Annotated in this window: 42 protein-coding genes; 23 read left to right on the plus strand and 19 right to left on the minus strand. The window is 69.9% G+C overall.

Features of this window, described 5'->3' with window-relative positions; all coding sequences use genetic code 11:
* Positions 1–5: 5 nt before the first annotated feature.
* Complete coding sequence (locus tag CEK69_RS14290) at positions 6–626, minus strand: TlpA disulfide reductase family protein (protein WP_226975176.1); 621 nt, start codon at positions 624–626, stop codon at positions 6–8.
* A gap of 23 nt (positions 627–649) precedes the next feature.
* A complete protein-coding gene (locus CEK69_RS14295; RefSeq protein ID WP_043093046.1) occupies positions 650–1924 on the minus strand; it encodes a YihY family inner membrane protein in 1275 nt (424 codons plus the stop codon).
* Positions 1925–2000: 76 nt separating this feature from the next.
* On the opposite strand from CEK69_RS14295, the gene wrbA reads away from it, so the two are divergent.
* From wrbA to ybaK, 4 genes are all read left to right on the plus strand, one after another.
* Positions 2001–2597, plus strand: coding sequence for an NAD(P)H:quinone oxidoreductase (wrbA, locus tag CEK69_RS14300; protein ID WP_152246294.1), 597 nt, complete (start codon positions 2001–2003; stop codon positions 2595–2597).
* On the plus strand, positions 2594–2950 hold the full coding sequence (locus CEK69_RS14305) for a DUF2069 domain-containing protein (RefSeq protein WP_152246296.1): 357 nt from the start codon (positions 2594–2596) through the stop codon (positions 2948–2950). The genes wrbA and CEK69_RS14305 overlap by 4 nt, the downstream gene beginning before the upstream one ends.
* A 79-nt stretch (positions 2951–3029) precedes the next feature.
* Positions 3030–3515, plus strand: coding sequence for an asparaginase domain-containing protein (locus tag CEK69_RS14310; RefSeq protein WP_017909075.1), 486 nt, complete (start codon positions 3030–3032; stop codon positions 3513–3515).
* A 9-nt stretch (positions 3516–3524) separates the two neighbouring features.
* Positions 3525–3998, plus strand: a complete 474-nt coding sequence (gene ybaK / locus CEK69_RS14315; RefSeq protein ID WP_017909074.1) for a Cys-tRNA(Pro) deacylase — start codon at positions 3525–3527, stop codon at positions 3996–3998.
* A 6-nt stretch (positions 3999–4004) separates the two neighbouring features.
* Here ybaK and CEK69_RS14320 read toward each other — a convergent pair whose 3' ends face one another.
* From CEK69_RS14320 to sufT, 4 genes are all read right to left on the minus strand, one after another.
* Complete coding sequence (locus tag CEK69_RS14320; RefSeq protein ID WP_152246298.1) at positions 4005–5696, minus strand: S8 family peptidase; 1692 nt, start codon at positions 5694–5696, stop codon at positions 4005–4007.
* Between the two features lie 377 nt (positions 5697–6073).
* On the minus strand, positions 6074–7846 hold the full coding sequence (locus CEK69_RS14325) for a S8 family peptidase (protein ID WP_017909072.1): 1773 nt from the start codon (positions 7844–7846) through the stop codon (positions 6074–6076).
* A gap of 578 nt (positions 7847–8424) precedes the next feature.
* Positions 8425–9525, minus strand: a complete 1101-nt coding sequence (locus tag CEK69_RS14330) for a branched-chain amino acid aminotransferase (protein ID WP_152246300.1) — start codon at positions 9523–9525, stop codon at positions 8425–8427.
* A 109-nt stretch (positions 9526–9634) separates the two neighbouring features.
* Positions 9635–10186, minus strand: a complete 552-nt coding sequence (gene sufT / locus CEK69_RS14335; RefSeq protein ID WP_017909071.1) for a putative Fe-S cluster assembly protein SufT — start codon at positions 10184–10186, stop codon at positions 9635–9637.
* A 105-nt stretch (positions 10187–10291) separates the two neighbouring features.
* Between sufT and CEK69_RS14340 the strand changes: the two genes are divergently transcribed.
* On the plus strand, positions 10292–10711 hold the full coding sequence (locus tag CEK69_RS14340; protein WP_017916700.1) for a hypothetical protein: 420 nt from the start codon (positions 10292–10294) through the stop codon (positions 10709–10711).
* Between the two features lie 174 nt (positions 10712–10885).
* On the opposite strand, the gene CEK69_RS14345 is transcribed toward CEK69_RS14340, so the two are convergent.
* Positions 10886–12328, minus strand: coding sequence for an NAD(P)(+) transhydrogenase (Re/Si-specific) subunit beta (locus tag CEK69_RS14345; protein WP_152238582.1), 1443 nt, complete (start codon positions 12326–12328; stop codon positions 10886–10888).
* Between the two features lie 131 nt (positions 12329–12459).
* The gene (locus CEK69_RS14350) at positions 12460–12771 is read right to left on the minus strand and encodes an NAD(P) transhydrogenase subunit alpha (protein ID WP_010341238.1); all 312 of its coding nucleotides are present in this window, start codon (positions 12769–12771) and stop codon (positions 12460–12462) included.
* A 164-nt stretch (positions 12772–12935) separates the two neighbouring features.
* Between CEK69_RS14350 and CEK69_RS14355 the strand changes: the two genes are divergently transcribed.
* From CEK69_RS14355 to CEK69_RS14365, 3 genes are read left to right on the plus strand one after another with little or no spacing between them, the layout of a single operon-like run.
* Positions 12936–13511, plus strand: a complete 576-nt coding sequence (locus tag CEK69_RS14355; protein ID WP_017909518.1) for an RNA polymerase sigma factor — start codon at positions 12936–12938, stop codon at positions 13509–13511.
* A complete protein-coding gene (locus CEK69_RS14360) occupies positions 13508–13918 on the plus strand; it encodes a hypothetical protein (RefSeq protein ID WP_152246302.1) in 411 nt (136 codons plus the stop codon). Before CEK69_RS14355 ends, CEK69_RS14360 begins: the two co-directional genes overlap by 4 nt.
* A 5-nt stretch (positions 13919–13923) precedes the next feature.
* Positions 13924–14424: a DUF3106 domain-containing protein gene (locus CEK69_RS14365; protein WP_193313998.1), complete on the plus strand. Its 501-nt coding sequence runs from the start codon at positions 13924–13926 to the stop codon at positions 14422–14424.
* Positions 14425–14650: 226 nt separating this feature from the next.
* Here the strand turns inward: CEK69_RS14365 and CEK69_RS14370 are convergent, their stop codons facing one another.
* The 3 genes from CEK69_RS14370 to CEK69_RS14380 form a co-directional block, all read right to left on the minus strand.
* Positions 14651–15730, minus strand: a complete 1080-nt coding sequence (locus tag CEK69_RS14370; RefSeq protein WP_017908585.1) for an NAD(P) transhydrogenase subunit alpha — start codon at positions 15728–15730, stop codon at positions 14651–14653.
* Between the two features lie 225 nt (positions 15731–15955).
* Positions 15956–18271, minus strand: a complete 2316-nt coding sequence (locus tag CEK69_RS14375) for a DUF1631 domain-containing protein (RefSeq protein ID WP_152246306.1) — start codon at positions 18269–18271, stop codon at positions 15956–15958.
* A gap of 223 nt (positions 18272–18494) precedes the next feature.
* On the minus strand, positions 18495–20726 hold the full coding sequence (locus CEK69_RS14380; RefSeq protein ID WP_191091422.1) for a DUF1631 family protein: 2232 nt from the start codon (positions 20724–20726) through the stop codon (positions 18495–18497).
* Positions 20727–20881: 155 nt separating this feature from the next.
* Between CEK69_RS14380 and CEK69_RS14385 the strand changes: the two genes are divergently transcribed.
* The 4 genes from CEK69_RS14385 (at position 20882) to CEK69_RS14400 (ending at position 23956) form a co-directional block, all read left to right on the plus strand.
* Entirely contained in the window at positions 20882–21457 is a 576-nt protein-coding gene (locus CEK69_RS14385) for a nitroreductase (protein WP_152246308.1), read from the plus strand.
* The gene (locus CEK69_RS14390) at positions 21454–22377 is read left to right on the plus strand and encodes a 5'-3' exonuclease H3TH domain-containing protein (protein WP_152246310.1); all 924 of its coding nucleotides are present in this window, start codon (positions 21454–21456) and stop codon (positions 22375–22377) included. Before CEK69_RS14385 ends, CEK69_RS14390 begins: the two co-directional genes overlap by 4 nt.
* Before the next feature lie 237 nt (positions 22378–22614).
* Positions 22615–23166, plus strand: a complete 552-nt coding sequence (locus tag CEK69_RS14395) for an NUDIX hydrolase (protein ID WP_152246312.1) — start codon at positions 22615–22617, stop codon at positions 23164–23166.
* Positions 23159–23956 (plus strand): N-formylglutamate amidohydrolase, encoded by a 798-nt coding sequence (locus tag CEK69_RS14400; RefSeq protein WP_193313999.1) that lies wholly within the window; start codon positions 23159–23161, stop codon positions 23954–23956. Before CEK69_RS14395 ends, CEK69_RS14400 begins: the two co-directional genes overlap by 8 nt.
* A gap of 30 nt (positions 23957–23986) precedes the next feature.
* Here CEK69_RS14400 and CEK69_RS14405 read toward each other — a convergent pair whose 3' ends face one another.
* Positions 23987–24934 (minus strand): hypothetical protein, encoded by a 948-nt coding sequence (locus tag CEK69_RS14405; RefSeq protein ID WP_226975174.1) that lies wholly within the window; start codon positions 24932–24934, stop codon positions 23987–23989.
* 125 nt (positions 24935–25059) lie between these two features.
* Here CEK69_RS14405 and CEK69_RS14410 point away from each other — a divergent pair, with 125 nt between their 5' ends.
* On the plus strand, positions 25060–25950 hold the full coding sequence (locus CEK69_RS14410; RefSeq protein ID WP_152246314.1) for a transglutaminase family protein: 891 nt from the start codon (positions 25060–25062) through the stop codon (positions 25948–25950).
* A 73-nt stretch (positions 25951–26023) separates the two neighbouring features.
* Here the strand turns inward: CEK69_RS14410 and pip are convergent, their stop codons facing one another.
* The 5 genes from pip to prmC all read right to left on the minus strand — a co-directional run bounded on the left by pip (position 26024) and on the right by prmC (position 32320).
* Complete coding sequence (gene pip / locus CEK69_RS14415) at positions 26024–26965, minus strand: prolyl aminopeptidase (protein WP_152246316.1); 942 nt, start codon at positions 26963–26965, stop codon at positions 26024–26026.
* Positions 26966–27084: 119 nt separating this feature from the next.
* Positions 27085–29508 carry a hypothetical protein gene (locus CEK69_RS14420; protein WP_226975175.1) on the minus strand — a complete coding sequence of 808 codons (2424 nt, stop codon included), beginning with the start codon at positions 29506–29508 and terminating at the stop codon, positions 27085–27087.
* A complete protein-coding gene (locus tag CEK69_RS21075) occupies positions 29505–30350 on the minus strand; it encodes a hypothetical protein (RefSeq protein WP_193312711.1) in 846 nt (281 codons plus the stop codon). The genes CEK69_RS14420 and CEK69_RS21075 overlap by 4 nt, the downstream gene beginning before the upstream one ends.
* A 344-nt stretch (positions 30351–30694) precedes the next feature.
* Positions 30695–31429, minus strand: coding sequence for a hypothetical protein (locus CEK69_RS14430; protein WP_152246318.1), 735 nt, complete (start codon positions 31427–31429; stop codon positions 30695–30697).
* Positions 31430–31486: 57 nt separating this feature from the next.
* A complete protein-coding gene (gene prmC, locus CEK69_RS14435) occupies positions 31487–32320 on the minus strand; it encodes a peptide chain release factor N(5)-glutamine methyltransferase (RefSeq protein WP_152246320.1) in 834 nt (277 codons plus the stop codon).
* A 240-nt stretch (positions 32321–32560) separates the two neighbouring features.
* Here prmC and ahpC point away from each other — a divergent pair, with 240 nt between their 5' ends.
* From ahpC to CEK69_RS14470, 7 genes are all read left to right on the plus strand, one after another.
* Positions 32561–33127 (plus strand): alkyl hydroperoxide reductase subunit C, encoded by a 567-nt coding sequence (gene ahpC, locus CEK69_RS14440; RefSeq protein WP_010341941.1) that lies wholly within the window; start codon positions 32561–32563, stop codon positions 33125–33127.
* Positions 33128–33287: 160 nt separating this feature from the next.
* The gene (gene ahpF, locus CEK69_RS14445) at positions 33288–34880 is read left to right on the plus strand and encodes an alkyl hydroperoxide reductase subunit F (RefSeq protein ID WP_017909223.1); all 1593 of its coding nucleotides are present in this window, start codon (positions 33288–33290) and stop codon (positions 34878–34880) included.
* A gap of 151 nt (positions 34881–35031) precedes the next feature.
* Entirely contained in the window at positions 35032–35985 is a 954-nt protein-coding gene (locus CEK69_RS14450; RefSeq protein ID WP_017911310.1) for a LysR substrate-binding domain-containing protein, read from the plus strand.
* A gap of 110 nt (positions 35986–36095) precedes the next feature.
* Positions 36096–36527: a nucleoside diphosphate kinase regulator gene (gene rnk, locus CEK69_RS14455; RefSeq protein ID WP_017915104.1), complete on the plus strand. Its 432-nt coding sequence runs from the start codon at positions 36096–36098 to the stop codon at positions 36525–36527.
* A gap of 46 nt (positions 36528–36573) precedes the next feature.
* Positions 36574–37542: a transaldolase gene (tal, locus tag CEK69_RS14460; protein ID WP_152246322.1), complete on the plus strand. Its 969-nt coding sequence runs from the start codon at positions 36574–36576 to the stop codon at positions 37540–37542.
* A 281-nt stretch (positions 37543–37823) separates the two neighbouring features.
* Complete coding sequence (locus tag CEK69_RS14465; RefSeq protein ID WP_152246324.1) at positions 37824–38393, plus strand: type 1 glutamine amidotransferase family protein; 570 nt, start codon at positions 37824–37826, stop codon at positions 38391–38393.
* Between the two features lie 190 nt (positions 38394–38583).
* The gene (locus CEK69_RS14470; RefSeq protein WP_152246325.1) at positions 38584–39813 is read left to right on the plus strand and encodes a hypothetical protein; all 1230 of its coding nucleotides are present in this window, start codon (positions 38584–38586) and stop codon (positions 39811–39813) included.
* Positions 39814–39899: 86 nt separating this feature from the next.
* Here CEK69_RS14470 and msrA read toward each other — a convergent pair whose 3' ends face one another.
* A complete protein-coding gene (gene msrA / locus CEK69_RS14475; protein ID WP_152246327.1) occupies positions 39900–40550 on the minus strand; it encodes a peptide-methionine (S)-S-oxide reductase MsrA in 651 nt (216 codons plus the stop codon).
* 103 nt (positions 40551–40653) lie between these two features.
* Positions 40654–41175, minus strand: a complete 522-nt coding sequence (locus tag CEK69_RS14480; RefSeq protein ID WP_150410397.1) for an SgcJ/EcaC family oxidoreductase — start codon at positions 41173–41175, stop codon at positions 40654–40656.
* 127 nt (positions 41176–41302) lie between these two features.
* Here CEK69_RS14480 and CEK69_RS14485 point away from each other — a divergent pair, with 127 nt between their 5' ends.
* Genes CEK69_RS14485 through CEK69_RS14495 form a run of 3 tightly spaced genes read left to right on the plus strand, consistent with a single transcriptional unit; the run spans position 41303 to position 44381 of the window.
* The gene (locus CEK69_RS14485) at positions 41303–42004 is read left to right on the plus strand and encodes a helix-turn-helix transcriptional regulator (protein ID WP_152246329.1); all 702 of its coding nucleotides are present in this window, start codon (positions 41303–41305) and stop codon (positions 42002–42004) included.
* Complete coding sequence (locus CEK69_RS14490; protein WP_152246331.1) at positions 42001–43911, plus strand: ATP-binding protein; 1911 nt, start codon at positions 42001–42003, stop codon at positions 43909–43911. The genes CEK69_RS14485 and CEK69_RS14490 overlap by 4 nt, the downstream gene beginning before the upstream one ends.
* Positions 43908–44381, plus strand: coding sequence for a response regulator (locus CEK69_RS14495; protein WP_043093079.1), 474 nt, complete (start codon positions 43908–43910; stop codon positions 44379–44381). Before CEK69_RS14490 ends, CEK69_RS14495 begins: the two co-directional genes overlap by 4 nt.
* Positions 44382–44444: the final 63 nt, after the last annotated feature.

The following is a 44444-nucleotide window of genomic DNA, read 5'->3' on the forward strand; positions in this document are numbered from 1 at the left end:
CCCCCTCACCCCGCCGCCTTTCCCTTCCCCTTGCCCTGCCCGGGCGCCGGGCCACCGGCCGCGGCGATCGCGGTTTCGATGTCGTGGGCGGTGACCGGCCCCAGGAACTGCTTGGCGAGCTTGCCGTCGGGCGCGATCAGGTAGGTCATCGGCAGGCCGCGCGGGGTGGCGAAGTCGGCCGGCGGCGCATAGGTGTCGACGATGACGATAGGGTAGGCGACCGGGTGCTGCTTCAGGAACGCCTGCATCTCCGCCGGCTCGATGTCTTCGTAGGCCAGGCCCACCACCTCGATGTTGTCGCGCATCACGTGCAGCGCCGACAGCTCCGGCATCTCCTTCAGGCACGGCGCGCACCAGGTGGCCCAGAAATTCACCACCACCCACTGCCCGCGGTGCGCGGCCAGGTCGTACTCGCGGCCGTCCACCGCCTTCATCTTCAGGCTCGGCTCGGGGCGGGTCTCCTGCACCACGGACGGCCCGGACGCCGGCGCGGCGGGCGCCTCCGGCGCTGCCGGGGCGGGCGGCGCCTTGGGCGCGGTGGACGACGCGGTGGTCGCGGCGCCGTCGGCCGGCTTGGGCGTGGGCTGGCGGTCGCACCCGGCCAGCAGGGCGGCAGCGGCGAACAGCGGGAACAGCAGGCGCATGGCGGTCATGCAAGGTCTCCAATCTCGGTGTAGAGGTCGCCGACGCGACGCTTGAGCACGTCGCGCAACGGCAGGCGCAGTTCGTCCAGCGCGCGGCACGCCGCCTGGCCCAGGGCGTCGTCGCGGCACGGCAAATAGGTCTCGACGACAGGGATGCGCAGTTGGCAGTTCTCGTACAGCTCGGCCACCGGCACGTCGCTCAGGTCGCGGGCCAGCATCCAGTCGCCCTGCTCGGTACGACTGAGCAGGCGGATGCGCTCCAGTTCGCACAGCAGTTCCTGCACCAGCGAATCGGTCAGCATCGGCTCCAGCTCCAGGAGTTGGTCCTCCTGCAGTCCCCTGCCCTGCCTGCGCGCCTGCGCGAAGCGGCCGAGCAGGCGCAGCAGGCCGTAGATCTCGTAGCCGGCGGGCAGGCGCATCGAGGCCGGCTGGTAGCGGAAGGCGGCGATCGAAGAGGACACCGAGGCACCGAGCAGGATCGCGATCCAGCTCAGGTAGATCCACAGCAGGAAGATCGGCACGAACGCGACCGTGCCGTAGATGCGCTGGTACGACTGGAAGCTGCCCAGATACAGGCTCAGGCCCCACTTCACCAGCTCCAGCAGCAGCACCGCCAGCAGTGCACCCGGCACCGCATGGCGCAGCTTGACCGTGTGATGCGGCACCACCCGGTACACCAGGGTGATGCAGACGAATTCGATCAGCACCGGCGCCACGCTCAGCACCACCTGCGCCAGCAGCCGGCCCTCGCTGGTCTTGAACAGCGGCAGCGCGAAGAACCGCGCCGACACCGCCAGCGAGGCCGCGGCCAGCAGCGCGCCGAGGGTCAGCACGGTCCAGTACACCAGGAAGCGGGTCAGCTGCGGCCGCGCCGACACCACCCGCCAGATCTGGTTGAAGGTCTGCTCGACGCTGTTGAGGGTGATCAGCAGCGAGACCACCAGCGCGATCACACCGGCGGTGGTCAGTTGCCCGGCGCTGGCCGAGAACTGCCGCAGGTAGGACTCCACCGAACGCGCCGCGGCCGGCACGAAGTTGGAAAAGATGTAGTCGCTGAGCTGGTCGCTCCACTTGTCGAACACCGGGAACGCCGACAGCACCCCGAACACGACCACCGCCAGCGGCACCAGCGCGAAGATGGTGGTGTAGGCCAGCGAGGCCGCAGCCTGGAACAGGCGGTCGTCGAGGAAGCGCCGCCACAGGAAGCCGGCGAAGCTGCGCATGCGCGCGCGGTCGCGCAGGCGATCGGCCCAGAGATTGACGGTGTCCAGCGGCTGCATCGGGCAAGGGTACCCGATGCGCATGGACGCCGGCATCGTCGATACTGGCGGTCGTTCCGATCCACGAGAGGGCCGCATGGCCGAGATTCTGGTCCTGTACTACAGCCGTGGCGGCTCGGTGGCGCGCCTGGCGCGGCAGATCGCGCGCGGCGTCGGCGAGGTGCCGGGCATGACCGCGCGCCTGCGCACCGTGCCGCCGGTGGCGGCGGTCACCCAGACCAGCGCACCGCCGGTGCCCGACAGCGGCGCGCCGTACGTGGACGCCAGCGACCTGCGCGAGTGCGTGGGCCTGGCGCTGGGCAGCCCGACCCGCTTCGGCAACATGGCCGCGCCGGTCAAGCACTTCATCGACGGGCTCGGCGCCGACTGGGCCAGCGGCACGCTGGCCGGCAAGCCGGCGGCGGTGTTCACCTCGACCGCGTCGCTGCACGGCGGCCAGGAAGCCACCCTGCTGTCGATGCACCTGCCGCTGCTGCACCACGGCTGCCTGATCGTCGGCATTCCCTACACCGAACCGCTGCTCAGCAGCACCCGCAGCGGCGGCACGCCGTACGGCGCCAGCCACGTCGCCGGCGCCGACGACGATCCGCAACCCAGCGAGGAAGAAGCGCAGCTGGCGCGCGCGCTCGGCCGGCGCCTGGCCGACATCGCGCAGCGACTGGCGGCGCCATGAGCGGCGGGCGCCTGCGGGTGGCGCTGGGGGCGACGCTGCTGGCGTTGGCAACACTGTTCGCGACCTGGTTCCACGACGATCGCCACCGTCTCGCCGCCCTGCTGGTGTTCGCGCTGCCGCCGCTGTTGCTGGCCGTGGGCGTGCTGCGCGGCTCGGCAGTGGCACGATTCTGGAGCGGCGTCGGCGCGCTGCTGTGGTTCAGCCACGGGGTGATGACCGCCTGGAGCCACCCGCCACAGCGTGGCTACGGCTGGGCGGAACTGCTGCTGGCGCTGCTGGTGGTGGGCCTGTCCAGCGCGCCGGGCATCCGCGCACGCTTCGCCCGCCGCCGCAGCGCGGCCGGGCGCGACTGAGCGGCCGTACCGCCGCGCCCGGTATCATGGACGGCCTGCGCGGCCACGGCCGCGCCCCGACATGCTTCTAGGAACGGCAATGGAAGAACTCCTGATCGTCACCACCGGCGGCACGATCGACAAGATCTACTTCGACGACAAGTCCGACTACCAGATCGGCGACCCGCAGATCGGCCAGATCCTCAAGGAACTGGGCGTGACCTTCCGCTTCACGGTGATCCCGATCATCCGCAAGGATTCGCTGCACATCACCGACGAAGACCGCGAGCTGATCCGCGCCACCATCGCCGCGCAGTCGGCGCGGCATGTGCTGATCACCCACGGCACCGACTCGATGGTGCAGACCGGCAAGGTGCTGCAGGCGATCGAGGGCAAGACCATCGTGATGACCGGTGCGCTGAACCCGGCGCGCTTCCGCGGCTCCGACGCCGAGTTCAACATCGGCTGCGCGGTCGGCGCGGTGCAGTCGCTGCCGGCCGGCGTCTACATCGCCATGAACGGGCGCATCTGGGACCCGCAGAAGGTGCGCAAGAACGTGGCGGCGAACCGTTTCGAAGCGGCCTGAGCGGCGACGATGTCCAAGGCCACGCGCGCAACCAAGGCGCTGGATGCGGCCGGCGTCGTCTACCGGCTGCATCCCTACGACTACGAAGCCGAAGCCGGCGCCAAGGGCCTGCAGGCCGCACAGGCGCTGGGCCTGCCGCCGGAGCGGGTGCTGAAGAGTCTGATGGCCTGGGTCGACACGCGCGCGGTCTGCGTGGTGGTCCCGTCCGACCGCCGCGTGCAGTTGAAGAAACTGGCCGCCGCCGCGGGCGGCAAGGCGGCGCGGATGATGGAGGCCGCCGAGGCCGAGCGCCGCACCGGCTACAAGGTCGGCGGCATCAGTCCGCTGGGCCAGCAGCGGCCGGCGCCGGTGCTGATCGAGCAAACGGCACTGGGCGCAGGCAGCGTCTGGTTCAACGCCGGGCAGCGCGGCCTGCTGCTGGAAATGGAGGCCGCGCAGGTGCTCGACGCACTGCAGGCACGTGCCTGCGACCTGTGCGAGTGAGGCGCGTCAGTAACTCGCGGTCGCACTCACGCCCGCCACCGCGGTGACCGCCTTGATCCGCACGTAATAGAGCCCGGCCGGCAAGGTCAGCGTGCAGCGCTCGGTGGTACCGGCGGCGACCGACCGGCAACCGTATGCGGTATCGGTCGGCAGGGCGCCCGCGCGCAGGTACAGATCGGCATTGCCGCTGCCACCGCTCAGGGCCAGCGTCAGCGCCGACGTGCCGGCGGGCACGGTGATCTGGTAGTACAGCGACGTTCCCGCCTTGAGCGACAGATTTCCCATCGGCACGCCACGCACCAGCGTCTGCGCCTTCACTGTCGCCGCCACCGCCGCCCCCGCATTGACCAGCCCTGCACCGCAGCCGGCGGTGCACGCCACCGGCAGCGGGCTGGCGGTGGCCTTCAGCCGGGCCTCCAGTTCCGCCGGCGTCAGCGGATTCAGCGCTGCCGACAGCACCAGCGCGGCGACGCCGGCCACGTGCGGCGCCGCCATCGAGGTGCCGCTGTAGGACGCATACGCCGGCGCCCCCGGCCCCAGCGTGCCGGTATTGAGCGTGGACAGGATGCCCTGTCCGGGAGCGGCAATGTCCACGCCCGCCCCATAGTTGGAAAAACTGGCACGGGCGCCGGCGGAGGTGGTCGCGGCCACCGCGATCACGTTCGGACAGTTGGCGGGCACGCTGCCGGCGACATCGCTGTTGCTGTTGCCCGCAGCGACGACGACGCTGGTCCCGCGCGCAACCGCACTCGCGATCGCCCCTGCCATCGTCGGCGAACAGCTTCCGGCGGCACCCAGCGACAGGTTGATGACCTGCGCCGGCGTCGGGTTGGCGGGAACGCCAGCGATGGCGCCGCCGGACGCCCAGACAATGGCGTCGGCGACATCGGAGAGATAACCACCGCATTTACCCAGCACACGCACCGGCAGGAGCTTCGCGTTGAAGGCGACGCCGGCGACACCGGCGGCATTATTGGTGACCGCGGCGATGGTGCCGGCCACATGCGTGCCGTGCCAGCTCGAACTCGCCCCCGGGGTGCCGGCACCGCAGGTATTGGCGGGATAGCCATCGCCCGGATCGGCGGCGTCACGGTCGCGGCCGCCGCCATCGCCGGCCACCAGGGGATCGCTGATGAAGTCGTAGCCCGGCAACACGTTCGCCGCCAGATCCGGATGTGCGGTGATGCCGGTATCGAGCACTGCGACCACCACGCCCTTGCCCGTCGCCAGATCCCAGGCCGGGCGCACATTGATCGTCGCCGTCCCGGTTCCGAACGCCCATTGTTGGGACAGGCCAGGATCGTTCGGGACCAGCAGGGGGCGCAACAGCACATCGACCTCCACGCGCGCGACGGCCGGATCGGCGGCCAGGCGCCGCATCAGCGTCTCCGCCTCGACGCGATCCAGGCTGCGATCGGCGGCGATGACGTCGGCACCGGTCGCCAGGCGCCGCAACGATGCCAGGCCGAGGGCACGGCCGCGCCGGGCCGGCAACATGCGCGCGGCCTCCGCCAGCGGTGCCGCGCGCGAGGCCAGCGCAGGCGCGGCGCCATCGCGATAGGTGACGATGAAACGCTGTGGATTCGGCGTCGTCGCCAGCGCCTGCAATCCGATCTCGCCGGCAGCGGCGGTGCCGGCGGCTGCCAGCAGCAAAAGGCACGCGGCGCTGCGGCGCCGAAGCACGCTGTACTTGAACATGAGACTCCCCCCGGGCTGTACACGTGGCGCAGTCGGCCGTCCACCGCGCAGGTTCGAACGTGGCGGTGCAGGCCGCGGCCACCGCGTACGCGACAGCCGCAGAACGGTCCTGCACCGCGGATAGCGGCAAGGCGCGGATCGGGTAGAGGGCGCAAGCGGCGCAATGTGCAGATCTTTGATCGGCGACGAGCCCGGCTGTGGAATGCATCAAGACGACCGGGCCAGGGCGGCCGGACACGGACGCGGCACAAACAAAAAAGCCCCGCGCCGAAGCGCGGGGCGACCGAGAGTGGCGGCGGCGGCGTCCTGGCCGACCGCTGCGATCCGGCACCGGGAGGTGCGCGGCGGCCATGGCGCGGCCGCCGCGACGGAGTGCCTCAGTAGTCGGCCTTCAGGCTGACACCGGAGAACGTGCTGTACGCCTTCACCCGCACATAGTAGGTGCCGGCCTGCGGGGAGTTGAAGGTGCAGCTCTCGTTGTTGCCGTTCTTGTACGGACGGCAGTCGTAGGCCGAGTCGGTCGGCGCGCTGCCGAAGCGCACGTACAGGTCGGCATCGCCGCTGCCGCCGGAGGTGGTGACCACCAGGCTGCTGGCGCCGGACGGCACCTTGACCGTGTAGTTCAACGAGGAACCGCTGTTGGCGCTGAGGTTGGTGACCGCCACGCCGTCCTGCAGTTCGTTGCTGCTGCCGCCACCACCGCCACCACCGCTGCTGCCACCGTTCAACGCCGCGGTGACCGCCGCGTTGGCGTCGAGCAGGCCGGCGCCGCACCCCTGCGAGCAGGAGAAGCTGGCCGCGGTGTTCTTGATGGTGCTTTCCACCTGCGCCGGGGTCAGCGCGGTCGGCGCCACCGACTGCATCAGCGCGACCACGCCGGCCACGTGCGGGGTCGCCATCGAGGTGCCGTTGTACGAGGCGTAGCTCGGGTTGCCCGGGGTGGTGGTGCCGTCGTTGAGCGTGGACAGGATGTTCGAGCCCGGCGCGGAGATGTCGATGCCCGCGCCGTAGTTCGAGTAGCTGGCCTTGGCACGCGACGAGGTGGTCGCCGCCACCGCGATCACGTTGTTGCAGTTGGCCGGCACCGAGCTGGACACGTTGGTCGAGCTGTTGCCCGCCGCCACCACCACCGTGGTGCCGCGGCTGACCGCGCCGTTGATGGCGTTCTGGTAGGTGCTCGAGCAGGTGCCGCTGCCGCCCAGCGACATGTTGATGACTTCGGCCGGGTTCTGGTTGGTCGGCACGCCGCTGACGGTGCCGCCGGAGGCCCAGGTGATCGCATCGGCGATGTCGGAGGTGTAGCCGCCGCACTTGCCGAGCACGCGCACCGGCAGGATCTTGGCCTTGAACGCGGTGCCGGCCACGCCGGTGCCGTTGTTGGTGATCGCGGCGATGGTGCCGGCCACATGGGTGCCGTGCCAGCTGGAATTGGAGGCGGGCGAACCGGAGTAGCACTCGCCGGCAGCGGCCCAGTCGCCTTCGTCGGCCGGGTTGCTGTCGCGGCCGTTGCCGTCGCGCGCCGAATCCGCATCGCTGATGAAGTCGTAGCCCTGCAGGACGTTGGCGTTGAGGTCCGGGTGGCTGGTGATGCCGGTGTCGATCACCGCCACGACCACGCCGTCGCCGCTGGCCTTGTCCCAGGCCGAGCGCACGTTGATGCCGGCGTTGGTGGTGCCGAAGGCCCACTGGTCGCCCAGGCGCGGATCGTTCGGAGTCAGCGCGATGGTCATGCGCTGGTCGACCTCGACGTATTCGACGTTCGGGTCGGCGGCGATCTGCCGCATCAGCGTCTCGGCCTCGGCGCGGTCCAGCGGACGGCTGGCCTTGACCACTTCCGGACCCACCGCCAGGCGGCGCAGGCTGGTCAGGCCGAGCGCGCGGCCGTTCTTGGCCGGCAGCGCGGCGGCGGCCGACTGCAGCGTCGCGCGCAGCGCCGCCGAGGGCGCCGCAGCGGCGGCGGACGCGCTGGAGATGCTGACCGGCGCGGCATCGCGGGTCTTGACGATGAAGCGCTGCACGGTCGGCTCGGAAGACAGGCCGGAGAGGTTCACGTCACCGGCGAAGGCTGGGGTGGCCAACAGCAGGGAGGTGAGAGCGGACGCGCCCAGCACGACCAGCCACGGACGCTGGCGCGACCCACGATGCGACATTTCGGACATTCGGACTTCCTTTCGGTTGAGTAGCCGCCTGATGGCGGTGTTCCGCGCCGCACCGGTCCGGTCGAAACCTGAACCTGGCGTGCGTTGCGAGCCCGGTCGGATGGCGTGTTGCCGACCATTCATCGACGCTAGCTCAGTACAAGCGCGTATGGAGCAGGGTGTGACGGAAATCCGTTGTACAAAACGAAGAAATGCAATGAACTTCGATGTCATAAAGAGAACTGCACCTCATTTTTGCTGCGGTGCAGCATGGAAAGACGCCAGACTCGGCAAATCAGGGGCAGATTTTTGGCTCCCGCGCGACACACGGGACAAGAAAAGGAGACAGTGGATACAGACGACAGAGGTCGCCTGCATGGCAGCGCCATACATCGGGACGGACACGGAATGTCCGGGGAGCGGACTCCCGGGAAGGCGCGATGCGGAGGCGGGGCGGCGACACATCGCACGCCCCGGCGCACCAGCGCGGACGTCGCCGGCGATGGTCGACGCTGTCGGACCGTGCGCCAAGTGGCATGAGGTCCATTCGCCAGGGCAGCCAACGGCCGCCCCAGCGTTGGGCGCTCGGCTCAGCCCAGCCGCACCAGCCAGCCGTGGCGGTCGGCCACGCGGCCGTACTGGATGTCGGTGAGTTCCTGGCGCAGCGACAGCGTCACCGGGCCGGCGGGCGCGGTCAGGTCGCCGACCGCGAAGTCCTTGCCCTTGAGCTGGCCGATCGGGGTCACCACCGCGGCGGTGCCGCAGGCGAACACCTCGGCGATCTCGCCCGAGGCCACGCCGTCGCGCCACTCGTCGATGCTCACCTGCCGCTCCACCACCTGCATGCCGCGGTCGCGGGCCAGTTGCAGGATGCTGTCGCGGGTGATGCCTTCCAGGATGCTGCCCGACAGCGCCGGGGTGACCAGGCTGCCGTCGCCCATCACCAGGAACACGTTCATGCCGCCCAGTTCCTCGATGTACTTGCCCTCGACCGGATCGAGGAACAGCACCTGCGAGCAGCCCTGCGCCTGCGCCTGCTGCTGCGGCAGCAGCGAGGCGGCGTAGTTGCCGCCGCACTTGGCCGCGCCGGTGCCGCCCTTGGCGGCGCGCGCGTAGTCGGTGGACAGCCAGATCGCCACCGGCGCCACGCCCTTGGCGAAATAGGCGCCGGCCGGGCTGGCGATGACGTAGTAGCCGGCCTTCTGCGCGGCGCGCACGCCCAGGAACGCCTCGTTGGCGATCATGAACGGACGGAAATACAGGCTGGTCTCCGGCGCCGACGGCACCCACGCCGCATCCACCGCGATCAGCTGCCGCAGCGATTCCACGAACAGCTCCACCGGCAGCTCCGGCAGCGCCAGGCGCTGCGCCGAGCGCTGCAGGCGCTTGCCGTTGGCCTCCGGGCGGAAGGTCCAGATCGAGCCGTCGGCATGGCGGTAGGCCTTGATGCCTTCGAAGATCTCCTGGCCGTAGTGCAGCACCGAGGCGGCCGGATCCAGCGCCAGCGGGCCGTAGGCGCGCACTTCGGCGTCGTGCCAGCCCTGCTCGCGGCTCCATTCGATGGCGACCATGTGGTCGGTGAAATAGTTGCCGAAGCCCGGCGCGGCGAGGATCTGCGCGCGCGCCTCGGCGCTGCGCGCGGCGGTGGACGGGGTCAGGCGGAACTGCGTGGACGGCTCGGTAGCGGACACCGGGAATTCCTGTGGTAGTCGAGGGATGGCCAGGGCCGCAGCGTCGTGGCGACGGCAGCGGCGGCGCCCGATCGGGCTCCGTCGCGACGCGCGAAGCGTCGCGCGCGGGTCAGAGCATGCCAGTTTCCAGGCGCGCGGCCTCGGACATCATATGCCGGCCCCACGGCGGATCGAACACCAGCTCGACGTCGGCCTCGGCGATGGTCGGGATCATTTCCAGCTTGCTGCGCACGTCGTCGACCAGGATCTCGCCCATGCCGCAGCCGGGCGCGGTCAGCGTCATCTTGACCTCGACGGTGCGCTGGCCATCCTCGCGCGCATGCATGGTCACGTCGTAGATCAGCCCCAGATCGACGATGTTGAACGGGATCTCGGGGTCGAAGCAGGTGCGCAACTGCTGCCAGATCAGGGCTTCGACCTGCTCGTCGCCGGCATCCTCGGGCAGTTCCAGCCCCGGCGGCGGCTCCTTGCCGATGGCGTCGCCGTCCTTGCCGGCGATGCGGAACAGATTGCCCTCCACGAACACCGTGTAGCTGCCGCCCAGGGCCTGGGTGATATAGCCGTAGCTGCCGGCGGGCAGGGTCACCGCGTCGCCCTGCGGCACCATCACCGCGGCGCAATCGCGTTCGAATTGGACAGGTTCGCTGCTGCGTGAGTACATGGGGGCGATATGGGGCCAGGCCCCGCCGGTGCAAGTCGTGCAGTTTATCCGAGTGCGCGGGGCGCGCGCCGGAAGTATCCTGTACGCCTTCTCCGGGAACATCGAATGCCGCCTTCCTCCACGCCGGCCAGGCCCTCGCACTGGCTGTGGCCCCTGCTGCTCGCCATGGGCTGTTTCACCGCGCTGATCGCATGGTTGCTGGTGGCGCTGTCGCTGGGTCGCCAGGCCGGCTGGATGGCCGTGGTGGTGGCGCTGGAGATCGCCTGGATGCTGCGTTTGGGCAACCTGCCGCGCGGCCCGCTGCGCATCGCCGTGGCGATGAGCGCCACGGTGCTGGTGATCGTCGCCGCCAACTGGGGCATCGCCGCCGCGCAGATGGGCGCGGGGCTGGGCCTGAACGTCTGGGATTCGTCGCTGAAGATGGGCGCCCACTACGCCTGGACCCTGACCGTGCTGGCCAACAGCCCGGGCGACCTGCTGTGGCTGGGCATCGGCGTGGCCACGGCGTATTTCAGCGCGCGCTGAGCACGGCCGGAGCGCGGCGGACGCCGCTGGGTGGCGATGATGGTTGCGGCCTGATCACCCCCCGATCATCCGCCTTGGCCATGAGGCCCATCGTTTTTGTAGGCGCGGCCGAAGCCGCTCCTGCGCCCCGCGCTCGCTACGTCACCCCTGCCCCGCCACTCCGCCCGCAACGGCTCAATGCCCGCCGCCATCCAGCGCCTTCAGTTCGCTGACCAGGGCGCCGGCCGCCTCGGCGCCGTCGCCGTACAGCATGCGGGTGTTGTCGGCATAGAACAGCGCGTTCTCGATGCCGGCAAAGCCGGTGCCCTTGCCGCGCTTGATGACGATGACGTTCCTGGAATTGACCACGTCCAGGATCGGCATGCCGTAGATCGGGCTGGCCGGGTCGGTCTTGGCCACCGGATTGACCACGTCGTTGGCGCCGATCACCAGCGACACGTCGGTGCTGGCGAACTCGGGGTTGATGTCGTCCATGTCGGCGATCAGGTCGTAGGGCACGCCGGCCTCGGCCAGCAGCACGTTCATGTGCCCGGGCATGCGCCCGGCCACCGGGTGGATCGCGAACTTGACCTTGACCCCGCGCTCGATCAGCCGCTGCGCCAGTTCCCAGATCTTGTGCTGTGCCTGCGCCACCGCCATGCCGTAGCCCGGCACGATCACCACGCGCTCGGCGTAGGCCATCATCGCCGCCACGTCGCCGGCCTCGATCGGCTTCTGGCTGCCGGCGATCGCCTGCGCCTGGCCGCCGCCGCCGAAGTTGGAGAACAGCACGCCGCGGATCGGCCGGTTCATCGCCTTGGCCATCAGCCGGGTCAGCAGGATGCCGGCCGCGCCGACCATCATGCCGGCGATGATCAGCGCCTCGTTGCCGAGCACGTAGCCCTCGAAGGCCACCGCCAGGCCGGTGAAGGCGTTGTACAGCGAGATCACCACCGGCATGTCGGCGCCGCCGATCGGCAGCGTCATCAGCACGCCCAGGGCCAGCGCCAGCACGAAGAACAGCACGATCGCCAGCGGACTCAGGCTGATCGCGGCCCAGGCGCCCACGCCCAGCATCGCCACGCACACCAGCAGATTGAACACCTGCTGCGCGGGGAAGGTGACGCGCTTGTCCAGGCGCCCGTCGAGCTTGGCCCAGGCGATGATCGAGCCGGACAGCGACACCGCGCCGATCGCCGAGCCGATCACCGCCAGCGCCAGCGTGGTCGCATCCGGCTGGCGCGCGGCCAGCGCGGCGATCGCGGCCTCGCTCCAGTGCGTGGTATCGCGGCGCATCAGGAACGAGAAGCGCAGCAGCTCCACCGCACCGATCGCCGCCGCCGAGCCGCCGCCCATGCCGTTGTACAGCGCGACCATCTGCGGCATGTCGGTGATCGCCACCTTCTTGGCGGAGATCCACGCCGCGGCGGTGCCGAGCACGATCGCCAGCACGATCAGCGGCAGGTTGTGCAGACCCGGCAGCAGGAAGGTGGCGGCAGTCGCCAGCAGCATGCCGAAACCGGCCCAGCGGATGCCGCTGCGCGCGGTCCTGGGCGAGGCCATGCGCTGCAGGCCGAGCAGGAACAGGGTGGCGGCGACCAGATAGCTGCTCTTGATCAGGATCGGCAACAGTTCCATCAGCACGCGTGCTCCGAAAAAGGACATCTGCCCGAGTGGCAGAAAGTACGAGAGGACGCCCGGCGCGAGGCCGAGCGGTGCCAGCAGGACGGCCACGGCCAACGCCGCGGCGGTGCGCCGATGCCGCGCATTCAATCCTTCGCCTTGGTCTTGGCCGCATCCGGCTTGCTGGACTTGAACATGTCCAGCATGCGCTCGGTCACCACATAGCCGCCGGCGGCATTGCCGGCGCCGAGCAGCACCGCGACGAAGCCGATGGCTTTCTCCAGGGTGGTGTCGGCATGCCCCAGCACCACCATCGCGCCGATCAGGACGATGCCGTGGATGAAGTTGGAACCGGACATCAGCGGGGTGTGCAGGATCACCGGCACCCGCGAGATGATCACATGCCCGGCGATGGCCGCCAGCATGAAGATGTACAAGGCCACGAACCCGTCGCTCATCGCACCATTCTCCCGGGCGCCGCGCCCGTCCGCCGCATCATAACCGCGTGCTGAACCGCTGTGCGATGCCGGCGTGCGGTTGCGCGAAGGCCGCCAGGCCGGGCCGGTCAACCACGCCCGCCACCGCGCGTTAACCACGGCATCCCCCTGCCGGAAGCTAAGCTGTGCTGGTGAGCACGCCCGCCCTCGCACCGCCTTCGACCGATGCCGACACCGAACAGCGCCCGCTGCCGGCGTCGCTGGACGCGTTCCTGGCCGAGATCGGGCCGCGCGCGTTCCGCTTCGCCGAAGCCGGACTGCGCCAGCGCGAGGACGCGCTGGACGCGGTGCAGGACGCGATGATCAAGCTGCTGGCCTACCGCGAGCGCCCGGCGCAGGAATGGACGCCGCTGTTCTGGAGCATCCTGCGCCGGCGCATCATCGACCTGCAGCGCCGCCGCACCTTCCGCCTGCGCTTCTGGGCGCCGACCAGCGAGCGTGACGCGGACAGCCCGCCGGACTGGGCCGACGACGGCCCCAATCCGTCCGAGCAGCACGAGCGTCGGCAGACCCATGCGCGGCTGGTGACGGCGCTGCGCGCCTTGCCGGCCCGGCAGCGCGAGGCTTTCACCCTGCGCGTACTGGAAGAGCTGGACGTGGCCACCACCGCACGCGCGATGGGCTGCTCGGAAGGCTCGGTAAAGACCCATCTGTCGCGCGCCCGCGAGGCGCTGCAGAAACATCTGGAGGACGTCCGATGACATCCGATCCCACCCGCCCGGCGGATTTCGACACGCAGATGCGCGCCGTCCACCAGGCCGGCTTGCAGGCCCTGCCCGCGCCGACCCTGGCGCGGCTGCGCGCCGCACGCCAGCAGGCCAGCCGTGCGCACGCGGCGCCAAGCCGGCGCTGGGGCTGGCTGCTGGCGGCGGTCCCGGCGCTGCTCGGCGCGGCCCTGGGCGTGCATCTGCTGCTGCGCCCCGCACCGTCGATGCCGACCACCACCACCGCCAGCGTCGCCACCGCCACTGCCACGACCGTGGCCGCGACCGCCTCGGTGCGCGCCGGCGCGGCCGCCGACAGCGACCAGGCCGCGACCGCGATGCTCGACGAAAATCCCGACCTGTACCTGTGGCTGGGCTCCGATACCTCGCTGGCAATGGAATGAACCCGATGACTCGCCTGATCCGTCTCTCCCTGGCGCTGACGCTGCTGGCCGGCACTGCCGTCCCGGCGGCCTTCGCCGCCCCGCCCCCGCCCGGGCCGCCGCCACCGCCGAGCGCGGCCGACCGCGACGACGACTCCGGCCCGCCGCTGCCCGACTGGGAACACCTGAGCCCACAGCAGCGCCAGCTGCTGATCGCGCCCCTGCGGCAGCGCTGGAACGATGCCCCGCAGCAACGCCGACGCATGTTCGAGCACGCGCAGCGCTGGCAGTCGATGACCCCCGAGCAACGCGACCGCGCACGCAAGGGCGCCCGCCGCTACGAGGACATGACCCCGCAGCAGCGCGAGGAGGCGCGGGTGCTGTTCGAGCGCATGCGCACGCTGCCGCCGGACCAGCGCAAGGCGCTGCGCGACCGCTGGGAAGCGATGACGCCGGCACAACGCGCCGCCTGGATCCGCGCCAATGCCGGCCCGGACAACCTGCCGCCGCCGGATGCTGCCAGGTAGGCGAAACGCGGCGCCGGTTCAAGCCCGATGCGCATGGCGCGCGCGCCCTCGCCTCGTCGTGTGCGGCGCATGGAGTCCAGCGCCGCAGAAATCGCCTCGCAGGAGCGGCTTCAGCCCCCACGGCGTTCCCGGTGAACCCGGTCGCGGCTGAAGCCGTTCTTGCACGGGCTCACCTTGCCCGCAGATCAGCGCCGCCCGAACCGGCGCCCAAGCATCGCGGCCGCACTCACGCCGTCCAGCGCGTCTTCGCCAGCAATTCGTCGTTCCAGTCGTAGGCGATCGCGCCGTCCTTCAGGAACAGGGCAACGAAGTTGTAGACGTTGCGCGCGTACATCTCGCTCGCATGCACCGCGCCCATGCTGGCCAGATCCAACGGCCCGGCAATGGTCACGCCGGCGTGTTCGATGGTCTCGCCCGGCCGGGTCAGTTCGCAGTTGCCGCCGGTCTCGGCGGCCAGATCCACCACCACGCTGCCGGGCTTCATGCCGGCGACCATCGCCGCGCTGAGGATCTTTGGTGCCGGCCGTCCCGGCACCGCGGCGGTGCACACCACCACGTCGATGCCCTTCAGGTGCTCGGCCAGGCGACGCTGCTGCTCCGCGCGCTCGTCGTCGGTGAGTTGCCGCGCGTAGCCGCCCTCGCCGGCGGCGCTGACCCCGAGATCGAGAAACTTGCCGCCCAGCGATTCGATCTGCTCGCGTGTTTCCGGGCGCACGTCGAAGCCCTCCACCTGCGCACCCAGGCGCTTGGCGGTGGCGATGGCCTGCAGGCCGGCCACGCCGGCGCCGACGATCAGCACCTTGGACGGGCGGATGGTGCCGGCCGCGGTGGTCAGCATCGGGAAGAAACGCGGCGCCAGCTGCGCGGCGATCAGGGTCGCCTTGTAGCCGGCCATGCCGGCCTGCGAGCTGAGCACGTCCATCGCCTGCGCGCGGGTGGTGCGCGGCAGCCGTTCCAGCGGAAAGGCGACCAGTTGCCGCGCCTGCAGCGCCGCCGCGCGCGCCGGATCGGCCTGCGGCTGCAGGATGCCGACCACGCCGGCGCCCTCCTTGAGCTGCTGCAGCGCCACCGCCGGCAGCGGCTGCACGCACAGCACCAGATCCGCCTGCGCCGGGCTGTCGGGATCGGCCAGGCTGGCGCCGGCGGCCAGGTAGGCCGCATCGACGAAGCCGGCCGACACGCCGGCCTGCGGCTCGACCCGCACCTGCGCGCCCAGGGCGACCAGTTTCTTGACCGTCTCCGGCGTCGCCGCCACGCGGCGTTCGCCCTGCGCCGATTCCTTCACCACCAGCACCTGCACTGCCATGCGATTCCCCGTGCCTTGCCTGTCGTCCGCGCCGATCCTACAGCGTCCGCACGCCAGGTGGAGGCGTCGCGCACGCCAAGTGGACATCGGCGACCGGGCGCGTTGGCGCCCCCGACCCGAGGGCGCCCGCCGCACGCCGCCTCGGCGAAGGCGTGTACGTACAGCCGAGCAGCACGCGACCCGTGCAACGCCACGGCGGCGATCGCCCGCGCCGCCGTGGTGCTCTCAGTGCAAGGTCGCGCTATGCGGATCGAGACGGTCGATGACGCCCTGCATGGCGCTGTCGAAGGCGCCGTCGTCGACGTGCGCGCGCAGCCGGCCCAGCCGCACCATCACCGCCAGTTCTTCCGGCGAGGCCACGCAGAAGCGCACGCCGCGCCGGTTCACGAACAGCAGGCGCGACGAGATCGGGCTCACCCACGACAGCTTGCCGGCCTGCATCTTGCCGTCGCGGTCGACGAAATCCAGCCAGGTGCCGATCTGCATCGTGCGGAAGCGGTCGGCATCGGCGTTGTCGAAATCGTCCATGGTCTGCGGCGGCGCCACATCCACCGGTTGCGCCTCCTGCACCGGCGGCTGCGGCAGCGCCACCTGCGGCAGCTCCGGCAGCGGCCGCTCCAGTTCCGGGCGCAGCTCGGCCACCGCCTGCAGCGTGTCGTGCAGCGCGTCGATCGCGGCCGTGGCCGCCTCGGCATGCAGGCCGACGCTGGCGAAGACCCGCTGCAGCGCGCCCTGCCAGGCCTGCAGCCAGGGCTTGCCGACGATGTGCCGTTGCGCCTCGGCGGCTTCCTCGAGCAGGCCGTCGGCCAGCGCCAGCGCATCGCGCACGCCGGGGCCGCCCTCGCCTTCGCGCAGCATCGCCATGGTCAGGTGGTGCTGCCACGGCTGCCGCAGGAAATCCTGCAGCGCCTGCGGCAACGGCCGGCCCTGCAGGCGCACCTGCAGTTCGGCCTCGGCGCGCTGCCGCGCCAGTTCCAGCTTCTCCTGGCCGCGCTGGGTCTCGGCGGCGCGGCGCTCGGCGATCTCGATGCGGCGGCGGTGCTGCACCAGGAAATCGCGGAATTCCTCTTCCAGGGTCAGGAAGATCGCCAGGTTCTCGTTGAACTCGGCCACCAGCCGGTCGATGATCTCCTCGACCTTGCCCATCAGCACGCGCTCGGCCTGGCTCTCGCCGGTGTTGCCCTCGCAGGCCTCGGCCAGCGAATTGAGCAGGCGTCGCGCCGGATGGGTCTTCTGCACGAACATGCGCCGGTCCAGCAATGCGACCTTGACGAACGGCACCACCAGCCGGCCGATCAGTTCGCGCGAGCGGCCCTCCAGGTCGCGCTCGTCGAGCATCACGTCGAACAGCATGCCGACCAGGTCGATCGCGTCCTCGTCGACCGGATCCAGCCGCGCATGCGCCGGGTCCACGCCGAACTGGGTGGCGTTGGACAGCACCTCGCTCTTGAGCCGCTGCGCCAGCGATTCGCTGTCGTCGCCGATCGCGGCGCGCAGCGTCGCGCTGGGCGTGGCCTGCAGCAGCGACAGCACCGACATCATCTCGCGCTGGCTCAGCGGGCGTTGCTGGCCGACTGCCGCGGTCGCCGCGGAGGTGGCGCTCTCGCGCGCGTTGCGGGTCTGCTGCAGCAGTTCGTGCAGCGCCTCCAGCAACACGCCCTGGCTACCGCCGGGTAGGCGCGCCTCGGGGTCTTCGTAGCGCTCGCCGGCCTGCAGGCTGCCGCGGCGCTCGGCCCAGCGGTTGACGAAGCGGTTGGCCCAGGCCGGCGCGTAGTGCTCTTCGTCCTCGCCCAGCTCGGCACCGACGCCATCCCCGGCAGCGCCTGCCTCGCGCGGCGGGCGCTGCTCCGGCGGCGGTGCGCGCCGCGGCGGCGGCGGCGGTCGCGGCCGCGAGATCTCCGGCATGATCCCGGCCTGGGCGAGGCTGTCGTCCAGGTCCTGGTAGAGCTTGCCGACCCCGGCGGTGAAGTCGCGTTCGCACAGCTTGATCAGCACCAGCCGCACTTCCGGGGCCAGGTCGCTGGTGGAGAACGCGGCATGCACGGCCACGCCGATGTGTTCGGGGCCGATCGGATTGGTGTCCGCATCCAGCTCCAGGCCGCCGGCGATCCAGCCCAGGCGCCGGTCGATGCGGGTCAGCACCGGCTTCCATTCGCGCAGCAGCACGCTGGCGAGGTTGCGTACCGCCAGCCGCGATTCCAGCTCGTGTTCGGAGATCAGGCTCAGGCCCTGCCCATAGCCGGCCAGGGCGACTTCGGCCGAGAGCGGCGCGCCGGCCTCCAGCGCTTCCCAGGCGGTATGCAACTGGGCGCGGAAGCGCGCGGCGATCTCGTCGCGACGACGGCGCAGTTCGCGCATGCCGTCGAGGAACAGCAACTGCGACGCGCCGGCACTCTCGGCGCGATCGAACAGCACGTCGTCGAAATGCGCCAGCGCCGCGGCGAAGGCCTGGCCCAGCACTGGCAGCATGCCCTCGCGCGCCTGCGTCAACAGGCGCGGGTCACGCGCCGGGTGTGCGTGCGGGCTGGGGCTGAAACTCATGCGCGACGGCTCCGCGCCATGGACGGCGCCAGATAGAAGGAAGGTGGAAGACGATCGGACGCGGCCCCTGTTTCCGCTCCTGCATGGTAGGCAAGGTGTCTGAACAGCGACCGTGATGCGCTGCGCATTTCTGGCTCCAGAACGTGACCTCGTGCAGGATCGTAGGCATGGAAGGCGTCACTAGGGCGGCAATGCGGCATGAATACGGCACGCCCGTCGAGGATCAGGCCGCCACCGCCACCCGTTCCAGGCGGTCGACCACGCCCTGCATGGCGCTGTAGAAGGCATCGTCGTCGCGATGCAGGCGCAGCCGGTCCAGCCGCGCCATCACTGCCAGCGCCTCGGCCGAGGCGACGCACAGCCGCCCGCCGCGGCGGTTGACGAACAGCAGGCGCGCCGAGATCGGGCTCACCCAGGTCAGCTTGCCGGGCTGCACGCGGCCTTCGCGGTCGACGAAGTCCAGCCAGGTCCCCAGCGGCAGGGTACGGAAGTAATCGGCGGTGATGTGGTCGAAATCGGTGGCCTGGACCGGTTCCGGCAGTGCCGGCACGGTCTCGGCGGCGGGCGGCTCGGGCACGTCCACGCCCGTCGCCGGCAGCGCGGCCTGCAGCGGCCGCGCGTGCGCCAGGTCGTCCAGCGCCGTGTGCAGGGCCTGCCAGGCGGCTTCGGCCGCCGCGGCGTCCAGGCCGACGCTGGTCCACAGCCGGGTCAGCTCGGCATGTTGCGGCTGCAGCCAGCCTTCTACCGGCACCGCACCGTTCCGGGCCTGGCGGCACTGCGCCAGCACCGCATCGCCCAGCGCCAGCGCCGCGGCGAGCGCGCTGCCCTGACCGTCGTCGCGCAAGGCCGACTGCTGCACGTACTGGCACCAGGACTGGCGCAGGAAGGCCTCGATGGGCAGCGGCACGGTCAGGTCGTCGCCGGCCTGTTGCAGCAGATCGTGCAGGGCCTGCGCGGCGCGCTGCCGGGCGACCTCGCGGCGCTCCTCCGCCCGTTGCAGTTCGGCCGCGCGCCGCTCGGCGATCTCCACCCGGCGCCGGTACTGCTCGTAGGCGCTGCCGAACTCGGCCTCCAGCGCCAGGAACACCGCCAGGTGCTCGTCGAAATCGCGCACCACCCGCTCCACCGCCGCCTGCGCCTGCGCCAGCAGCGCCTGCTCCGGGCCGGTGCTGCCGGCATTGCCGTCACAGGCGTCGGCGAGCAGGTTGAGCAGGCGCCGCGCCGGATGCCCGTCGCGCACGAACAGGCGCCCGTCGATCAGGGCCACCTTGGCCATCGGCACCAGCATCTGCCCCAGCAGCTCGCGCTGCGCGGGTTGCAGCACGCATTCCTCCAGCATCACATCGAACAGCAGGCCGACCAGATCGAGGGTGTCGGCATCGGCCGGATCCAGGCAGGTGCTGGCCGGGTCCAGGCCGAGCGAGGCGCCGATACCGGCGATCTGCCGGCGCAGGCCCAGCGCCAGCGGGCCGCCGTGTTCGCAGACCGCGGCGAATCCGGCCAACGGCATGGTCTGCAGCAACGACAGCACCGACAGCAGCTCGCGCGGCGACAGGCAGCGCCGGCCGTCGCCCGGGCCCGCGTCCGGCTGCGCCTCGTGCAGCAGCGCGCGCAGCGCCGGCGGCAGCACCTCCTGCTCGTTGCGCGCGTGCGCGTCCAGGGCGCGCGCGGCGCGGCGCTGCGCCGCCGACAGCGGCGCGGCGGTGTCCCAGTTCTCGAAGAAGCGGCTGATCCAGTCCGGCGCCGCCTCGTCCTCGCTCGCGCCCAGGCGCGGGATGGCGCGGCGGCGCGGGCGCCCGCTCGGCAGCGCACGGGCGCGCGCGACCTCGTTCAGGCGCTGCTCCAGTTGCGCATACAGTTCGCCGACGCGCTCCTGCAGTTCCTGCTCGCAGATCTTGACGATCGCCAGTTGCACCTGCGGCGCCAGCACCAGCCCGTGCAGCGCCGCGTACACCGCCGCGCCCACGTGCTCTGGGCCGAACGGGTTGTTGTCGGCATCGATGCGCTGGCCGCCGGCGATGAAGCCGAGGAACCGGTTCAGCCGCATCAGCTCCGGCCGCCAGCGGTGCTGGATCGCCCCGGCCAGGTTGCGCACCGCCAGGCGCACGTCCAGTTCCTGTTCCGAAACCAGGCTGAGGTCGCCGCGCTCGCGCGCCAGACTGCGCTCCACCGACAGCGGACGGCCGGCTTCCAGCGCCTGCCAGGCCTGGGCCAGGTGCGCGCGGAAGCGCGCGGCGATCGGCTCGCGCTGCTGGCGCAGCAGCTGGATCGCCTCGAAATAATCGTTCTGGGTCGGCCCGGCGCGCTCGGCCATGCGGAACAGCGCTTCGGCCAGCACATCCAGCACCTCGCCGAAAGCGCCGGCGAGCGGAACCGACACCACATCCCGGACCTGATCGAGCAGATCCGCGTTGCGGCTGGGCGACAACTCTTCAGCGTATTCAGCAAGGGTCATGGCAGTGTGATACGCAGGCAGCAGTGAGACCGACGTCAATTCGGAAGCTAGCGGCAGATCAGCAACTCAACGCGATTGTCCGTGTAACTGCGGCATCCGCTGCCGCCTACGAGCGCCCGACTATAATTCCGCGCCCGCCCCACGGAATCGAGACTATGCGCACAATTCATTCGCTGCAAGCGCTGGATGCGCGCCGTTCAGTGCCATCCAAGCAGCTGGGCGAGCCGGGACCGGACGCGGAGACGCTGCTGGCGATGCTGCGGTCGGCGGTGCGTGTCCCCGATCACGGAAAGCTGGTGCCGTTCCGCTTCCTGCGCATCGCCGGCCCGGCGCGTCAGGCGTTGGGCGACATCCTCGCCGCGCGCACCCTGCAGCGTGATCCCGGCGCGGCGCCGGCAGTGGTGGAGAAGGATCGCGAACGCTTCGCGCATGCGCCGGTGGTGATCGCGGTCATCGCCTGCCTGCAGCGCGGACACAAGGTGCCGGAGATCGAACAGTGGATGACCGCCGGCTCGGTGTGCTTCGCGCTGCTGCAGGCCGCGCAGGCCTACGGCTTCGGTGCGCAATGGCTGACCGGCTGGATGGCGTATGACGAAACGGTGACCGCGCGACTGGGCCTGGCCGAGCACGAGCATGTCGCCGGCTTCATCCACATCGGCACCGCCCGCCTCGACGTGCCGGAGCGCGAGCGGCCGGACCCACGCGCGCTGCTCAGCGACTGGACGCCGTGAACGCAGGCCTGCCCCTGTCGCGGCCGCTGTACCTGGTCGACGCCAGCCTTTACGTGTTTCGCGCCTGGCATTCGATTCCCGACGAGTTCCAGGACGCGCAGGGCTGGCCGACCAATGCGGTGCACGGCTTCGCCCGCTTCCTGCTCGACCTGCTCGAGCGCGAGCGCCCGCAGCACATCGTGATCGCCTTCGACGAAGCGCTGGACAGCTGTTTCCGGCATCGTCTGTACACCGCCTACAAGGCCAATCGCGCGCCGGCGCCGGACGCGCTGCGCCGCCAGTTCGCGCATTGCAAGGCGCTATGCGCGGCCCTGGGCCTGGGCGTGCTGGCGCACCACGACTACGAGGCCGACGACCTGATCGGCAGCGCCCTGCACCGTGCGCGCGGCGATGGCTTCCACGGCGTGATCGTGTCCGCCGACAAGGATCTGTCGCAGCTGCTGCTGGAGTTCGACGAACAATGGGACTACGGCCGCGGCCAGCGCTGGGGCGCGGCCGGGGTCAAGGCGCGCCACGGCGTGCATGCGCACCAGATTGCCGACTATCTGGCGCTGACCGGCGATGCGATCGACAACATCCCCGGCGTCACCGGCATCGGCGCCAAGTCGGCGGCGATCCTGCTGGCGCATTTCGGCGACCTGGACACGCTGCTGGCGCGGGTCGACGAAGTGGCGTTCCTGCGCCTGCGCGGCGCCGCGCAGATGGCCGTACGCCTGCGCGAGCAGCGCGAGCACGCGCTGCTGTGGCGGCAGCTGACCACCATCGCCCTGGACGCGCCGCTGCACACGGCCACCGTGAATTTCGCCCGCGGCGCGGCCGATGCCGACATGCTGCACGGTCTGTGCGAGGCGCTGCGCTTCGGGCCGCTGACCCGACGCCGCCTGCTGCAGGCGGCCGGCCTGGAGTTTGTGGCCGGCTGAAGTGCAGGCCTTCGCCACGGGCAGGCGATGCCGCTGCCCGAAGCAGGCACGCCCTCGCACGCGCTGTGCCGGTTGCACTGTGGGGTCGCTGGCGCCGAGCGACTCGCGCGGCGCCAGCGACACCGGGCACGATCTGGCGCGCATCAAAAACACAACGCACGTTCTACACTGCACCGCATCGCCGGACCGCGCCGTGCGCGACCGCGCCCTCTTCCTCCGCCATCTTGCGAGCTGCCCATGCCCCGCCACGATTCCCCGCCCCGCGTCGTCTACGAAGGCAAGTACCAGCGCATGGTCGTGCGCGGCACCTGGGAGTATTCCGAGCGCGTGCATGCTGGCGGCCTGGCCGCGATCATCGTGGCGGTCACGCCGGACGACGAGGTACTGTTCGTCGAACAGTTCCGCGTGCCGCTGCAGGCGCGCACCATCGAGATGCCGGCCGGCCTGGTCGGCGACATCGATGCCGGCGAATCGATCGAGGTGTCGGCGGTGCGCGAACTGGAAGAGGAAACCGGCTGGACCGCCGAGCACGCCGAGGTGCTGCTGATCGGCCCGACCTCGGCCGGCGCCAGCAACGAGAAGATCGCCTTCGTGCGCGCCACCGGCCTGCGCAAGGTCGGCAACGGCGGCGGCGATGCCAGCGAGGACATCACCGTGCATTCGGTGCCGCGCACGCGTGCCGCCGCGTGGCTGGTGCAGAAGATGGGCGAAGGCTACGCACTGGATGCGAAGCTGTGGGCGGGGCTGTGGATGATCGAACACGAACTCGACGGCACGCCGCGTGGCTGAGGGTCTCAGCCACGCATTGCCGCCGCTGCTGGGCGTGGACGACCCGGCGGTGTTCAGCATCCACCGACCACACGGTACATCGCCGTTCGTGCTGCTGGCGGATCACGCGGGACAGGCAGTGCCGCGCGCGTTGCACGGCCTCGGCCTGGCGCAGTCGGAACTGGATCGGCACATCGGCTGGGACATCGGGATCGCCGGCACCACCCGCGCGCTGTCCGCGCTGCTCGACGCCTGGGCGATCGAACAGACCTACTCGCGCCTGCTGATCGACTGCAACCGCCCGCTCGCCTCGCCGACACTGATCCCGTCCGTCAGCGACCGCACCGTGGTGCCGGGCAACGCCGCACTCACGGCGGCGCAGCGGCAGCAGCGCATCGACGCCGTGCATGCGCCCTACCACGCGCGCATCGCCGCCGAACTGGACGCACGCCGCGCCGCCGCGCGCCCCACCGTGCTGGTGATGATGCACAGCTTCACCCCGGTGATGGACGGCGCGCCGCGGCCCTGGCATGCCGGCGTGCTCTACCACCGCGACACCCGCTTCGCCCACGCGCTGCTGCAGGCGCTGCGCGAGGAAGACGACCTGCTGGTCGGCGACAACGCGCCGTATGCGGTCAGCGACAGCAGCGACTACGCGGTGCCCGTGCACGGCGAAGGCCGCGGCCTGCCGCATGTGGAACTGGAGATCCGCCAGGACCTGATCGCCGATGCCGCCGGCCAGCAGGCCTGGGCGCAGCGGCTGGCGCGGATCTTCACCAGGCTGCAGCCGCAGTTGCTGGCGCTGCGCTGAGTAACGCCGACGCCCTTCCCGCACCACGCCTCATGCCAGCGTCGGCACTGGCATCCACGGAAACGCCTTGTAGCCCTGCACCTGCAGCGGAACGCCGAGTGCGGCGAAATCGGCCGCGATCGCCGCGGCACGAAGACCATCCAATGCCTCGCCCACGGTCAGCGACCCGGCGCGACAGGCGGCCAACGCCTGGCCAATCGGCCAGTCCAGCAGGTGCGCGACCTGCTGCGCTATCGGCTTGACGCATTCGGGCGGACAGCGCGCAAGCACCAGATCGAACGAGGCAAAGACGCCTGCACCGACGCCAACCGCGCGCGCCGCCTCCCAAGCGTCCTCGTCCGCCTCGCCGAGCGCCTCGTCCACACCCTCGACCTGCAGGAACGCGTCGTACTCCGCGTAGTAGGCCAACGCCTGCGCGTAGTCGTATAACGTCGACAGCGGGCGTTGCCGCTTCTGCACGTCGAGCACGTCGGCGAACGTCGCCGGTTCCAGGTAGGGCGCCAAGCCCAGCGCGCGCGCCGCCGCGGGCGGTGTGTCATCGTCGCCGAATGCAGTGGCTTCGTCGGGCGGCAACCAGAAGCGCGCCTGCAGCGGATCCTCGCCGGTGGCATGCACCCAGCCGAACGCCTCGCGCACGTGGCCGTCGTCGTTGCAGGCGGCAAAGGCATCCAGCGTCTCACGCAAGGTCAATAGCGGAATCATACGTCGTCGGGCAGGCAGCGCGCGGCAGCGCAGTCTACGGCAGGTATGCGGACGCTGAAGGAGAATGAAGCCTGCGAGACCGGAGCGAGACGTCGCTGGACATCGCCTGGCGTGTCGATCCGCGATCCCGTTCGACGACGACCGCTCGCCCGCACCCAAGCAGTCCGCGACCGGCAGCGCCGCCGCGATGCGCCCCCAGTGCAGCGGTACGCGGCTGGCGCAGCGGCGCCCGCGATCCGCAACGCCCGGTTGCCCCTGCGGCCGTTCGGCATGCACTGGCCACGACGCCGCTCAGCATGCTGAAGCGGCTGCCGCCTGCCTTCACACTAAGCTGAGTGTCTCCTGCGCACGCTCGGGCTGGACCGGTCCGTACCGGAAACCCGCCCCGCATCGGACACCACATGCTCATCCGCCTCGGTTACGAGATCCGCTACCGGTTCGCGCAGGCGACGCCGATGCTGGCGATGCTGGACATCCACGACAGCCGCCGCGACGACATCGTTGCCGCCACCGCCTTGCACAGCGTGCCGGCGCTGCCGTTGCACCGTTATCGCGATGGCTTCGGCAACCGCTGCACGCGCCTGCAGGCGCCCGCCGGAACGCTGACCCTGCGTGCCGATGCGGTGGTGCGCGACAGCGGACTGCCGGACCAGTACCGCTACGACGCCGCGCAGACCCCAGTGGAGCAGTTGCCCGACGCCACCTTGGTGTATCTGCTCGGCAGCCGCTACTGCGAGACCGACCTGCTCAGTGGCATGGCCTGGGAGCTGTTCGGCGGCACGCCGCCCGGCTGGGCACGGGTACAGGCGATCTGCGACTACGTGCATACGCGCATCGCCTTCGGCTATGCCCATGCCTGCGCCACCAAGAGCGCCGCACAGGCGCTGCAGGAAGGGCGCGGCGTGTGCCGCGACTTCGCGCATGCAGCGATCGCGCTGTGCCGCTGCATGAACATCCCGGCGCGCTACTGCACCGGCTATCTGGGCGACATCGGCGTCCCAGCCTCGGACGCACCGATGGATTTTTCCGGCTGGTTCGAAGCCTTCCTCGACGGGCGCTGGTACACCTTCGATGCACGCCACAACGTGCCGCGCATCGGCCGGGTGCTGATCGCGCGCGGCCGCGACGCCGCCGACGTGGCGATCAGCACCACCTTCGGCGACAACGTGCTCGAATCGTTCGTGGTGTGGACCGACGAGACCAAGCAGGCACAGCTCGACACGCGCCCCTTCGCAGCGGCCGGTGCCATCACCGCCGCCGGATGCGAACCCGGCAACGCGCTGGCCTGCTGAATCATTGCAGTGGACGGTGCCGCCATGCGCAGCACCGCCCTTCCGTGAACGCGCTATGCAGCCGCGCGCGGACTCAGGCGAAGCCGTCGGTGGCGCGCACCAACGCGTCGACGTTCTCGGGCTCGAACGCGGAATGGCCGGAGGCCGGGGTGATCTGCAGCGTCGCCTTCGGCCAGGCCTTGGCCAGGTCCCAGGCGTTGGCCAGCGGGCAGACCACGTCGTAGCGGCCGTGCACGATCACCCCCGGGATGTCGGCGATGCGGTGCGCGTCGCGCAGCAACTGGTCCTCGACCTCGAAGAAGCCGCCGTTGACGAAGTAGTGGTTCTCGATGCGGGCGAAGGCCAGCGCGAAGTGCGGGTCCTCGTGGCTGTCGACGAAATCGGCATCCACGTGCAGGAAGCTGGTCGCGCCTTCCCACACGCTCCAGGCCTTGGCCGCGGCCAGGCGGGTGGCCTCGTCGTCGCTGGTCAGGCGCCGGTGGAAGGCCGAGATCAGGTCCGCGCGTTCCACCGGCGGGATCGCCGCGATGTAGTGCTCCCAGGCATCGGGGAACAGGCGGCTGGCGCCTTCCTGGTAGAACCACTCCAGTTCCCAGCGACGCAGCATGAAGATGCCGCGCAGCACCAGTTCGGTGACGCGCTCCGGATGGCTCTGCGCGTAGGCCAGCGCCAGGGTCGAGCCCCAGCTGCCGCCGAACACCTGCCAGCGGTCGATGCCCAGGTGCGTGCGCAGCCGCTCGATATCGGCGACCAGGTCCCAGGTGGTGTTGTCGACGAGGTCGGCATGCGGCGTGGAGCGGCCGGAGCCGCGCTGGTCGAACAGCACGATGCGGTACTTGGCCGGATCGTGGAAGCGGCGCATCTTGGCGTTGCAGCCGCCGCCGGGACCGCCATGCAGCAGCACCACCGGCTTGCCGTACGGATTGCCGCACTGTTCGTAGGACAGGGTATGCCGTGCGTCCACCGGCAACATGCCGCTGTCGAACGGCTCGATCTCGGGATACAGCGTGCGCATGGCGACTCCTGCAGGAAAACCGCGATTCTACCCATGCGCGCCACTTGAGCGGCGCTGACCAGCAACGGCCGGCCGCGAACAGACCTGGCGCGGCGCCGATCGGCCAACCGGGGTCGGGATCAACCGATCGCCGGCGCGCCTCTGCCGCCAGGGGCGTCCTGCACCCGCTGCTGCGCTTCCATGGCCAGGTGCTGCGCGCGCTGCTGGTTGAACGCCTGCGCCTGCTGCACCGTCTCGTGCATCGGTGCAGCGGCCTGCGCCACGTCCGTGGCGGCGCGGAAGCCCGGCGTGGTGCCGGACACCCACAGCGTGTCGCCGGCCATCTGCACCCGGTCGATCTTGTCGGCGCCGGCGATGCCGGCCCGCTTGGCACCGAGCATCGCCTGCGCGACATGCGCATCGTCGATACGCGTCGGTACGTCCCTGCGGATGCGCGCGAACATGGTCTGATCGGACGCAGGCAGCGCGCCCAGGTTCTGCGCACGATCGGCCGCGTGTCCGGCCGGCGGCGCCGAGTGGGCTCCGGAAGCCGGCGTCGTCGCGGCAGGCGCCTGCGGATGCGGCTGCGCGGGTGCGTGGGCCGGAGCGCTGCGCTGGAACCACTGCCCGGGATGGGTCAGCGTGTCGTAGGCCTGGCCAGCCGCGTGCTTGGCCGCGTCGATGCCCTGCGCGGCGGTCTGCCTTGCGCTCTGGTACGCCTGCGTGCCTACCCGCGCGGCGCTGTCGGCCGCTTGCGAGACCGCCTTCCTGGACGCGTCGTAGGCCTGGGTGGCAGCACGCTCGACACGCTCGGCGCCATCGGCAACCGCATGTTTGGTCGCGTCGTAGGTCTGCGTGGCCGCACGCTCGACGCGCTCCGCCCCGTTGGCGACCGCGTGCTTCGTGGCAACGTAGGTCTGCGTGGCAGCGCGCCCAACTTGCTCCGCGCCCTCGGCCACCGCGTGTTTGGTCGCGTCGTAGGTCTGCGTGGCGGCGCGCTCGACACGCTCCACACCGTTGGCGACCGTGTGTTTGGCCGCATCGTAGGCCTGGGTGGCCGCGCGCCCCACCTGCTGCACGCCGTCGGTCACCACGTGCTTGGTTGCGTCGTAGGTTTGCGTCACCGCGCGTTCGGTCCGATCGATCCCATCGGAGATCGCCTGCTTGCCGAGCTGATATGTCTGCGTGGCGGTTTGCGCCGCGACCCGCGCGCCATCGTAGGCATCGACGATGTGATTGGCGACGTTGGCCACGCCCGCCTGGAAGCGAGGATCATGGATCCGCTCCACCACGGCGTCGGCAGCCGCATGCGCGCCTCGCTCCACGGCGCCTTTGGCCGATTCCAGCCCGCCGCCCACCCACCGCGCCGCCGCATCCGCACCTTGACCGTGCAGACGGGCGGCTTCGCCCACCACATGTCCAGCCAGCGGCGCAACCGGGATGAAGGGCGCGGTAAGGCGCCCGCCCTCCCGCGCCACGATCGCGATACGTTCGTCAAGCGCTTGCACGTAGCGACCGCCGGCGCGCACGGCATCGGCACCGTGTTGCAGGCCGTCGGCAACCCCGCGCACGGGCGCGCCACGCGCGATGGTGTCGCGAATGGCGGGATCGGCGTTGAGCACGAGGTACTCGTTGAGTTGCCGCCGCAGATTCGGCGACAGTTGGCCCTGCCCGTCGTTCCCGCGCATCTGCCGCAGCGACTCGGACAGTTCGGCGCGTGCGAAGGACACATCGCTGCCGAAGCGGTCGATGGCGTCCTTGTTCGCCGCGTAGCGCTGCGTCGCTTCCTGGAAGCGCTGGGGTTGCAGGATATTGTCCGGACTGTCGCTGCTGAAGTGCTGCTGGCCGCCATGGTCGCTCAGCCGCATCGCGATCAGCGCGTTTGGCGGCGCCGACCCGGGCGGCGCATCCAGGTAGCGGCCGGCCCGCAGGCTCTGGATGTCCTCTTCGCTGGCCAGCGACACCACCTTGCCGACATGCGGACTGGCCGCGCTCACCACGTCGCCGGCCATGCGGTAGTTGGTGAGCTGGAAGCCCGGCTGCGGCGGGCCATCGATCATGTCCGCCGCGCCGAAGCCGTTGTAGGTGGCGCCGCGCAGGCCATATTTGGCGGCCTGGAGTTCCGCCAATGCGCCGCCCAGGGAGTGGCCGGCAGCGAATATCTGGGTTTTCGGGATGCCCTGCGCAGCCGCTTTGGCGATCATCTGCGCTGTAAACGCGTCGGCCGCAGACCTCTGCGCGTTGACGGTATCTCGCACCATCTTTGCATCGACGGCGATGTCCTGCAGCGTCGTCAGCGCGTGGTCCGCTTTTTCCGAAACACTCTTACCTGAAAATAGACCAGGATCAGTACCTCGGTACGCGACAATAACATTGTGAGGCGACGCAACGCTTTGATACGCAGTTGCGTGAAAGCCGGTAGCCGGATCACTGGCATAGCCAAATATCTTATAACCCTGGCCATCTAGAGAAACATATCTATTGTTATCGCCCACATCACGCTGTGATCGGTTGGCATACGAGTCATTACTTGCATCAGCTAACGCTTGATCAATGACTTTCATGACTTGACTTCCTTAACAGTGATCGTCACTGGGAAATAAGCATCAGGGTCTTTAAGAACCTCGGGATCGTCAGACTGGAACTCTAGCGCACCATAGGGAACCAAAGCAGGATCCCCATAAGAACTATTCTTGAAATAGCTTTTCCCACCACCCTCGCGCAAGATTTTTTCCAACAACCCTCCCCAACCGAATTTCACACCCTTGCCAATCGCGCTAACACCCACACTTGTCACATCCCAGTGGCAAACCCCGAGATTGAAATAATCTTCATCCAGCAGGGCATCGCGATAAAAATATCCCTTCCATGTGTGGTCATCCACCTGGACCATAGGAATATCGAGCCCGGTGTTAGGCACATGCTGCTCGCCAAGAACTGGCATCATCGGCACACAATTCTTATTGATGACGTCATATCCAATGTAAGCACCCTTGAAAGAATCCCACGGTCCCGGCGCATTTGACGTGGCGATGACCTCGTAGCGCTTGACCGGATGCGGATTCAGATGCCCGGTCGCACCGTCGTTGCCAACATCGATACCTTTCGAACAACCGGCGGCGGTCGCGGCCAGGGGCATAATGGCGGCAGCGGCCAGGTGGTGCAGTTTCATCGTATCGTCCTCGGGGGGATAGGCCGCAGGCAGCGCGGCAGTGGGGTCTGGTGGCAATGGCAGTCTCGGCTTGCGCCAGGGCGCAATCGGCACCCCGCCACGCGGCAGCGCGCCGAGCCTGGCGTAGACGTCCGCATTGATGCTGCCCATGTCGCGCAGGAGTTGCGCATCGCGCATCGTGCGGGCGCGTGGACGATAGGGATTGTCGCTGTACGTGCTCTTTTCGTCGCTCATCGCGCCACCTCTCCTTTATCAAGACTCCAAGTTGCGACTGCGATCTTACTCGCTGGAAACCATGTCGCCACTGCCCATCGCGCAAAGGGTACAAGTGAGATCCTGACCCACATCCATGGCCCGGATTTTCCTGATGAACCGCCATCGGTCTCTGATACCGGCATGCGGCAGCGCCAGGTATTGGTTACATAACCGACTGGAAGCCTGTAGCTGAGCCACTGGAAAAGCCGAGAACCCAGTAGCGCCTCTCACCTGAATGCACCTGCTTCTTGCAGCGATATCGCTTCGAGGACGATTCACATACGCGTCGTTGGCCGCATCGGCAACCGCTTGATCAATCCCCTTCACGACTGGGCCTCCCTGACAGCGAGGGTGACAGAGAAATACGCGTCCGGATGCTGTAGCACTTCAGGATCAGCGGGATCGAAATCCTGAGCCCCGTAAGGGACCAGGGACTTATCCCCATACGCGACCTTCTTGAAATACCTGGTCCCTCCACCTTCGCGCAGAATCTTCTCCATAGAGCCGCTCCGCGCAAACCTTAGGCCCTGAGCAATCGCACTGGCGCTCACGCTCGTGACGTCCCAATGGCACACCCCAAGCTTGAAGTAATCCTCATCCTGCAGCGCATCACGGTAGAAATACCCCTTCCACGTATGGTCGTCTACGCGGGTCATCGGAACGTCGAGTCCGGTATTGGGGACTTGCTGTTGACCAATGAAGGGGATCATCGGAACGCACTTCTTATTGACGACGTCGTATCCGATGTAGGCGCCCTCGAATGCATCCCACGGCCCCGGCGCATGGGACGTGGCGATGACCTCGTCGCGTTTGACCGGGTGCGGATTCAGATGCCCGGTTGCGCCATCGTTGCCGACGTCGATGCCGTTGGAGCAGCCCACGCCAGCCACGAGGATGGCAGCGACAGCGAGTGCGCGCAGGATTCTGAGACGGGGCCTGCGACGAGCGGTCACGCCGGCAGGGATCCACGCACCCTCGGCATGCCGCGCACCCGTCTGTGCCACGGCGGGCGTGGGCGGTACGCGCATCGCATTCGAAAGGCGACTGAGGGTGAACATTGCGGGTCATCCATGTCCGGCATCGTTACCCACGCACCATACCCCGGCGCCGGCGGGTCAGGCCAGCGGCTGGCGCCCCAGCGTGACCCGATCGCGCGCTTCCAGGTCCTGATACGTCGCCACCTCCGCGAAGCCGGCCACCTCCAGCAGCGCGCGCACCGCCGCGCCCTGGTCCCAGCCGTGTTCCAGCAGCAGCCAGCCACCGGGCAGCAGATGCGCCGGCGCATCGGCGACGATCCGGCGCAGGTCGTCCAGCCCATCGGGGCCGGACGCCAGCGCGCTGGCCGGTTCGTAGCGCAGGTCGTCCTGCTGCAGGTGCGGATCGCCGGCGGCGATGTACGGCGGGTTGCTGGCGATCAGATCGAAGCGCTGGCCGGCCAGCGGCGCCAGCCACGGCCCATGCGCGAAGGCGACGTTACCCAGGCCGTGCGCCTGCGCATTGGCCTGCGCTATCGCCAGGGCGGCCGCACTGAGGTCGGTGGCCAGCACCTGCGCCCGGGGCCGCTCGCTGGCCAAGGCCAGGGCGATCGCGCCGCTGCCGGTGCCGAGGTCGGCGACCCGGCGGCCCGGTGCCAGGTCCAGCCGTTCCAGCGCCAGTTCCACCAGCCGCTCGGTGTCCGCACGCGGGATCAGCGTGGCCGGCCCGACCGCCAGGTCCAGGGTCCAGAAGCCGCGCCGGCCGGTCAGGTAGGCCACCGGCTCGCCCTGTGCACGCCGCGCCAGCAACGCCTGGAACCCATCCGCCACCTCGTCCGCCAATGGATCGCGGGCGTGCGCGAACAGCCACGCGCGGTCGCGTTGCAGGGCGTGCAGCAGCAGGGCTTCGGCATCGCCGCGCTCGACCCGGGTGCAGGCCGCGCGCAGCAGGGATTCGGGGGTGGGCGCATTCATCGCTGTCACGATGACGCAGCGAGCGCGGAAAAGCCAACGTGGTAGAACGGACCGCCGCCCATGCGCCCTGGGCGGCTGACGCGCTGTTCGCGCGGCAGTGCAGCAAAGAGCCAGGCTTGGGAATCGATAGAGGAAACCTATCTATTCAATTCCATCAATCGATTTGAGGGATCTATCGGCGCCCCCTATCATGAGCCTCGTTCCATCCCCCGACCCCTATTGCAACCACGAGGAAACTCCATGTCGTCTTTGATCAACACCCAGGTCCAGCCGTTCAAGGCCAACGCCTACCGCAATGGCGAATTCATCGAAGTCACCGACGCGGACCTGAAGGGCAAGTGGTCGGTGCTGATCTTCATGCCGGCTGCCTTCACCTTCAACTGCCCGACCGAAGTGGAAGACGCCGCCGAGCATTACGCCGAGTTCCAGAAGATCGGCGCCGAGGTCTACATCGTCACCACCGACACCCATTTCTCGCACAAGGTGTGGCACGAGACCTCCCCGGCGGTGGGCAAGGCCCAGTTCCCGCTGGTCGGCGACCCGACCCACCAGCTGACCCGCGCCTTCGGCGTGCACATCGAGGAAGAAGGCCTGGCCCTGCGCGGCACCTTCGTGATCAACCCGGAAGGCGTGATCAAGACCCTCGAGATCCACGACAACGCGATCGCCCGCGACGTCACCGAGACTCTGCGCAAGCTCAAGGCCGCGCAGTTCGTCGCCTCGCACCCGGGCGAGGTTTGCCCGGCCAAGTGGAAGGAAGGCGAGAAGACCCTGAAGCCGTCGCTGGACCTGGTCGGCAAGATCTAAGCCGCCCTCGCTCCCATCTCCGCCTCGCGGCGGGGGTGGGGGTGAACCGCAGCCGGCATCGTCCGCCGGCGCCGGCTGCGGTTCATCCCTCCTCCCATTCGCGGCGTGCTGCTCCGGCAGCGTGCCTCCCCCTCGCTTTGCCCAACGTCAGGAGTCCGCCATGTTGGATGCCGATCTGAAAACCCAGTTGAAGGCCTACCTGGAGCGGGTCGTCCGGCCCATCCACATCACCGCGTCGGTGGACGATGGCGCCAAGTCGCGCGAGATGCTCGACCTGCTCGAGGACCTGGTGCTGCTGTCGGACAAGATCACGTTGGACGTGCACCGCGACAGCGGCGAGCGCGCGCCCTCGTTCGCGCTGAACAGCCCCGGCCACGACATCCACCTGCGCTTCGCCGGCCTGCCGATGGGCCACGAGTTCACCTCGCTGGTGCTGGCGCTGCTGCAGGTCGGCGGGCATCCGTCCAAGGCCACCGCCGAGCTGATCGAGCAGGTGCGCAACCTGCCCGGCGAGTACCGCTTCGAAACCTATTTCTCGCTGTCCTGCCAGAACTGCCCGGACGTGGTGCAGGCGCTGAACCTGGCCGCGGTGCTGAACCCGAACATCCAGCACGTGGCGATCGACGGCGCGCTGTTCCAGGACGAGGTCGAGGCGCGTCAGATCATGTCGGTGCCCACCGTGTACCTCAACGGCGAAGTCTTCGACCAGGGCCGCATGACCCTGGAGCAGATCGTGGCCAAGCTCGACACCGGCGCGGCCAAGCGCGATGCGGCGGCGATCGCGGCCAAGGCGCCGTTCGACGTGCTGGTGGTCGGCGGCGGCCCGGCCGGCGCGGCGGCGGCGATCTACGCCGCACGCAAGGGCATCCGCACCGGGGTGGCGGCCGAGCGCTTCGGCGGCCAGGTACTGGACACCATGGCGATCGAGAACTTCATCTCCGTGCAGGAGACCGAAGGCCCGAAGATGGCCGCGGCGCTGGAGCAGCACGTGCGCCAGTACGACGTGGACATCATGAATCTGCAGCGCGCCGAACAGCTGGTGCCGGCCGGCGCCGACGGCCTGGTCGAGGTCAAGCTGGCCAACGGCGCGTCGCTGAAGAGCCGCACGGTGATCCTGTCCACCGGCGCGCGCTGGCGGCAGATGAACGTGCCCGGCGAAGACCAGTACCGCAACAAGGGCGTGGCCTACTGCCCGCACTGCGACGGCCCGCTGTTCAAGGGCAAGCGCGTGGCGGTGATCGGTGGCGGCAACTCCGGCGTGGAAGCGGCGATCGACCTGGCCGGCATCGTCAGCCACGTCACCCTGGTCGAGTTCGACAGCAAGCTGCGCGCCGACGAAGTCCTGCAACGCAAGCTGCGCAGCCTGGGCAACGTCGACATCCTGGTCAACGCGCAGAGCACCGAAGTGCTCGGCGACGGCCAGAAGGTCACCGGCCTGGTCTACAAGGACCGCGTCGGCGGCGATGTGCATCGCGTGGCGCTGGAAGGCATCTTCGTGCAGATCGGGCTGCTGCCGAACACCGAATGGCTGCAGGGCACGGTGGCGCTGTCGCCGCGTGGCGAGATCGTGGTCGACGACCGCGGCCAGACTTCCCTGCCGGGCGTGTTCGCCGCCGGCGATGCGACCACGGTGCCGTACAAGCAGATCATCATCGCCATGGGCGAAGGTTCCAAGGCGGCGCTGAGCGCGTTCGACCACCTGATCCGGCACAGCGCACCGGTCGCCAGCGGCAGCGTGGCCGAAGCGGCCTGATCCGCATCCGTCCCGCGCCGCTTCGCCGGCGCGGGACCAGGGTGTGCGGTCTCCACCGCGCGCGCCCATCTGTCTCGTCGCCAAGTGCGCCACACGCTCTATGCTGTGACCCTGCGTCACCTCCCGCCGCTGCGTTCCGAGGAACCCGCTGATGAACCTGCGTGATCTGAAATACCTGGTGGCGCTGGCCGATCACAAGCATTTCGGGCGCGCCGCCGCGGCCTGCTTCGTCAGCCAGCCGACGCTGTCCACGCAGATCAAGAAGCTCGAGGACGAACTGGGCGTGCCGCTGGTCGAGCGCGCCCCGCGCAAGGTCATGCTGACCCCGGCCGGGCGCGAGGCCGCCAGCCGCGCGCGCGGCATCGTCGCCGAGATCGAGCAGATGAAGGAGGCGGCGCGGCGCAGCCAGGATCCGGAAGCCGGCACCGTGCGCCTGGGCATTTTCCCGACGCTCGGCCCGTACCTGCTGCCGCATGTGATCCCGCGCATCCGCGCGCGCTTCCCGCAGCTGGAACTGCTGCTGATCGAAGAGAAGAGCGACGTGCTGCTGACCCGCCTGCGCGAGGGCCGGCTGGACGCGGCGCTGCTGGCGCTGCCGTTGCACGACGAGCAATTGCATGCCGAATTCCTGTTCGAGGAACCGTTCGTGCTGGCGGTGCCCGAGCAGCATCCGCTGGCGCGGCGGCCGACCCCGCTGACCATGGACGAACTGCACGCGCAACGCCTGCTGCTGCTCGAGGACGGGCACTGCCTGCGCGACCAGGCGCTGGACGTGTGCCACCTGTCCGGCGCGCTGGAGAAAGCCGAGTTCCAGGCCACCAGCCTGGAGACGCTGCGGCAGATGGTCGCCGCCAACGTCGGCGTGACCCTGCTGCCGCTGCTGGCGGTGCAGCCGCCGGTGGCCAATCCGCCGAACCTGCGCCTGCTCCCGTTCGCGCCCGACGGCGGGCCGAGCCGACGCATCGCCATGCTGTGGCGGCGCAGTTCGGCGATGGGCGCGTTCCTGCAGCAACTGGCGCACCTGTTCGGTGCGCTGCCCGAGGAGTTGTTCACGCTGCCGGCGCAGGCGTCGCTGCCGGACCAGGCGCCGCGCCAGGTGGCCTGAACAGGCCGACCGGCCGAGGCGTCGCATCGGCGCCGGCTTGCTTGCACAATGGGAACGGGGGCGGCGCGGTGCCGCCTCCGTTCGTTGTGCCATCCAACCGGAGCCTGTCCATGACCTCGCAACACCACAGCGGCCTGCCGCCCTCGTTGATCGTCTCCAGCCGCGACCTCGCGCGCCTGGAAGCCCTGCTCGACTCCCCTGCCTTGCACCAGCACCCGGCCGCGCAAGCGCTGGGCGCAGAACTCGACCGCGCCACCGTGATGGCGCCCGACCAGATTCCCCCCGGCATCGTCACCATGCATTCCCGCGTGGAGTGCGAAGACGAACTGCACGGCGAACGCCATCAGCTGACCCTGGTCTATCCGCACGAGGCCGATGCCGCGCATGCGCGCATCTCGGTGCTGGCCCCGGTCGGCAGCGCCCTGCTCGGCCTGGCCGTGGGCCAGTCGATCGACTGGCAGGCGCCCGGCGGACGCCCGCTGCGCCTGCGCGTGACCGCGGTGCAGCGCGCCGACGACGACAATGCGCGCGCAGCGCGTTAACGTGCGCGGCCCTATCCTTGTCCCCACTCGTTCCCGAGAGATACCGATGACCTCTTCCGCCCCCTCCAAACTCGCCCAGTTGCGCGAGTTGTCCGTGGTCGTGGCCGATACCGGCGACTATGACGCGATCAAGCGGCTCAAGCCGGTGGACTGCACCACCAACCCGACCCTGGTGAAGAAGGCGCTGGACCTGCCGGTCTATGCCGACCTGATCGACGAGGCGCTGGCCTGGGCGCGCGGCCAGGACGGCGACCACGCCGCTCTGGTCGACGAGATCGCCGACCGCCTGACCATCGGCGTCGGCGCCAAGCTCAGCGCGCTGGTGCCCGGCCGCGTGTCCACCGAGGTGGACGCCGACCTGGCCCACGACACCGCCGCCACCATCGCCAAGGCGCACAAGTTCATCGCCATGTACGCCGAGCGCGGCATCCCCAAGGACCGCATCCTGATCAAGGTCGCCGCGACCTGGGAAGGCATCGAGGCGGCGCGGCAGCTGCAGCAGGACGGCATCGACTGCAACCTGACCCTGATCTTCAACCGCACCCAGGCCCTGGCCTGCGCCGAGGCCGGCGTGTTCCTGATCTCGCCGTTCGTCGGCCGCATCCTCGACTGGTACGTGGCCAAGGGCCAGACCCCGGCGACCATCGACGAGGACCCGGGCGTGCAGTTCGTGCGCGGCGTGTACGACGAGTTCAAGCGCCGCGGTTCGCAGACCGTGGTCATGGGCGCCTCGTTCCGTTCCACCGCGCAGATCGAGGCGCTGGCCGGCTGCGACCGCCTGACCATCTCGCCGGACCTGCTGGAGAAGCTCGACGCCGACCACGGCCCGCTGCCGCGCAAGCTCTCGCCCGGCCAGGCCGACGACGCCAAGATCGAGCCGATCGACGCCAAGCGCTTCGCCGCCGACCTGGCCGCCGACCCGATGGCCACCGAAAAGCTGACCGGCGGCATCGACACCTTCGCCAAGGACCTGCAGACCCTGCGCGACACGATCCGGAAGAAGCTGATCGGCTGAGTGTTGCCTGCACCCCAAGCGCGGTGATGCTGCGCTTGGGGTGCCGGGAATGGGGAAACGGGAATGGGGAATTGGCCAAGCGGGTGCGCCTCTCGCCGCCGTTTTCCCGCCCGATCAGATGTCGTCGCTACAGGCGCTTGCGCTGCGCGATGCGCACCAACCACGAACGCCAAAACAGGCGCAGCCACAACGCGTATCACCCATGGCGCTTTCGACGCCGCGTTGGCGCGGCCGCAACTTTTCCCAGGCTATGCTGCGCGCCCGAGTGCAGAGGCAAGGCAATGGCGACGATCGCAGTGGTGATGGTGGACGGCGTGGCGGACTGGGAGATCGGCACCATCCTGCCGGCGGCGCGGGCCTGGTTCAGCGACACGATCCAGATCGCCAGCATCGACGGCAAGCCCATCACCTCGATCGGCGGACTCGAGCTGCATCCCACCCATGCGCTGTCGGACCTGGCGCCGCTGGACGCCGACCTGTGGCTGCTGCCCGGCAGCGACCGCTGGCAGGCCGGCGAGATTCCCGGGCTGAGCGCGTTGCTGCAGCAGCGACTGGAGGTCGGCCGCGGCGTCGCGGCGATCTGCGGCGCGACCCTGGCGCTGGCCTACGCCGGCCTGCTCGATAGCCGTCCGCATACCAGCAACTCCGAAGCCTTCCTGCGCGAGCACGCCGGTGTCTATGCCGGTAACGCGCATTACCAGGAACGCCGGGTGGTCAGCGCCGGCGGCCTGATCACCGCACCGGGCACCAGCCCGGTCAGCTTCGCCGAGGCATGCCTGCGCCTGCTGCACCCCGAACGCGAGGAGCAGATCGCGCAGATGCGGCAGATGTTCGCGGCCGAGTTCGTCTAGCGCGACCAGTGCCACCTGTCATGCAGACGGCGGCGGCACGCCATGACTACACTTGTCGCCACACCCTGCAACCCACCATCGGCGGCAGCCCGCGGCGTCGCGGTCGATCCGCGGCGGGCGTGACGTAACGGCGGTCACGCACGCCAGCGCGCCGGCAGGGTGCTTCCACGGCCTGGACAGGAGAGAGTGCATGCGCGGATGGATGGTGCGTTGGTTGTTTTCGCTGGCGCTGGCCGCCGCCAGTGCCACCGGCATGGCCGCCACGCCGGCACCGACCCGGGTCGCGATCCTGGGCGTGGAGCACGCGGCGCAACTGGTCTCCGAACGCGACCAGCCGGGCGTGCTCGCGGCGTTCCTGGAACAACTCGCGCCGGACGCTATCTGTATCGAACGACCACCGGAGCAGGCGGCGCGCGGCGACTACTACGAATACACCTACGAGGTGCAGGGCGTGATCCTGCCGTACGCTGCGACGCATCCCGTCGCCCTCTGTCCGATCGACTGGATGCCGCCGGTGGAGGACGCCAGACTGGGCTTCGGCATGGATCTGGACACGCCGTTGGAACTGCGCCGCGAGCAGGGGTTCCAGGGCTTCCTGTCGTTCCCCGACAAGGCCGCATTGCAGCGCGATTTCTTCGCGGCGGATGTGGCCGAGAACGTGGCCGCGGTGCGGAAGTGGGCGCAAACCCCGGCGCCGCGCGCCGACCAGGACCTGCCGCGACGCCTGTACCTGTACCGCACCTTCCTGCAGGCCCAGCGCATCCGCGCCGCGGCACTGGCGCACCCGGGCAAGACCGTGCTGGTCGTGGTGGGCTATTTCCACAAACCGGACCTGGAGGCGATCCTCGCGCACGACCCGGCGATCGCGCTGGTGCAGCCGTCGACGCTGGGGCGCCCCACTGCGGACGCGGTCGCGCGCGCCACCACCGCGACGCAGCGCGCCGCGATCCTCGCCTTCAACCTGCTCGGCACCCAGGCCGAGACCGGCAACGTCGATTGGGCGTGGATGGGCCGCGTCCTGGATGCCTACGCCGCCGACGCACCTGCCGCCGAAACGGCGCTGTTGCAGACCCGCCTGGCCCTGCTGAGCGGCCGCATCGCACCGGCCGAAGCGCGGCGGCGCTACGCACGGCTCGTCGAGGACACGCCGGTCGAACTGGCGTTCGGCTGGACCGGCGTGCAGGACCGCACCCGCGTGGATTCGTTCTTCGATCCCTTCGGCAACCTGACGGTGCGCCAGCGCGCGACGCTGGAACTGGCGCGGACCGACTACGCGCTCGGCCGCAGCCGCGACGGCGATGCGGCGATCGCACGGCTCAAGGCCGAGCTGTCGCCACGCAAGGCGCTGCAACTGTCCGGCTATGCGGCGCGGCTGCGGTCCGCCGCCGCGAGCACGCGCGATCCGCGTGCCGCGGAGTAACGGGCTCGCGGCGAGACGTCACCCACGGTCGCCGTGACCCTCGATGGCGACAGCATCCTGCGCACACCACGCGCAGATGCGCTGGCTCAGGCCTCCAGCCCGATCGGACAACTCACCCCGGTGCCGCCCAGGCCGCAGTAGCCGCCCGGGTTCTTGGCCAGATACTGCTGATGCTCGTCCTCGGCGTAGTAGAACGGCGGCGCCGGGAAGCGGATCTCGGTGGTGATGGGGCCGTAGCCGGCGGCGTCCAGGCGCTGCTGGTAGGCGTCGCGGCTGGCCAGCGCGGCCTCGTACTGCGCCTGGGTGGTGCAGTAGATCGCCGAGCGGTACTGGGTGCCGGTGTCGTTGCCCTGACGCATGCCCTGGGTCGGGTCGTGGCTTTCCCAGAAGGTCTGCAGCAACTGCTCGAAGCGCACGGCCTGCGGGTCGAACGCCACCAGCACCGCCTCGGTGTGGCCGGTCTGACCGGAGCACACTTCGCGATAGGTGGCATTGGGCGTCTCGCCGCCGGCATAGCCGACCGCCGTGCTGAACACGCCGGGCAGCGACCAGAACTTGCGTTCGGCGCCCCAGAAGCAGCCCAGGCCGAACTGCACCTGCTCCAGGCCGGCGAAGGCATCGCGCAAGGGGTGGCCATTGACGAAGTGACGGTTGTGCAGCGGCAGCGGCTGCGCGCGTCCCGGCAGGCTCTCGCCCGGGCGCGGCAGGCGCTGCTTGAAGGCACCGATTCCCAACATGGCATGGACTCCTGGCAGCGACGGCGATGTCGTGTGGATGGCGCTGCCGGAGTCCGCTTTCAAGTGCGCCCGACCACCGCGGCGGCGGTGACAGGCGCGACGTTCACTTCGCTGCGGCGCTGGCCGTGGCGGCGGCGACCGGTTCCGGCATCGCCGAGCTGTGGTGGTTGATGATCAGCCAGCGCCCGTCGCGCTTTTCGTAGACGAAGGTGTAGCGCGCCTGCACCTGGCGGGTGCTGCCGTCGGGATTGTTCAGGGTGAAGGTGTAGACGCCGGCGTCGACCGCGCTGTCGTCGTCGAGCAGCCGCACCTGACGGTAGTTGATGGCGCCGCGCGGCTTGGCGGCGAGGAAGTGGCTGAAGTAGTCCTCGATCTCGGCGCGGCTGGCGCGGACCTGGTTGGACACCGTGGGCAGCAGCACGCCGTCGCGGGCGTACAGGTCGGCCACGCGCTGCGGATTGCCGGTGGCCAGCGCCGCGTTCCAGCGGTCGAACAGGCCGGCGATCTCGCGTTCGGCGCTGCTGGCCGGTGTCGCCGGCTGGCCGTCGTAGTGCATCGCCGGCACGGCCAGCGCGGTGGAGGTGGTGGTCAGGCCCAGTGCCAGGGCGAACAGGATGCGACGCATGGGAAGTCTCCGTGTGCTGAGGGGATGCCGTCTCGGGGCGAAGCGAGTATCGGCAGCGGCGGCTTGCGCAACATCCGCCGGGCGGCATATCCTCGAATATGCCGTTCGGCATATCGGAGACGCGCCCGTGCCCCCTCCCTCCAATGCAGGCCAGTGGCGTGAGGCACTGCGCCGCGACGCCGCCGACGCCGCGCGCTGGCAAGCCGTGGCCGCCGCCGCGGCGGCGCTGCGCGAGGCCGGCGATGCCGCGCAGGCCGCTGCGCACGCACTCGTGCCAGCCAGTGCCCTGGTGGCGGCCCCGCACGCCGCGGTGCTGGCGGTACGCGGCGCCCACTGTCTGGTGCTGGCCAGCCAGGGCGATGCGTTGCCGCCGGGCGCCAGCGTCGCCGTCGAGGCGCCAGCGCATGCGTGGCGCCTGCGCGGCAATCCCGCCAACGAGGCCGGCGAACTGTGCCTGCCGATCGCCGCGCTGGGCGTGCCGCTGGGCATGCTGTGCCTGGGCTGGGACGCCCGCACCGTCCCGGCGCCGGAAGACGTGCAGGCCCTGTCCGCGATCGCCGCGCTGCTGGCACCGCTGGCGGCCGAACCGCCGCGTGCGCCGCGGCGACGCAAACCGGCGCATGCCGACCGCCTGGCCGTGCTCAGCGCGCGCGAGCGGCAGGTGCTGGCGCTGCTCTCGCGCGGCCTCACCAATGCCGCGCTCGGCGCCGAACTCGGCATCAGCGCCGGCACCGCCAAGGTCCACGTCGAGCGCATCCTGCACAAGCTGCAGGTGGCCGACCGCACCCAGGCCGCGGTGGTCGCGGTGCAGGCGGGGGTGGCGCTGTGAGGGCGCTGGCGCGGCGCTGGAACGACTGGCCGCTGACCCGCAAGAGCCTGGCGCTGGTGGCGTTGCCGCTGTTGCTGCTGGTGGCGGCGCTGGTGGCGATCTACAGCGTGGAGCGGCAGAACATCGCCGCCGAGAACGACGTGCGCCGCACCCTGCAGTTGCTCAGCGACCTGCATGAAGCGCATGCGCTGCTGGCAGAGACCGCCGCCGGCGTGCGCGGCTACCGGCTGGTGCGCCAGGACGCGTTCCTGACCCCGTACCGCGACGCCGAGCCACGGCTGAAGACCGTGGTGCAGCGCCTGTCGCAGCGCATCACCGATCCACTGCAGGCGCAACGCTTCGCCCGCATCCAGCCGCTGTTCGAGGAGAAGATGCAGGGCTGGCGACGGCTGCTGGCGCCGGACCTGAGCCGCGAGGAAGAGATCCGCCAACTGCGCGAGGGCAAGGTCACCCTCGACATCCTGCGTGCGGAACTGCGCGAGCTGCGCAACTACGAGACCGCGCAGTTGCAGGTGCGCACCGCCAAGGCGCAGGCGCTGCGCCAGCGCAATCTGCTGATCACCCTGTGCGCGGCGATGCTGGGCGGACTCGGTGCGGTGCTCGCGGTGGCCTGGTTCGCCTCGTCGCTGTCGCGACGCCTGCGCCAGCTCTCGGCCAATGCCGACCGCCTCGGCGACGGCCGGCCGCTGGCGCCACAGCCACCGGCCGGCGACGAACTGGGCCAGGTCGCGCAACGCCTGCAGCAGGCCAGCACCCTGCTCGCCGCGCGCGCCGAGGAAGCGCAGTCGGCGCGCCGCGAGGCCGAGAGCGCCAACCGCGCCAAGACCGAATTCCTCTCGCGCAGCAGCCACGAACTGCGCACCCCGCTCAACGCCATCCTCGGCTATGCGCAGGTGCTGGAGATGGACCTGCCGGGCGCGGCGCAGCGCGACCACCTGCAGCACATCCTCGGCGCCGGCCGACACCTGCTGGGACTGATCACCGAACTGCTGGACATCGCCCGCATCGAGGCCGATCAGCTCGACCTGAGCCCGCGCCCGGTGCCGGTGCATGCCGCACTGGAAGAGGCGATGGGCCTGGTCGCGCCGGAAGCGCAGGCGCGCGGCATCGTGCTGCGGCCACCGCAGCTGCCGCCGGAGTGGACCGTGCGCGCTGACCCGCAGCGGCTGCGCCAGGTGCTGATCAACCTGCTGTCCAACGCGATCAAGTTCAACCGCCCGGGCGGCGCGGTGTGGGTGAGCGCCGTGCCCGAAGGCCAGTCCCTGGCGCTGGCCGTGCACGACCAGGGTCACGGCCTGACGCCGGCGCAGGTGGAACGATTGTTCACGCCGTTCGAGCGGCTCGGCGCCGAGCGCTCGGCGATCGAGGGCACCGGCCTGGGTCTGGCGCTGAGCAAGCGCCTGACCGAGGCGATGGGCGGGCGCATCGCCGTGGACAGCGGCGCGGACGGATCGCGCTTCACCATCGCGCTGCCGCTGGACCGCCCACAGGCAGCGGCACTGCCTGACCCCGCCGTGATGGCGACGACGGCGAGCGGGATCCAGCGCCAGTTGCTGAGCGTGGAGGACAACCCGTCCAACCAGGCGCTGATCCGCACCCTGGTCGAGCGCCGCCCGCACTGGCGCCTGCACGAGGCCGCCAGCCTGGCGCAGGCGCACGCGCATCTGCAGCAGGCCACGCCCGACCTGATCCTGCTCGACCTGCACCTGAGCGACGGCAACGGCGAGGACCTGCTGCAGGCGCTGCGCGCGCAGCCGCACACCGCAGCGATCCCGGTGGTGGTGATCAGCGCCGATGCCACCGCGACCACGCTGGCGCGCGTGCAGGGCGAGCCGGTGCGTGCCTACCTGACCAAGCCGCTGGACGTGGCCGACTTCTTCTCCGTTCTGGACCGACACCTCGCATGACCCGCAACGATGTCCTCGCCACGCGCATCCTGATCGTCGACGACGAACCGGCCAACGTCCGCCTGTTGGAGGAACTGCTGCAGCGCGAAGGCTTCCGCCAGGTGGTGGCGACCACCGACCCGCAGCGGGTGCTGGGCCTGGTCGCGGCGTTCGCGCCGGACCTGATCCTGCTCGACCTGATGATGCCGGAGCTGGACGGCTACGCGATCCTGGAACAGCTGGCGCGCCTGGCCGGCCCGTCCACCTTCCTGCCGGTGATCGTGCTCACCGCCGACCCCAGCCGCAGCGCCCGCCACCGCGCCCTCGGCCTGGGCGCCAAGGATTTCCTGACCAAGCCGCTGGACACCTTCGAAGTCGCCCTGCGCGTCTGGAACGTGGCCGAGACCGTGGTGCTGTTCAAACGCCTGCGCGCGCTGGCCGTGGCGGATGCCGCGCCGCCGGGATGGCTGACGGCCGGGATTGGGGATTAGGGATTGGGGATTCGCAACGGCAGCCCCCCGCTTTTGCCAATCCCCAATCCCGACTCCCCAATC

It is taken from the genome of Xanthomonas sp. LMG 12462, assembly GCF_009192885.1.
Taxonomy (GTDB): domain Bacteria; phylum Pseudomonadota; class Gammaproteobacteria; order Xanthomonadales; family Xanthomonadaceae; genus Xanthomonas_A; species Xanthomonas_A sontii.

What these genes read in the sequence shown, in the direction of transcription:
- msrA (WP_152246327.1), bottom strand. Translation starts at nt 40,550, where the DNA reads ATGTTGGGAATCGGTGCCTTCAAGCAGCGCCTGCCGCGCCCGGGCGAG.
- CEK69_RS14345 (WP_152238582.1), bottom strand. Translation starts at nt 12,328, where the DNA reads ATGGAACTGTTGCCGATCCTGATCAAGAGCAGCTATCTGGTCGCCGCC.
- CEK69_RS14305 (WP_152246296.1), top strand. Translation starts at nt 2,594, where the DNA reads ATGAGCGGCGGGCGCCTGCGGGTGGCGCTGGGGGCGACGCTGCTGGCG.
- CEK69_RS14310 (WP_017909075.1), top strand. Translation starts at nt 3,030, where the DNA reads ATGGAAGAACTCCTGATCGTCACCACCGGCGGCACGATCGACAAGATC.
- CEK69_RS14465 (WP_152246324.1), top strand. Translation starts at nt 37,824, where the DNA reads ATGGCGACGATCGCAGTGGTGATGGTGGACGGCGTGGCGGACTGGGAG.
- CEK69_RS14430 (WP_152246318.1), bottom strand. Translation starts at nt 31,429, where the DNA reads ATGTTCACCCTCAGTCGCCTTTCGAATGCGATGCGCGTACCGCCCACG.
- prmC (WP_152246320.1), bottom strand. Translation starts at nt 32,320, where the DNA reads ATGAATGCGCCCACCCCCGAATCCCTGCTGCGCGCGGCCTGCACCCGG.
- CEK69_RS14480 (WP_150410397.1), bottom strand. Translation starts at nt 41,175, where the DNA reads ATGCGTCGCATCCTGTTCGCCCTGGCACTGGGCCTGACCACCACCTCC.
- ahpC (WP_010341941.1), top strand. Translation starts at nt 32,561, where the DNA reads ATGTCGTCTTTGATCAACACCCAGGTCCAGCCGTTCAAGGCCAACGCC.
- CEK69_RS21075 (WP_193312711.1), bottom strand. Translation starts at nt 30,350, where the DNA reads ATGAGCGACGAAAAGAGCACGTACAGCGACAATCCCTATCGTCCACGC.
- wrbA (WP_152246294.1), top strand. Translation starts at nt 2,001, where the DNA reads ATGGCCGAGATTCTGGTCCTGTACTACAGCCGTGGCGGCTCGGTGGCG.
- pip (WP_152246316.1), bottom strand. Translation starts at nt 26,965, where the DNA reads ATGCGCACGCTGTATCCCGAGATCGAGCCGTTCGACAGCGGCATGTTG.
- CEK69_RS14365 (WP_193313998.1), top strand. Translation starts at nt 13,924, where the DNA reads ATGACTCGCCTGATCCGTCTCTCCCTGGCGCTGACGCTGCTGGCCGGC.
- CEK69_RS14295 (WP_043093046.1), bottom strand. Translation starts at nt 1,924, where the DNA reads ATGCAGCCGCTGGACACCGTCAATCTCTGGGCCGATCGCCTGCGCGAC.
- tal (WP_152246322.1), top strand. Translation starts at nt 36,574, where the DNA reads ATGACCTCTTCCGCCCCCTCCAAACTCGCCCAGTTGCGCGAGTTGTCC.
- ybaK (WP_017909074.1), top strand. Translation starts at nt 3,525, where the DNA reads ATGTCCAAGGCCACGCGCGCAACCAAGGCGCTGGATGCGGCCGGCGTC.
- CEK69_RS14410 (WP_152246314.1), top strand. Translation starts at nt 25,060, where the DNA reads ATGCTCATCCGCCTCGGTTACGAGATCCGCTACCGGTTCGCGCAGGCG.
- CEK69_RS14395 (WP_152246312.1), top strand. Translation starts at nt 22,615, where the DNA reads ATGCCCCGCCACGATTCCCCGCCCCGCGTCGTCTACGAAGGCAAGTAC.
- CEK69_RS14380 (WP_191091422.1), bottom strand. Translation starts at nt 20,726, where the DNA reads ATGACCCTTGCTGAATACGCTGAAGAGTTGTCGCCCAGCCGCAACGCG.
- ahpF (WP_017909223.1), top strand. Translation starts at nt 33,288, where the DNA reads ATGTTGGATGCCGATCTGAAAACCCAGTTGAAGGCCTACCTGGAGCGG.
- CEK69_RS14375 (WP_152246306.1), bottom strand. Translation starts at nt 18,271, where the DNA reads ATGAGTTTCAGCCCCAGCCCGCACGCACACCCGGCGCGTGACCCGCGC.
- rnk (WP_017915104.1), top strand. Translation starts at nt 36,096, where the DNA reads ATGACCTCGCAACACCACAGCGGCCTGCCGCCCTCGTTGATCGTCTCC.
- CEK69_RS14385 (WP_152246308.1), top strand. Translation starts at nt 20,882, where the DNA reads ATGCGCACAATTCATTCGCTGCAAGCGCTGGATGCGCGCCGTTCAGTG.
- CEK69_RS14370 (WP_017908585.1), bottom strand. Translation starts at nt 15,730, where the DNA reads ATGGCAGTGCAGGTGCTGGTGGTGAAGGAATCGGCGCAGGGCGAACGC.
- CEK69_RS14350 (WP_010341238.1), bottom strand. Translation starts at nt 12,771, where the DNA reads ATGAGCGACGGGTTCGTGGCCTTGTACATCTTCATGCTGGCGGCCATC.
- CEK69_RS14450 (WP_017911310.1), top strand. Translation starts at nt 35,032, where the DNA reads ATGAACCTGCGTGATCTGAAATACCTGGTGGCGCTGGCCGATCACAAG.
- CEK69_RS14320 (WP_152246298.1), bottom strand. Translation starts at nt 5,696, where the DNA reads ATGTTCAAGTACAGCGTGCTTCGGCGCCGCAGCGCCGCGTGCCTTTTG.
- CEK69_RS14340 (WP_017916700.1), top strand. Translation starts at nt 10,292, where the DNA reads ATGCCGCCTTCCTCCACGCCGGCCAGGCCCTCGCACTGGCTGTGGCCC.
- sufT (WP_017909071.1), bottom strand. Translation starts at nt 10,186, where the DNA reads ATGTACTCACGCAGCAGCGAACCTGTCCAATTCGAACGCGATTGCGCC.
- CEK69_RS14470 (WP_152246325.1), top strand. Translation starts at nt 38,584, where the DNA reads ATGCGCGGATGGATGGTGCGTTGGTTGTTTTCGCTGGCGCTGGCCGCC.
- CEK69_RS14420 (WP_226975175.1), bottom strand. Translation starts at nt 29,508, where the DNA reads ATGAAAGTCATTGATCAAGCGTTAGCTGATGCAAGTAATGACTCGTAT.
- CEK69_RS14360 (WP_152246302.1), top strand. Translation starts at nt 13,508, where the DNA reads ATGACATCCGATCCCACCCGCCCGGCGGATTTCGACACGCAGATGCGC.
- CEK69_RS14495 (WP_043093079.1), top strand. Translation starts at nt 43,908, where the DNA reads ATGACCCGCAACGATGTCCTCGCCACGCGCATCCTGATCGTCGACGAC.
- CEK69_RS14325 (WP_017909072.1), bottom strand. Translation starts at nt 7,846, where the DNA reads ATGTCGCATCGTGGGTCGCGCCAGCGTCCGTGGCTGGTCGTGCTGGGC.